The 57671-nt window shown below is 50.5% G+C and carries 56 protein-coding genes and 1 pseudogene (2 of these 57 running past the window's edge); 34 read left to right on the plus strand and 23 right to left on the minus strand.

Features of this window, described 5'->3' with window-relative positions; genetic code table 11:
- Positions 1-795, minus strand: the 5' portion of a protein-coding gene (gene fni, locus KDW_RS13855) for a type 2 isopentenyl-diphosphate Delta-isomerase (RefSeq protein WP_151756502.1). It extends 342 nt beyond the left edge of the window; 795 of the gene's 1137 nt are visible here — the first part of the coding sequence; its start codon is at positions 793-795; the stop codon falls past the left edge of the window.
- 217 nt (positions 796-1012) lie between these two features.
- A complete protein-coding gene (gene purB / locus KDW_RS13860) occupies positions 1013-2326 on the minus strand; it encodes an adenylosuccinate lyase (protein WP_151756503.1) in 1314 nt (437 codons plus the stop codon).
- A 1474-nt stretch (positions 2327-3800) separates the two neighbouring features.
- Between purB and KDW_RS13865 the strand changes: the two genes are divergently transcribed.
- The 6 genes from KDW_RS13865 to KDW_RS13890 all read left to right on the plus strand — a co-directional run bounded on the left by KDW_RS13865 (position 3801) and on the right by KDW_RS13890 (position 7089).
- Positions 3801-4007 (plus strand): hypothetical protein, encoded by a 207-nt coding sequence (locus KDW_RS13865; RefSeq protein ID WP_151756504.1) that lies wholly within the window; start codon positions 3801-3803, stop codon positions 4005-4007.
- 42 nt (positions 4008-4049) lie between these two features.
- Positions 4050-5414 (plus strand): hypothetical protein, encoded by a 1365-nt coding sequence (locus tag KDW_RS13870; RefSeq protein WP_151756505.1) that lies wholly within the window; start codon positions 4050-4052, stop codon positions 5412-5414.
- A gap of 22 nt (positions 5415-5436) precedes the next feature.
- Positions 5437-5703: a hypothetical protein gene (locus tag KDW_RS13875; protein WP_151756506.1), complete on the plus strand. Its 267-nt coding sequence runs from the start codon at positions 5437-5439 to the stop codon at positions 5701-5703.
- Positions 5690-6049 (plus strand): hypothetical protein, encoded by a 360-nt coding sequence (locus tag KDW_RS13880; RefSeq protein ID WP_151756507.1) that lies wholly within the window; start codon positions 5690-5692, stop codon positions 6047-6049. The genes KDW_RS13875 and KDW_RS13880 overlap by 14 nt, the downstream gene beginning before the upstream one ends.
- Complete coding sequence (locus KDW_RS13885; protein ID WP_151756508.1) at positions 6003-6524, plus strand: hypothetical protein; 522 nt, start codon at positions 6003-6005, stop codon at positions 6522-6524. Before KDW_RS13880 ends, KDW_RS13885 begins: the two co-directional genes overlap by 47 nt.
- Before the next feature lie 253 nt (positions 6525-6777).
- Positions 6778-7089 (plus strand): hypothetical protein, encoded by a 312-nt coding sequence (locus KDW_RS13890; RefSeq protein ID WP_151756509.1) that lies wholly within the window; start codon positions 6778-6780, stop codon positions 7087-7089.
- Between the two features lie 59 nt (positions 7090-7148).
- On the opposite strand, the gene KDW_RS13895 is transcribed toward KDW_RS13890, so the two are convergent.
- The 5 genes from KDW_RS13895 to KDW_RS13915 form a co-directional block, all read right to left on the minus strand.
- Positions 7149-7394 carry a hypothetical protein gene (locus tag KDW_RS13895; protein ID WP_151756510.1) on the minus strand — a complete coding sequence of 82 codons (246 nt, stop codon included), beginning with the start codon at positions 7392-7394 and terminating at the stop codon, positions 7149-7151.
- A gap of 263 nt (positions 7395-7657) precedes the next feature.
- Positions 7658-8899 carry a hypothetical protein gene (locus KDW_RS13900; protein WP_151756511.1) on the minus strand — a complete coding sequence of 414 codons (1242 nt, stop codon included), beginning with the start codon at positions 8897-8899 and terminating at the stop codon, positions 7658-7660.
- On the minus strand, positions 8845-9297 hold the full coding sequence (locus KDW_RS13905; RefSeq protein ID WP_151756512.1) for a hypothetical protein: 453 nt from the start codon (positions 9295-9297) through the stop codon (positions 8845-8847). Before KDW_RS13905 ends, KDW_RS13900 begins: the two co-directional genes overlap by 55 nt.
- Before the next feature lie 22 nt (positions 9298-9319).
- Positions 9320-11020: a DUF3987 domain-containing protein gene (locus tag KDW_RS13910; protein ID WP_151756513.1), complete on the minus strand. Its 1701-nt coding sequence runs from the start codon at positions 11018-11020 to the stop codon at positions 9320-9322.
- Positions 11021-11037: 17 nt separating this feature from the next.
- Positions 11038-11505, minus strand: coding sequence for a hypothetical protein (locus KDW_RS13915; RefSeq protein ID WP_162005219.1), 468 nt, complete (start codon positions 11503-11505; stop codon positions 11038-11040).
- A 655-nt stretch (positions 11506-12160) separates the two neighbouring features.
- On the opposite strand from KDW_RS13915, the gene KDW_RS13920 reads away from it, so the two are divergent.
- On the plus strand, positions 12161-14101 hold the full coding sequence (locus KDW_RS13920) for an AAA family ATPase (RefSeq protein ID WP_151756515.1): 1941 nt from the start codon (positions 12161-12163) through the stop codon (positions 14099-14101).
- Between the two features lie 283 nt (positions 14102-14384).
- Entirely contained in the window at positions 14385-14741 is a 357-nt protein-coding gene (locus tag KDW_RS13925; RefSeq protein ID WP_151756516.1) for a hypothetical protein, read from the plus strand.
- A gap of 83 nt (positions 14742-14824) precedes the next feature.
- Here the strand turns inward: KDW_RS13925 and KDW_RS13930 are convergent, their stop codons facing one another.
- Positions 14825-15037: a hypothetical protein gene (locus tag KDW_RS13930; RefSeq protein WP_151756517.1), complete on the minus strand. Its 213-nt coding sequence runs from the start codon at positions 15035-15037 to the stop codon at positions 14825-14827.
- 138 nt (positions 15038-15175) lie between these two features.
- On the opposite strand from KDW_RS13930, the gene KDW_RS13935 reads away from it, so the two are divergent.
- The 11 genes and pseudogenes from KDW_RS13935 (at position 15176) to KDW_RS13985 (ending at position 26957) form a co-directional block, all read left to right on the plus strand.
- Entirely contained in the window at positions 15176-15439 is a 264-nt protein-coding gene (locus tag KDW_RS13935; RefSeq protein ID WP_269822444.1) for a helix-turn-helix domain-containing protein, read from the plus strand.
- A 165-nt stretch (positions 15440-15604) separates the two neighbouring features.
- Positions 15605-15847 carry a helix-turn-helix domain-containing protein gene (locus tag KDW_RS13940; protein WP_151756519.1) on the plus strand — a complete coding sequence of 81 codons (243 nt, stop codon included), beginning with the start codon at positions 15605-15607 and terminating at the stop codon, positions 15845-15847.
- A 66-nt stretch (positions 15848-15913) separates the two neighbouring features.
- Positions 15914-18001, plus strand: coding sequence for a toll/interleukin-1 receptor domain-containing protein (locus tag KDW_RS13945; protein ID WP_151756520.1), 2088 nt, complete (start codon positions 15914-15916; stop codon positions 17999-18001).
- A gap of 25 nt (positions 18002-18026) precedes the next feature.
- Positions 18027-19339: pseudogene (locus tag KDW_RS13950) on the plus strand (NF041680 family putative transposase).
- Between the two features lie 102 nt (positions 19340-19441).
- Positions 19442-21118: a type ISP restriction/modification enzyme gene (locus tag KDW_RS13955; RefSeq protein ID WP_151756521.1), complete on the plus strand. Its 1677-nt coding sequence runs from the start codon at positions 19442-19444 to the stop codon at positions 21116-21118.
- 194 nt (positions 21119-21312) lie between these two features.
- Positions 21313-22752, plus strand: coding sequence for a hypothetical protein (locus tag KDW_RS13960; RefSeq protein ID WP_151756522.1), 1440 nt, complete (start codon positions 21313-21315; stop codon positions 22750-22752).
- A gap of 641 nt (positions 22753-23393) precedes the next feature.
- On the plus strand, positions 23394-23600 hold the full coding sequence (rpmE, locus tag KDW_RS13965; protein ID WP_151756523.1) for a 50S ribosomal protein L31: 207 nt from the start codon (positions 23394-23396) through the stop codon (positions 23598-23600).
- A gap of 99 nt (positions 23601-23699) precedes the next feature.
- Entirely contained in the window at positions 23700-25142 is a 1443-nt protein-coding gene (locus tag KDW_RS13970) for an MGDG synthase family glycosyltransferase (protein ID WP_233097695.1), read from the plus strand.
- Positions 25143-25168: 26 nt separating this feature from the next.
- Positions 25169-26191: a DUF1385 domain-containing protein gene (locus KDW_RS13975; protein ID WP_151756524.1), complete on the plus strand. Its 1023-nt coding sequence runs from the start codon at positions 25169-25171 to the stop codon at positions 26189-26191.
- A gap of 80 nt (positions 26192-26271) precedes the next feature.
- Positions 26272-26580 carry a hypothetical protein gene (locus tag KDW_RS13980; RefSeq protein ID WP_151756525.1) on the plus strand — a complete coding sequence of 103 codons (309 nt, stop codon included), beginning with the start codon at positions 26272-26274 and terminating at the stop codon, positions 26578-26580.
- The gene (locus KDW_RS13985) at positions 26577-26957 is read left to right on the plus strand and encodes a protein-tyrosine phosphatase family protein (RefSeq protein WP_162005220.1); all 381 of its coding nucleotides are present in this window, start codon (positions 26577-26579) and stop codon (positions 26955-26957) included. The genes KDW_RS13980 and KDW_RS13985 overlap by 4 nt, the downstream gene beginning before the upstream one ends.
- Before the next feature lie 64 nt (positions 26958-27021).
- Here the strand turns inward: KDW_RS13985 and KDW_RS13990 are convergent, their stop codons facing one another.
- Complete coding sequence (locus KDW_RS13990) at positions 27022-27780, minus strand: Cof-type HAD-IIB family hydrolase (RefSeq protein WP_151756527.1); 759 nt, start codon at positions 27778-27780, stop codon at positions 27022-27024.
- A gap of 188 nt (positions 27781-27968) precedes the next feature.
- Here KDW_RS13990 and KDW_RS13995 point away from each other — a divergent pair, with 188 nt between their 5' ends.
- Positions 27969-29453 carry an HD domain-containing protein gene (locus tag KDW_RS13995; protein WP_151756528.1) on the plus strand — a complete coding sequence of 495 codons (1485 nt, stop codon included), beginning with the start codon at positions 27969-27971 and terminating at the stop codon, positions 29451-29453.
- Here KDW_RS13995 and KDW_RS14000 read toward each other — a convergent pair whose 3' ends face one another.
- Positions 29454-30521 (minus strand): tetratricopeptide repeat protein, encoded by a 1068-nt coding sequence (locus KDW_RS14000; protein ID WP_151756529.1) that lies wholly within the window; start codon positions 30519-30521, stop codon positions 29454-29456.
- Positions 30522-30915: 394 nt separating this feature from the next.
- Here KDW_RS14000 and KDW_RS14010 point away from each other — a divergent pair, with 394 nt between their 5' ends.
- A complete protein-coding gene (locus KDW_RS14010) occupies positions 30916-32496 on the plus strand; it encodes a S1C family serine protease (protein ID WP_233097696.1) in 1581 nt (526 codons plus the stop codon).
- Between the two features lie 142 nt (positions 32497-32638).
- Here the strand turns inward: KDW_RS14010 and KDW_RS14015 are convergent, their stop codons facing one another.
- The 3 genes from KDW_RS14015 to KDW_RS14025 form a co-directional block, all read right to left on the minus strand.
- Positions 32639-33358 (minus strand): hypothetical protein, encoded by a 720-nt coding sequence (locus KDW_RS14015; protein WP_151756531.1) that lies wholly within the window; start codon positions 33356-33358, stop codon positions 32639-32641.
- Between the two features lie 220 nt (positions 33359-33578).
- Positions 33579-34286 (minus strand): anti-sigma factor family protein, encoded by a 708-nt coding sequence (locus KDW_RS14020; protein WP_151756532.1) that lies wholly within the window; start codon positions 34284-34286, stop codon positions 33579-33581.
- Between the two features lie 76 nt (positions 34287-34362).
- A complete protein-coding gene (locus tag KDW_RS14025) occupies positions 34363-34989 on the minus strand; it encodes an RNA polymerase sigma factor (RefSeq protein ID WP_151756533.1) in 627 nt (208 codons plus the stop codon).
- Between the two features lie 392 nt (positions 34990-35381).
- Here KDW_RS14025 and KDW_RS14030 point away from each other — a divergent pair, with 392 nt between their 5' ends.
- Positions 35382-36506, plus strand: coding sequence for a citrate synthase (locus tag KDW_RS14030; protein WP_151756534.1), 1125 nt, complete (start codon positions 35382-35384; stop codon positions 36504-36506).
- Positions 36507-36539: 33 nt separating this feature from the next.
- Here the strand turns inward: KDW_RS14030 and KDW_RS14035 are convergent, their stop codons facing one another.
- Positions 36540-38456: a protein kinase domain-containing protein gene (locus tag KDW_RS14035; RefSeq protein WP_151756535.1), complete on the minus strand. Its 1917-nt coding sequence runs from the start codon at positions 38454-38456 to the stop codon at positions 36540-36542.
- Positions 38457-38676: 220 nt separating this feature from the next.
- Here KDW_RS14035 and KDW_RS14040 point away from each other — a divergent pair, with 220 nt between their 5' ends.
- Positions 38677-39387, plus strand: a complete 711-nt coding sequence (locus tag KDW_RS14040; protein ID WP_151756536.1) for a hypothetical protein — start codon at positions 38677-38679, stop codon at positions 39385-39387.
- 74 nt (positions 39388-39461) lie between these two features.
- On the opposite strand, the gene KDW_RS14045 is transcribed toward KDW_RS14040, so the two are convergent.
- Positions 39462-39671, minus strand: a complete 210-nt coding sequence (locus KDW_RS14045) for a TOBE domain-containing protein (RefSeq protein ID WP_151756537.1) — start codon at positions 39669-39671, stop codon at positions 39462-39464.
- A 213-nt stretch (positions 39672-39884) separates the two neighbouring features.
- Between KDW_RS14045 and KDW_RS14050 the strand changes: the two genes are divergently transcribed.
- Complete coding sequence (locus KDW_RS14050) at positions 39885-40217, plus strand: hypothetical protein (protein ID WP_162005221.1); 333 nt, start codon at positions 39885-39887, stop codon at positions 40215-40217.
- 38 nt (positions 40218-40255) lie between these two features.
- Here KDW_RS14050 and KDW_RS14055 read toward each other — a convergent pair whose 3' ends face one another.
- Positions 40256-40960, minus strand: a complete 705-nt coding sequence (locus KDW_RS14055; protein ID WP_151756539.1) for a DinB family protein — start codon at positions 40958-40960, stop codon at positions 40256-40258.
- Between the two features lie 432 nt (positions 40961-41392).
- A complete protein-coding gene (locus KDW_RS14060) occupies positions 41393-42346 on the minus strand; it encodes an aldo/keto reductase (protein ID WP_151756540.1) in 954 nt (317 codons plus the stop codon).
- Between the two features lie 228 nt (positions 42347-42574).
- Between KDW_RS14060 and KDW_RS14065 the strand changes: the two genes are divergently transcribed.
- Positions 42575-43795, plus strand: a complete 1221-nt coding sequence (locus tag KDW_RS14065; protein ID WP_151756541.1) for a cysteine desulfurase-like protein — start codon at positions 42575-42577, stop codon at positions 43793-43795.
- Positions 43796-43961: 166 nt separating this feature from the next.
- Here the strand turns inward: KDW_RS14065 and KDW_RS31720 are convergent, their stop codons facing one another.
- The 4 genes from KDW_RS31720 to KDW_RS14085 are packed head-to-tail and all read right to left on the minus strand — an operon-like array spanning position 43962 to position 46804.
- A complete protein-coding gene (locus tag KDW_RS31720; protein WP_162005222.1) occupies positions 43962-45764 on the minus strand; it encodes an SHOCT-like domain-containing protein in 1803 nt (600 codons plus the stop codon).
- 35 nt (positions 45765-45799) lie between these two features.
- Positions 45800-46177, minus strand: a complete 378-nt coding sequence (locus KDW_RS14075) for an SHOCT-like domain-containing protein (protein WP_151756542.1) — start codon at positions 46175-46177, stop codon at positions 45800-45802.
- A 2-nt stretch (positions 46178-46179) separates the two neighbouring features.
- Positions 46180-46539, minus strand: coding sequence for a DUF2089 domain-containing protein (locus tag KDW_RS14080; RefSeq protein ID WP_151756543.1), 360 nt, complete (start codon positions 46537-46539; stop codon positions 46180-46182).
- A 22-nt stretch (positions 46540-46561) separates the two neighbouring features.
- Positions 46562-46804, minus strand: coding sequence for a hypothetical protein (locus tag KDW_RS14085; protein WP_151756544.1), 243 nt, complete (start codon positions 46802-46804; stop codon positions 46562-46564).
- Positions 46805-47022: 218 nt separating this feature from the next.
- Between KDW_RS14085 and KDW_RS31725 the strand changes: the two genes are divergently transcribed.
- From KDW_RS31725 to KDW_RS14120, 8 genes are all read left to right on the plus strand, one after another.
- Positions 47023-47163 (plus strand): hypothetical protein, encoded by a 141-nt coding sequence (locus KDW_RS31725; RefSeq protein WP_162005223.1) that lies wholly within the window; start codon positions 47023-47025, stop codon positions 47161-47163.
- A 208-nt stretch (positions 47164-47371) separates the two neighbouring features.
- The gene (locus tag KDW_RS14090) at positions 47372-47956 is read left to right on the plus strand and encodes an RNA polymerase sigma factor (RefSeq protein ID WP_151756545.1); all 585 of its coding nucleotides are present in this window, start codon (positions 47372-47374) and stop codon (positions 47954-47956) included.
- Positions 47940-50069: an ABC transporter substrate-binding protein gene (locus KDW_RS14095; RefSeq protein ID WP_151756546.1), complete on the plus strand. Its 2130-nt coding sequence runs from the start codon at positions 47940-47942 to the stop codon at positions 50067-50069. Before KDW_RS14090 ends, KDW_RS14095 begins: the two co-directional genes overlap by 17 nt.
- A 337-nt stretch (positions 50070-50406) precedes the next feature.
- Positions 50407-51387 (plus strand): ABC transporter ATP-binding protein, encoded by a 981-nt coding sequence (locus KDW_RS14100; RefSeq protein ID WP_198925263.1) that lies wholly within the window; start codon positions 50407-50409, stop codon positions 51385-51387.
- Positions 51387-52091, plus strand: coding sequence for an ABC transporter ATP-binding protein (locus tag KDW_RS14105; RefSeq protein WP_151756547.1), 705 nt, complete (start codon positions 51387-51389; stop codon positions 52089-52091). Before KDW_RS14100 ends, KDW_RS14105 begins: the two co-directional genes overlap by 1 nt.
- Positions 52092-52183: 92 nt before the next feature.
- Positions 52184-52681, plus strand: coding sequence for a GNAT family N-acetyltransferase (locus KDW_RS14110; RefSeq protein WP_151756548.1), 498 nt, complete (start codon positions 52184-52186; stop codon positions 52679-52681).
- Positions 52682-52718: 37 nt separating this feature from the next.
- Positions 52719-53246, plus strand: coding sequence for a GNAT family N-acetyltransferase (locus KDW_RS14115; RefSeq protein WP_162005224.1), 528 nt, complete (start codon positions 52719-52721; stop codon positions 53244-53246).
- A gap of 37 nt (positions 53247-53283) precedes the next feature.
- Positions 53284-54054, plus strand: a complete 771-nt coding sequence (locus KDW_RS14120; protein ID WP_151756550.1) for a hypothetical protein — start codon at positions 53284-53286, stop codon at positions 54052-54054.
- A 169-nt stretch (positions 54055-54223) separates the two neighbouring features.
- On the opposite strand, the gene KDW_RS14125 is transcribed toward KDW_RS14120, so the two are convergent.
- Positions 54224-55318, minus strand: coding sequence for a Gfo/Idh/MocA family oxidoreductase (locus KDW_RS14125; protein WP_151756551.1), 1095 nt, complete (start codon positions 55316-55318; stop codon positions 54224-54226).
- 334 nt (positions 55319-55652) lie between these two features.
- On the opposite strand from KDW_RS14125, the gene KDW_RS14130 reads away from it, so the two are divergent.
- On the plus strand, positions 55653-56969 hold the full coding sequence (locus KDW_RS14130) for a PAS domain-containing sensor histidine kinase (protein ID WP_151756552.1): 1317 nt from the start codon (positions 55653-55655) through the stop codon (positions 56967-56969).
- A 90-nt stretch (positions 56970-57059) separates the two neighbouring features.
- Here the strand turns inward: KDW_RS14130 and KDW_RS14135 are convergent, their stop codons facing one another.
- Positions 57060-57671: the 3' portion of an SRPBCC family protein gene (locus KDW_RS14135; protein WP_151756553.1), read on the minus strand. It continues 12 nt past the right edge of the window; only the last 612 of its 624 coding nucleotides appear in the window; the start codon falls outside the window, past its right edge; its stop codon occupies positions 57060-57062.

A 57671-nucleotide genomic window follows, 5' to 3' on the forward strand; every position in this document is an offset into this window, starting at 1 on the left:
CTCAACCAGCGAGATCGGTGTCGGGATACCCCAGTCCCGGTAGAGTAGTCCGATGTTCATGGTGCGCTCATCACCACGCGACTCGGAGCGCGCGGCCTCCATGGCTGACATACTACTGCCACCGGCACCACCAACATCGATGGCTGAGACGCCACAGGAACGTAAAAGCAGCGCCTGTTCGCGACTGACTCCGGCACCGGTCTCCTTGGCGATCACGGGCCGTTCTACCTGCTGTACCAGCTGTTTGAGTGCTGCGGCTTCGCCAAAGGCATTACGATCACCCTCTGGTTGCGCGGCCTCCTGTAAGCTGTTCATATGGACCGCCAGGGCGTTGGCACCGATCATCTGAATGGCGCGCTGGACCTGTTCGAGGGTGAATGGAGTATGCCCGGCCTGCTGGATCAACTGTGGCGCACCAATGTTGGCGATCAGAAACGCGTTGGGGGCCGACTCGCGGGTCACCGTATAGCTGGCGGCCAGGGCGGGATTAAGAATGGCGGCGCGCTGACTTCCTACACCCAGGGCCAATCCATAGTGCTCGGCGGCTCGGGCCAGATTGCGATTAATATTCAGTACATCAGGATGGCCGCCCGTGAGTGAGGACATAAAAATGGGATAGCGCAGGGTGTGTCCCAGGAAGGTGGTGCTGAGATCAATCGTATCTAGATCTACCTCTGGGAGAGCCTGGTGTACAAACTGGATATCGCTCCAGTTGGCGCGCTGAGGAGCTGAAACGTCACGCTCCAGCGCGATATTTACATGTTCGATTTTACGTTGTGTGACTTCGTCCGCCATATTATGCTTAACGGTCCTTTCTTCTTCTGCTCTCTGTACAATGACGACCGTGAACTCAACTTGAGGTATATCCACAGAGTATGACGAACGAATTCCTATCTCTGATCGAGATGTCGGTGAGTAACGGTAGGTCTTGAGCCTGCGGCCTCTCGGCGTACGCGTTGGCACTTTGAGGCACATGGCTTACGTCCACGGGTCGCAGGCTCAAGACCTGCCGTTACGCCAGGCCGATACGTTTGAACGAAGTATCGATATATTTGGTGTAGTAGTCGGTATTGGTCAGTTCGGCGAGCTCCTCCGGATTGAGATAACCGGCGACCTCGCTATCCTGACTGAGGGCCTCGACCAGTGCGGCTCCGGTGATGGCGCCCTGGCTGGTCATGGTCCAGACTTTTTTGGCGTTACGCTGCACCATCTTATAGGCTTCCTGACGACCCACACCTTTATCGATCAGGGCCAACAAGATCCGCTGCGAGAAGACCAGGCCACCGGTCATGTTCAGGTTGGCTAACATGCGCTCGGCATCCACCTGGAGATCGCTGATAACGTTGGTGAAGATGTGGAGCATATAATCCAGTAGGGTACAGGCATCTGGAATAATGATGCGCTCGGTGGAGGAATGGCTGATGTCGCGCTCATGCCAGAGGGCTACATTCTCCATGGCCGTCACGGCATAACCGCGGAGCAGGCGCGCCAGGCCACAGATGCGCTCACACAGCTCTGGATTGCGCTTGTGCGGCATGGCCGATGAACCCTGCTGTCCGGAGCCAAAGGGCTCGAAAGCCTCGCTCAGCTCGGTACGCTGTAAGTGGCGAATCTCCTGAGCCATCTTTTCCAGCGAGCTACCGATCAGTGCCAGCGCGGTCATGAAGTGGGCGTGGCGATCACGCTGTACCACCTGGTTCGAGATTGGCGCTACACCGAGTCCCATCTGTGCGCAGACATATTCCTCGATCTGAGGTGGGACCGACGCATGGGTTCCCACCGGACCCGAGATCTTACCCACGGTAACTTGCTCGATGGCGGCGGCCAGACGCGTCTGGTGGCGGCGCAACTCATCAACCCAGAGAGCCAGCTTCAGGCCAAACGTCATCGGCTCGGCATGGATCCCATGGGAGCGGCCAGTAATCAACGTATATTTATGCTCAACAGCGGCCTTCGCCACCGCATCCGTCAACTTTGCCAGGCCAGTCGTCAGGATCGCGCCCGCCTCCTTCAACTGGGCAGCCAGGCCGGTGTCCAGTACATCCGAAGAAGTCATACCCAGATGGATAAAGCGGCCCTCGGGTCCCAGTTGCTCCTGGATCGAGCGCAGGAACGAGATCACATCGTGATGTGTCTCCTGTTCGATCTCTTGCATACGCTGGGCATTATACTCAGCCTTACGGATCTTCTCAATCGCATCCTGAGGGATAACACCCTCGCGTGCCCAACCTTCGCAAGCCAGTAGCTCTACCTGCAGCCACTTATCTGTTTTGTGTTTGGAGGACCAGATCGCAGCCATCTCTGGTCTTGAATAGCGTTCAATCATAAAATAAATATTTCCCTTGTGCATTAACATCGAAGAGGCCTGATCTCCGCACACGACATGGCATAAGCTCACGCATAGGAGCTCGCATTTTTTTGCTCGGTGGGATAATCAGTAATTGTAGTTTATCACAGAATACACCGACCTACACCGTTTGGATCGGCGCTGTTATTACTGATCATGCTCACAATAGGGCGCGATTAACCTATCCTGAGCTCCCCTACGTCTATCAGGCTCCAGCTGCCACTCTCCCTGGCAACGTGCGCTCTGACGTTACGCTTTTTAGCATTATAGCATATGTTTCAAATAATAACAATACCAGAGTATAAAACAATGAAAAATGAACAAAACATCCACCACAACTTAAGAATAAGAACTTAAGATGCGTAAGACACTTGATATTTCGCATATGGTTGACACAACTTAAGAATAAGAACTTAAGACGCGTAAGACACTTGATATTTCGCATATGGTTGACACAACTTAAGAATAAGAACTTAAGACGCGTAAGACACTTGATATTTCGCATATGGTTGACACAACTTAAGAATAAGAACTTAAGACGCGTAAGACACTTGATATTTCGCATATGGTTGACACAACTTAAGAATAAGAACTTAAGACGCGTAAGATAATTAATTTTTTATATTATTTTTTATTAGCAATGGTTTTACTTTGTAGAATAGATACTTAGTAAGTAAAAATTATAAGTTATTTTAAATTTAAATATATATTATATTTAATAATTATATATAATATATATATTATATATAATTATTAAATTTTATTATTATTATTATTATTAAGTTATTATATATTACTTTAACATAATTGAAAGTTTTTACATGCAGGGAATTAAGGTTACAGTAAAGAAACATTACAGTGATTACTGAAACATACACTTTCTGCAATGTATATTTTCTGCAATGTATTTTATACGTTACTTATACTTCTTAAGTTCTTAATCTTAAGTTGTAATAATTTCTGCAAGTAATAATTTCTGCAAACAATATTTTCTGCCTGGAAATCATAGATGTCTTATGCGTCTTAAGTTCTTATTCTTAAGTTGCCATACTTTCTGCCAGGTATTTGCATATGTCTTATGCGTCTTAAGTTCTTATTCTTAAGTTGATGCAGTAAATATTATATAAACATGCTGCTAGAACCAATTTTTTGTAAAATCTAAAAATTCGTTGAAAATCTACTTGACAACAGATGTTTTATATAATATTATACGCATCGAGGTATTTTGCCTGTAATACTGGTGATGGTTTTGTCGTTTCAATCCATTTGCTACAAGTCCTTCCACAGTTTCCTCGGGCAAGCAGAACAGGCAGCTTGCTTTTTGCTTCAAGGAGATTGATACGTTTGTTTCCTGGATGGGCCTCTGACCCGGGATGTATCAATCTCATCCCCTGATTGTTCGCGGTGAGCCGTCTGGTGGAGGATGTTATTCGAGGGAAAGGAAAACCAGTCTATGTCTGAATGCACTTACTGTGATCACGCAAGTCCGCCCGTCTATGCGGTTGATCAAAAGGATGAAAAGGGCCAGGCTACCGGTCAAAAGATTAGTGTCTGCCATACGTGCCATAGCCATGGTCATGGCCTTGGGGGTCCGGCTCAATATGTCCAGCCGACACCGGCGACCCGGTCGCGGACGAAAAAACCGGTGAGTGAAAAGTAGTTTTGTAGTGTTGTTGTGATGAGTACAAAGGACAACCCGCATATGCGCCACCGTCAGCATTCTCGCCATCGTCGCTCGCGAATTACTGAGCAGATCAATCCGGCCTTCCTCTCCTCGGATGATCCGTTTGGTAACCGTGCAGGTACTGAGGAAGATTACTATTGGCGCGCATTGTCGGGTGATGTAACGCGGAAAGATCTCCTCCCCGCGACGTATCTGGAGCTGCATGAGCAGTGCTATGAAGCCTGGAGCGTCAATCCACTGGCCTCGGCAATCCTGGAGATTACAACCAGCTTTGTCCTTGGGAAAGGCGTTCTGGTGGAGGCGAGCGAGCCTGCGGTGCAACGCATCCTGATGAATTTCTGGCATGATGCCGCTAATCAGATGGATGAGCGCATCTATACGCTCTGTCATGAGCTGGCCCTCTATGGTGAGATTTTTCTACGGTTCTTTGTGAATAAGTTTGATGGGTCAGTCCGAGTGCGCCTGATTGATCCTTCGTTGATCGATGTGATTGAGACGGATCCAGAGGATATTGAGACACCACGACGTTTCCACCGTCGCGCCATCAATCTCGCTGGCTCTGGTATAGCGGTATCACCTTCTCAGTCAGCACTCCCGGTAGCAGACAATACAGATGGGGTATGGTTTGTGGCCGGGGAAGAGGTGATGCAGTTTGCAATCAATAAGGTCTCGAATGCCAAACGGGGGCGCTCGGATCTGGCGACATTACTACCCTGGCTACGCCGCTACAAGGACTGGTTGACTGATCGGGTTCGCATCAACAAGTATAAGGGGGCTTTCCTCTGGGATGTGGAGTTGACGGGCGCCGATCGGAAAACGCTGGATCGTAAGCGGATGGAGTACCAGTATCCGCCTGAGTCTGGAAGTGTGGTCTTCCATGCTGAGACGGAGAAATGGACGGCGGTACAGCCGTCGATCCAGGCCAATGATGTCAAGGAAGATGGGCGGGCCATCAAGTTGATGATTGCGGTCGGGGCGGGCTTGCCTGAACATTATCTCTCGGATAGTTCACAGGGCAATCGGGCCACGGCGGCTGAGATGGGGTTACCTACGTTACTCAGGTTTCAACGCCGTCAGAAGATCCTTAAACTGATTTTCCGCACTATCCTGGATCGTGTGCTATTGGAGGCACAAAACGCAGGGAAGCTGGCCAGGGAAATAGACACGACCTATGATATTGTCTTTCCCGAAATTGATGTCACCGATCATCTAACTATCGCGGGCGCGCTCCAATCGCTGGCCAAAGGGCTATCTATTGCTAGCTCGCATGGCTGGGTCAGCGATGCTACCGCGATGCGCATACTCTTTCAAATGGTTGGCGAGGACGTGGATGTCCATGAGGAACTGGCAAGGATTGCCAACCAACCACTTACGACAGACTGACATGTGAAAGGAGATTGTATCTATGCTTACGGCCCTTCAGTATGGTTTTAGCTGCTATACCTGTAACCGTATCGCTCCCATTGGTAGCTATCTCAATCTACGCACACGGGTCATTCGGCAATTAACGGCACCCGCGACGTTGCCTCCAGATGGCTACTGGGCACGCATAGATCCATCTCCGACGCAGTCAATCGCCAATATAGCCAGAACCATCAACAAAGCCCTTGGAACCGCTTACAGCGCAGAAAACTTTCAACGCCATAAGGATGTCCCCGATGAAAAGCCATAATCCCGTAGCGGCGCAGCCCGCCATCGATATTCCGGTCTGGATAGGCCGCCTTGAGCAGCAGACCGCTGACCTGCTCGCAGGTGCCAATGTTGACGACCTCACCAGTAAAGAACGTATCGACTTTAGCCTCAAGACGCTCAGCCATATCCAGCGCCTACTTGTTATCAATCAACAACTGACAACCGCTAACGATACCAGCAACACCGACAACTTCCTGACCGATCTGGCCCGCCAGATGCGCGGCGAGGCTGGCCCATCTGAAATCGACACGTACAATCATGGTGATAAGAGGATTTCTCATGTTTACGACGATCAAGAATTTTGTGAGTTCGCTGATCCCAGGTAAGTATATTCTGAGCTTTGGTCAATCCGATGGCACACGCAATTATTTTACTGTTGAGGAGATCATTGACCTGCATCCACACACCGATGATATCTGGCAGCATGAGATCCAGGTCCTCTGGCAGCATGGACGCAAGACGGCGCTCCTCGTGAAAGCGCAACCAGATATCGATCGCGCGACGATCGTGCTCCATCATAAATCAGCCTTGATTGAGTATCCTATTCTTCGACCCTCCGCTATCATCAAACATGCCGCAGAGGTGGCACGCTACCATGAATCGATCTTACAGGATGGCTGTACGGATCGCACCGAGCTTACCAAAAGCGCCATTGAATATGTCCAGGATGAGGAGATCGATGTCCTGCGTCCTAGCCCCTATCACCTTCTGACCGATGACCGTCGCCTCTATATGCAGCTCTTTGTGGCTACCTACGTGTTCATGTATATCGCCTGCGTCAAAAAGCATAAATCCACATGATATTTCGCTATGTGTCGCTATGTGTTGATAAGCGTTGATATATCTCCATTTTTGATGATCCAAGCTCACATTTTTCTGTTTAAACCTATCAAGCGACTATAGCATATATAACTCGATGAATATTACATATTATACAAAGTTATTACAACGTTAAATTTCATGTATTGCAATGTATTTCTTTTTCTATTAAAATAGATGGAGATATACACTGTGATTCGTTATAAGATAGAAGAAATTAGAAAGATAACGATGTATGAATGACTCCAACAATGAGGCCAGACGTCATATCACGCCGGATAAGCATCCATTGATCATTATCAAGCGCAATAACAACACGGAATACACATATACGATAAAGCGGCCGGGTGGCGAGATCCTTGAACTGGCTGTTATCCATGGGACCAATACGAAACCTACCCATCTAACCATTGCGTCCTATTCGCGGGATGGTCAGATGAGTGGGAGGGCACAGCGAGAAATCTCTTTACTCCTTGAGGAAATGAGCTATCTTCATTTCTTCTTAAATGATCCTGAAGTTATCAAGTTTATGTGGCCAGGTTGTTAACTGATGCAATAAAAAAGGAAGCTCTTATGATGCTTTGAGAGCTTCCTTTTTACGTGTTCCTACCATTCATCAACTGGATGGAGTTCGATTAATTTATCCAGGTCTACGCGCTTAATCATGCGTTCACGGGAACCTGGAAACGACCACTTCTGGATGCGGGTGACCTGGTGCGTTTTATTATAATTATCGAGCTTGTTACGAAAGCCGGTGATGCTTAATCCGACATACTGAGCGGCCGCGCCAACGTTATAATATTCGATCCCTTTGATAATGCGGGTCGGTGGGATAACACCCTGTTCTTCCATCTTTAACCCATCCCTTCCAATCTAACATCGTCAGTCAAAACATGGCAACACTAGTGGCAACTATGCAACATGTTTCAACACTTTGGGTAAAATATACGCTAGTTACTCTATGTTTGCAACATAAATATGTCCTAGCGCATATTTGTCTTACTCTGGCAAGGTCATGCCATTCAATCGTGTGAGCAAAGCTAGCCGCGAGTGAGCGGCGTTCACGATTGCTTTTTAAGAGTATAAGCTGTAAAGATGGAAGATGCCGCTCATGTCTATTGTGAGGGATGGGCTATTTTATGGTTATTCAAGGCACTGGCGAAACGGGCACGAATGCGCTTGATGTCTTGAAGGGTATGCTCGGGAGATGTCTGACAGGCATACACTTCCGCGTTGGCGACGCCAGCCTCTATTCCACGCGCCCCTAATTCCAGGCGTGGATAACCGAGCGTGGCCAGCAAGCATAGCAGGTCATAGGATGCGCGATGCTCCTCACACCAGCCATATTCCAGGGGCATACCAGAACATGCTCGCACAACTGGTCGGGCAACTTTATCCGAGATATGCTGCCATTCTAACGACTGATGTGGACATTTGGAGCGGGGTAGGGCTGGTAGCGTGACTGGCTGATAGGGAGGATGCTCCATAGGCACTATGGGATTGTGCTTGATGCGCTTGAGCAGTTCGACATCTCCCAGCACGTCTACAATTCGTACCATGCTCTCTAGCTTGTTTCTCACTTCCACTTTCTCCACCTGGTGCTCTGGTTGAATGTCCGGCGTTTGCTTCTCAGGTCCTGGAGTGAGATTGTGCTCGATAGCGACAACAGGCTGGCCCGCATGGGTCTGCAGGCCATAGCCAACCCATTGACGCAGGGTACACAGCGCTCCAGGCTCGCGCTCATGCTGGAGGAGTTCGTTGGGATCTTTGGCCACCATGGGACTCCAGCGCATACTGTTCTTGAGGGCTCGACACCAGTATGCTGAACCATTATCCCCGGCTTCGTCTTCATCAAAGGACTGCAGGACGACTGAGGCGAGTGCCAGGTCTGAGATCCAGCGACCGATGCGGGCACGGCAGGTAGAGCCTGTGGCCACGCAGGCAATCAGGTCACCGGCCTCCTGTTCGACACTACAGGCGCAGATCTCGGACTCAACTATCATCGCGGGCTGACCACAGTGGACCTGGTCAATGTTAAACATGCCCTCACCACTCCCCACGACCTGGCCATAATCTTTTCCCTTTGGCTGTCCCGGACGCTTCAGCCCCAGTCGCCAGAGGATGTCACCTTCAGACCAGGGTATCAAGATGCCGGGCGGTATACAGACACCTCCTCGCTCACGCCGTCCTGGCAATAGCAAGTCAGGATCCAGGCCCCAGTGCTCAAAGGTGCCCAGGTACCAGCGGCCGTCTTTCCCCAATGGCACATAGCCAAAGCGCTTTTTCTTGATGATGTCGTCTTTCAAGCCGCGAGCGCGCAAATAGTCGAGCAGCGCCTGGCCTTTGGGGTATTCCATAGCGCTTTCTCGGCATACTCTACGAGCAGCCAGCCTGACTCCTGCCACTTCGGGGAAGGTGGAGCATTTTTGTCATACTGGTGCGACGGTGGAGGAGGCACAAACGTGCGCGTGCCGTCCTCAATGCCCAGTTCTTTTAGCGCCTCTTGTCGTGACAACAAAGCATACTCAATCAGAAAATCAAACCCATCCCCATAACGTCCACAGCCGGTAGAGCGTACTGCGCACGAATAGCGACCCGTCTCGGGGCGGGTGATAAAACGATCCGTCCCACCACACCAGGGACAATTTGAATGATACTCCTTCACACCGTGTACCATGGCAACGTTGACCACTTTAATCCCGGCATAGCGCTCAATCAGGCTCCTGATATCGTAGCGACTCGACTCAACTGACATCCACTCACCACCCTTCTTTCACCTATATCTGTGCAGTTGCAATACTATATTTTCCACCGGTCGCATGTGGAGTTACCTCTTTATACAGCACACCAGCCATCACCATACTCTCCATCGCCTCACGCAGATCCTTCAAGCTATAGGCTTTCAAGTAGCTATTTTTGAGCTGTGAAACCGAGATGCATCCGACCCCTCTGGAGTTCAGATGGGTAAGTGTACGATGGATTTCATCCTCTAATCTGGCGAGATCGGAGGAGCTTTGTGGGGCATTAATCTGTCGATAGAGCTCATGCAGATTGAGGCGCAGTTTTTCCGCCAGATCCTGCGCTTTAGCCCAGTGTCTCAACTCGATATGATTCTCATTCTCCAGGCTCGCCATCAGGATGGCCATACGCATAGCCGTCTCTGGTAGCCGCGTATAGCTACCATGGAAGTCTTCACCGGGAAAGCTTATCAGCATCCCTTTGAGGGCCGAGCGATAGCGTTTCCAGGCGTTATAGGCTTCGTGGGTGATCGAACAGACGTTTTCTGAGAGCTCTCCACGCTCGATGGTATAGCGCACCTGGCCCTTACCTTTGGATGACTCTTCCTCAAGTTGGATAATCTGGCAGTCGGGAACGCCCAGGCGGTGATGCCACTGGACCAGCGTGTGAATCAACTCTTCTGGAATCGCGAGTTCGGTGGGATGGAGTGGTTGATCTTTATATTGATCAATAGGAGCCGTGACAAAGCTCACCCGCGCCCCAAACCCCTCGGTCCAGAAGTCTGAACCGGTGCGCGCGCTCTCCCTGAGATTAGATGGCGTCATCGAACCTAATAAGGATAGATATGGCTTCTGGATTGGCTCGCCACCACGGGCAATCGTGCTATTCTCATATTCAGGCGGACAGGCATCCAATGTCAAGAACAGCTCGGCAAAATCGGAGGTCATACTCCCGCGCTTAAGCATGCCCTGCATAAACTTACCAAACTCATCAAAGAAGAGGCCGCGCTGACCCGCCTGTGCCAGACGACTGCGCAACTGCTCCTGTTTTTCGATCGGCAAATCCCCATAATTTGGCGGTAGCAATTTCCCGGTCATGTCACTCAGTAATTTGGCAGGCGTCGCCCGATCTGGTCCGAGCAGATGTCCCAGGCCCGCCGCATACAGGATCTCTTTGGCGACGCGGGCAGTCGTGGATTTGGCAAACAGCGAAGTGCGTCCGCATAAGGCAATCATGACATTCGTATGAATGCGTTTGGTGTTGAATGGCAAATAGACACGCCTGGCGGCCACCACGGACAGGAGCCAGATGCCACAGAATGCGTGGAAGCCATCATAGCCTTCGGGCGATGCCTCACGACTGAATTGCTCATATATATCAAGGAAATAACAGGCATCCCGGCCAAGCTCGACTGGCAGACACGCCTCCGGTGGTAGCATAGGGAAATCCGTCTGTGCCTGTTCCTCTCTAGCAATCTCCTCTACCGTAGGTATAAGTGGTGCCAGTAACTCCGCCAACGATGGATGCTGATGGGCCAGCGCCTCAAGCACCACCTCCAACTTCTGTACATCCCCCTGGCACTTCTCATATGCGCGCTCAATATTTTGTACCGTCGCCTCCCAAATCCCTAATGGCGGCCGCACCGATGGCCGCTGACCCTTACGCAACTGCTGGATATAGGCCCGCACCTGAGATCGTTGGCTATGCACATGCCCATTCTTTGACTCATTGATCATCATACTCAAACCCTTTCCGACTACTTACCCACCAGACAACATACCGCAATCTCGCAGCGTGGATCCTCAGCATCGACAAATTTCGCAGAGGTCACACTCTTTACCAGACTGTTATTCAGTTCCAGCCAGGTAAAGACCACGTCCAGCACCGTATCAATCCCACCGGACATATTGCGTTTCCCTTGTGAGGGGAAGAAAAACTTGATTTCAACATACAAAGAAACCCGGCACCTGGTATCCCGAATCGTATTGATCAACGCCCAATCCTGATCAGCCTTCCTGATATCCAGAAGCGTAAAAAACGCATCCTGCTGGAAGCGCTGCAATGCCCGTGAAGGCCCGATCTGATGCCTGATCCCCTTCACCGTGGAGACCTTTGCCACCTGATAACTTTGCGTGATTCCCGGTGGCAACGGCAAGCGCGCATGAAAAAACGGCGAGCTGGGTAAGGACCACTCACCCTTAGATGCCAAAAACGTCCGCAACATCTCTATAACCCTTTCTATCATCAACAACATTGGCTGCCGCTATTGTAGCCCATCACTACTGGTTTAAGAAGAGGAGATATATTAACCCAACAACAAGAGGTATCCATAGAAGACCCGAAATAGCACTACAGGCTCATTCATGTCCGCTCGATAGGCAAAAAAAAAGCGAGCAATCGTAAAGATTACTCAACCTGACACAGCATACCCGCCCCTCCACATCCATAACACAAAAATTCGTAAAAACACCAAAGATAGCCCCTACTATATCATCAACTATTTGGCACGTCAATCATGTAGAGTGTATTCGACAGTAGTGCGCAGATACCGACACATGTAGACACCAACTTAAGAATAAGAACTTAAGAAGCATACGACACCCTGGATACATGCATATCCTGTAGACTCCACGAACCAGAACATTCCCTGCCAGGACATTTTTGGAAGAGAGCAAGGTGAGCGTATTGAGTTCATTTATACATGTACAATACCCTCCTCATTTTCTTATAAGCTAGATTCTTTATTACTGAGGTGTTACAATGTAAATATAGATGTACATAATTAAAAAAGCTTTTATAGCACAAGTGTACCCTTGTATATTCCAGTTATTCCCCCAAACTTTTAATCAACCTTGAGGAAACAAGAGAGGTTCAATGACGTGTATTTTAGTACGGAACAAATTGAACAATCCCTACAAAACTTAGAGGAACTTAATCCATTCTTTGGCACAGTTTTTTTGGCATTAAAAGAGATAAAGTTGCCTGAAAATGCAACCATGGCAATCAGTTTTTTGCCGCTTTTAGAAGCATTTTTGCAAAAATATTATCGACCTACCCCCCAGTATGATGGGTTTTACACACCATTCAAAACATCGAATAAGAAAAAACGCTGGAATACCCATCAATATGCAAATACCTTACATAGAATCGCTGTTGATACTTTTTCAGATGTCATACTCCATCCAAAAGGCAGTCGCGAGTGGGGATGGAGACAAGGTTATGTTGACATAATGATCGAGAATCACCTGGATAAGCCAATACCAACCTTTGATCTGGCGGTCTGGCTTTTCCGAACCAGAGACTGGCCTGCAAATACATCACCAATTCAAGTGATACAGACGTTTTTTACAGAGTTTCAAATTCAATCAGAAGAAGAAAATTTATTTGGTATAACAGCACAAATTCATGCCGTCCGGTGGACTCAAGCAAAATCAATAGATGTTGATGAGCTTTTGAACATGATCGGCTATCCACCAAATATGCGTTCAAAGCCAAAACGCACCCAGAGTCAACCCCGACTCTTTAGCAATTCGATGCTTGCTGAATATGGAGCAACGCTACAAAATCTCAGATTGTCAGAAATTGGACCTGCTAAGGAATTTGAACTTGATTTTGCACCAAGGATAAATATCATAACTGGTGATAATGCATTAGGTAAAACCTTTTTACTTGAGTGTGCCTGGTGGGCACTTACTAATACCTGGGCCTCGCGCTATCCAGCATACCCAAATGTAGAGGCTAACGATCCAACTATAGCATTCAAAATAGGCAAAGAGGGGCAAAATGGAAAAATACAAGTAGCTCATTATGACCGTAAAGTGCATAACTGGTCAACTTTCAGGCAAAGAAATAGTTTGTCTGGTTTGTCTATTTTTTCGCAAGCTGATGGTTCTTTTGCAATATGGGATCCAGCCAAAATTGATAGTTTTTCTTCTCAGGGAGATGATTCTGAAGCGTTCTTGTATGCTGATCGCCAGGCAGTGTGGGACGGAGTAACGGGAAATATAGAGAACAGAAATATTGTGAGATGCAGAGGTTTAATAGAAGATTGGAGAACCTGGAGCTCAACTGAACCTGAAGTCTTGGAGGTTTTTCGTGAGGTCTTAAAGCATTTATCACCTCATCCTAAGCATTCACTTAAACCTGGAGAATTCATACGTGTTCCTGAATTGGGAGTGACACCTGTTCCCACTCTAGAATTTTCCTATGGATCAGTACCAGTAATCCTTTGCTCTGCTGGTATTAAAAGAATCGTTGCACTTGCGTATATGCTTGTGTGGGCATGGTATGAACATGTCGAGCAATCCAGTCTCATAGGAGAAACTCCCCAGCGCAGCATTGTCCTTATCATTGACGAGATGGAAGCCCACCTGCACCCCTTCTGGCAACGCGCCATTGTACCAGCAATTATTGCGGTGGTCAAAAAGCTTTCACCAGAGGCCAGCACACAAATCATCATTGCAACCCATTCCCCGCTTGTCCTGGCTTCTATGGAACCTATTTTTAACGAAGATACGGACAAGCTTTTCCATTTGAAGATGGATGATGATGATGGCTCAATTGAACTAAACGAGGAACCATTTGTCAAACAGGGACGCATAGATCGCTGGTTGACATCTGATATCTTCGGCCTTGAGCAGCCACGTTCCAGGGAAGCCGAAACAGCCATAAAGGATGCTAATACTATCCAATTAGAAAAAAAACCTGATCCAAAAGCTATTCAAGAAATCTCAGATCGCTTAAAAAAAGTCCTGGCCCAGGATGATGAGTTCTGGCCACTATGGGCGTATTTTGCTAAAGAAAGTGGTGTAAAGCTTTGATGCCAATCACATTACAGCCTGAACCCCCGATTTTTATAAAAAAGTACAAAGTAAAGGCGAAGCATTCTTAAAAGAAAACCCCGATGCCAAAGGTAAAAAACTAGCAACATATTGGCGTAAGATCATCCCTGAATTGCGCACAGCTTATTCTGAAATATGCGCATATACATGTCATTGGATTTCCCCTGACACAGGATTTACTTCCGTTGATCACTTTAAATCGAAAGATGACTATCCACAAGACGCTTACAAATGGGAGAATTATCGGCTGGTATGCGGGACTATGAATGGTCGCAAAGGCAAACATGAAGACGTCCTGGATCCATTTACGATCCAAGAGGGATGGTTTGAATTACATTTTCCATCACTACAGGTACATCCCAATGAAAACCTTGATGAGGATGCCAAAAGCCAGATTTGGGCGACTATCCATAGACTCGATCTTAATGGCGCTACCTGTGTATCTGGTAGAAGAAGTTGGATACAGCCATATTTAAATGGAGTATATCCGCTAAGTTTTGTCAGGGAGAAAGCACCATTTATGGCCCATGAATTGACAAGGCAGAATCTACAAGATATAAACATGTCAATTTGGGATGCGTTCAAGCAGCAAGATGACACAATAAGTTATAGATGGTAAAAAAGAGCGAAGTTAGTAAGCGAAGCCGAAGAAAGCTCAAAGTTGTTTTGGATTCTTCGGCTTTATGTTATATTTCCTATTACTTAACCGATGATCTGTATATAGGCCTCGACCGCAATCATAGCCGCCTCCCGTTCTCCGACAAGATCCGCTAACCGCTCCTGTAAGCCTCCGATGGCGCTGTACTGGTGATTGATGATGTCATGCGAGGCCGTGGCCCGGAAGCCCTGCATTGCCTGTCTCATCGCTTCACATTCCATCTCTATCCGCTGCCTCAACAATGCCACTTCGCTCATGTAAAGATTTCCCTTTCTCAATCCGATTATTGGTTTTAAAGACCACCCCTTAAGTAATACCATTACAAACCAGCTTACGTCAACAACCAGGCTGTAGTAGTATGAAATGCATCTATTGATTTATGGGGTAAGGAATTGTTGCGTTTACGTGTTAAAGAGGTCGCTCAAGAAAAAGCTATGGGATTAGCCAAGCTGTCGAGGCTGTCGGATATCTCATATAAGACCATACAGAAAATATGGCGCAATCCCTATCATGACGCCTCACTATCTACCATCAATCGCATCGCCAGAGTACTCGAAGTGCCAGCCACCGCACTCCTGGAGGACATCCCGAAGACCAGGTACCCGAAGAATATCGTAACTACTAGCTCACGCTCCATCAACTTAAGAATAAGAACTTAAGAAGCATACGACACCCCTGGCTAGTTTCCCCAACGTATCAACCGCGCTCAAGATATATCCTTGCCTGGTCGATTGACCTTTAAAGGGTAACCTCTATGGTCATGATAAAAGGTTAACTCGCTAAGACCAATTTTGTCAAGAAGGGAACGCTGATATATTAGTGGGATGGAGATACAATTAAAGGTAAAAGAGATTGCGACGCAAAAAGGTTTTAATCAATCATCTTTGTCGCGTGCAGCCAATGTAGACTTTAAGACCGTTAAAAGAATATTCCAGGATCCAACACGGGATGTCTCGTTGAGCACGGTTGTGAAGATTGCCTGGGCGTTGAATGTTCCTCTGAATGAGCTGATGGATGTGCATGGAGAACCCCATTCTCGTCCCGATGCAAGTCATCCTGAAGCTTGAACCTGCTCTACTACTTCTCTCATTGCTGTTTTCATAGGCGTTTGATCTTTTTAAGGAGTGCTATGAGTGTCAACTGATACATTCGAGTTGTTCTATGCATATGCGGATGAAGATGAGCGACTACTGAAGAAATTAAATAAGCATCTTTCGCTCCTTGTGCGTCAGGAATTGATCTCTCCCTGGTCTTCGCAAAACATTGCCGCTGGAACATTGTGGGATCAGGAGCTGCGCGCTCGCCTCAATGCTGCCCATATTATCCTTCTTCTTGTTAGTGCGGATTTTATTGCCTCTGACTATTGCTATAGCGTTGAAGTCCAGCAAGCCTTGAGACGCCACGCGGCAGGAGAGGCCCACGTTATCCCGATCCTCCTTCATCCCTGTGACTGGGAATATGCTCCGTTCGCAAAGCTCGCACCTTTGCCTAACAATAGAAAGCCTGTTAAAATGTGGTCAAACGAAGATGCTGCACTCACCAATGTCGCTAAAGGTATCCGTAAAGTTGTCAATGAGCTAAACGGAACCGCTGATCCTGACGCCGAAGAAGAGACGAAGAACACCAAGAAAAATGCCAGGGGTGGGGAAGCTGGGAGAAGGAATATGGCGCGTACACCACAAAACATTGATCGCAATTACCTCAAGAAGATTGTCCGGCAATATTACATAGAGCTCAAAGATTACCAGGAAGTTGCTAATTACGAACTGGGTCTCCGTGCGGCCTTCCAGAATATGCTTTCGGCCGTGGCCAAGCATTGCGGCTGGTCACTCGCTCCTGAGATGACCATTGATCGGATTCGACCCGATGGCGTTGTCCTGGACGAGTTCCGTATCCGTCGTGGCTATTGGGAAGCCAAAGGACCAAAGGTTAATCTGGACGAAGAGATCCGCAAAAAGATCGCCACTGGCTATCCGCTGACCAACACGCTGTTCGAGGATAGTAAACGGGCGGTACTGTACCAGGGAAAGAGCCGGACACCGAATGAATATGATCTGTCAGATGCCAATCGTGTCATTGACCTGCTACGCGATTTCTTCACCTATGTAGAGCCTGATATTGAGAACTTTGAGGAAGCGGTTGAGGAGTTCAAGGAGCGTATCCCGGAAAACGCCCAGGCGCTACTGAATATTATCAAAGATGAGCATAAGCTCAATAAAAAATTCCAGGACTCATTTGCGACGTTTGCTGAAGTTTGTCGTACCTCGCTTGATCCGAAGATGAATGATGCCGCCATCGATGAGATGTTAGTACAGCACCTTCTAACAGAGCGCTTATTCCGTACCGTCTTCAACAATCCTGATTTCGTCAACAACAATATCATCGCCTCCGAGATCGAAAAGGTCGTACGCGCCCTGGCCAGCCGATCCTTCAATCGCAATGAATTCCTGAAGACCCTGGATCGCTTCTATGTCGCCATCGAGCGCGCCGCCAGGGAGCGAGAAAGTTGGAGTGCGCGCCAGGATTTCCTTAATACCGTTTACGAACGTTTTTTTCAGAGCTTCTCTACTAAACAGGCCGACACCCACGGCATCGTCTACACGCCACAAGAGATCGTAGACTTTATGGTTGAGAGCGTCGACGAAGTCCTCAAACGCGAATTCGGCAAATCCATCGAAACGCCAGGCGTCAAGATCCTCGATCCCGCCACTGGTACCGGCAACTTCATCGTCAACATCATCCGCCGCATCGACGAGTTCAACCTGGAAAAGAAATACAAAGAAGATCTCTTCTGTAACGAAATCATGCTGCTCCCCTACTATATCTCCTCCCTCAACATCGAACACGAATACTATGCCAAGATGGGCCAGTATGAGCCGTTTGATGGAATCAGTTTTGCCGACACTTTAGAATTAGCTGAAGGCCAACAAATGGCGCTCGAAATGTTTGTAGAAGAGAATACGGAACGAGTCAAGCGACAAAAAGATGCAAATATCATGGTGGTGATTGGGAATCCTCCGTATAACGTTGGCCAGAAAAATGAAAATGACAATAATAAGAATCGTAAATATCCAGTGGTTGATGGAGGTGTTTATGAGAAATATGCAAAAGGATCAAAAGCAACAAATACTAGAGCTTTAAGTTTGACGTTTAGACTAAATCAGACAAAAAGGCCCCCACCTTGCGGCGGGCGGCCTGATCAAGTAAAGTTCTTCTTATAATTACAACACAAGGAATTTTACTTGCATGACTAACAGTAACACATTGCGACAATTTCGTCACGACATCTATGACTGTTTTCCACGAGCGAAGGATGCATTGTTTAATACAATTGATGGACTGATGACAGAAATACAGGCGACATCGTTTCCAGAGATCTCGCAATCGCCCTTGTTTGAACGCACCTGGGCTAGTTTGTATGAGGCGTTTGAAGATGGGCGTATCGATGAGAAGCGCCTGCGAGAGATTCTGGCACGCTATCTGCCCAAACCCGATGCGGGCAAGTGGCTCTGGATTGGCATTGATGCCAGCAAGATTGCACGCCCGGCTGCTGTAACGTCGGCCGATCGTACGGCACAACATATGCATAATCTGCCAGAATGCAAGAAGCCAGTCACGTTTGGGTGGCAATTCTCGACGGTCGTGGCTTTGGCAGAGCCAGTGAGCAGTTGGACCTATATTCTGGACCAACAACGGGTGGCGTCGCAGACCACCGCCATCGAAGTCGCAGAAGAACAGCTCAGGCAAGTGGTACCCTATTTGCCCAAGCAGGTCATTGTTGTATTGGACCGGGGGTATGATTCCAACTGGTTGTGGTGTCGTTGTAGCGCATTGGAGGTTGAGGTGTTGGGTCGTCTCAAAAGCAATCGCTGCTTCTACCGAGCTGCGCCACCTCCAACAGGAAAAAAAGGATGTCCACGCAAAGATGGTGACAAACTGCAACCGAAAGATCCAGCAACGCATCAGGATCCAGATGGAGTATGGAAAGGTACCGATGAGAAAGAGCGTCCGGTGGAAGTCACCTGGTGGAAACACATGCATGTCAAGCAGGCACGCTACCTGGACGTCACCGTTTTGCGGGTGGTGCGACCTCATGCGACCAACAAAGAGCGTGATCCACGCGTGAGCTGGTTTGTGTGGATTGGGGATCAAGAAGCTGATGTCACCCAGATTGCACTGGGCTATGTGCTGCGCTTTGGGCAAGAGCATGGCTATCGTTTTGACAAGCAATGCTTGTTGTGGGAACAACCACGTTTGCGGACCCCAGAACAGTTTGAGCGATGGAGCCATATTGTGGCGATCGCGCACAATCATCTGGTCTTGGCTCGTGACGTGGTTGAAGCAGAACGGCGACCATGGGAAAGCAAACAGCGCAAGCCAACCCCCAACAGGTGCGGCGCGGGATGCACAAATTGTTGGCACGTTTGGGCACTCCTGCCCGGCCACCACAACCACGCGGAAAATCGAAAGGCCGGATGAAAGGAGCAAAAGTTGGCAAAGCACCACGTTTTCCCATCATTCGCAAAAAGCCAAAGTTGCCTCAAATTGTACCATCCTGATGGCAGAGATGACGCATTGATTCATCGTCTTTCTTTGAACGGAACTTCTCATGGAGTTCTGGTAGAACTTTTTAGTCTAAACGTCAATTAAGTGATGCTTACGTGAAATTCTTTCGTTGGGCCACGGATCGTTTGCAGGGACGTGATGGTATTGTATGTTTCGTCAGTAATAATAGTTTCCTTGATAGTTATGCATTTGATAGTTTTCGTAAGCGTTTAGCTGATGAGTTTACTCATATTTATCATATAGATCTTAGTGGCAATGCGCGTAGGGGAAGAGGTGGTAATGTCTTTGGTATTATGGTAGGTGTTGGTATTACGATACTTGTTCGCAATCGCGCTCAGGTAACTCAACATAGATCTGCTACTATCAACTACTACAAAGTAGACGATAACCTAAAAGGCCCGGCCAAACTTAAATTGTTGGCAGAGGCAGGGAACATTAAGAGAGTTACTTGGCACATACTACAGCCTGATGAAAATTACACCTGGATCACTGAGGGCCTTCACGCAGAGTTCTCTACGTTTCTAGCAATGGGCAATAAAGATGCCAAAGAGGCTCGAGGTATAGAGACAGTAGGAGCCACTTTTAAAACTCTCTTTAAGATCTATTCTAGAGGCGCGGAAACGACACGAGACCGCTGGATGTATGATTTTAGTGCTTCAAATCTAGTAATAAAAACGAAAAGCATGATAGATACATATAATTCTGAAATATCTCGTTGGATACGTGCAGGTGAACCCAAAGACATAGATAATTTTGTGCTCTCTGACGAAACAAAAATCAAGTGGAGCAGTCGTTTAAAAGAGTGTTTAGTAAGAAAGACAGAAACTGAATTCACATACTTATCTATACGTAATGCCTTATATCGACCTTTCACTCGGCAGTTTCTGTACTTTGACAGTATAATGACCCATCGTCAAGGTATGTTCCCGATAATTTTTCCAAATGCTGCTTCTGAATTAGAGAATGTTGTGATTTGTATTCCTGGTCTCGGCAACAGAAAAGGATTTGGATGCCTTGCTGTTAACGTTATTTCAGATTTAGAGATTGCATTTGAAAAAGCTCAATGTTTTCCTTTTTACACTTACTCCACAGATGGCACCAATCGCCGCGAAAACATTACCGACTGGGCGCTCAAGCTGTTCCAGAAGAAACATGGCTCCGAAGTTACCAAGTGGGATATCTTCCACTATGTCTACGGTCTGCTGCACCATCCACAGTATCGCGAGCTATACAAAGAGAACCTGAAGCGTGACTTGCCACACATCCCGTTGTTGCTGAACCAGGAAGCGTTTGAGGCGTGTGTGAGTGTGGGCAGGCAGTTGATGGATATGCATGTGAATTATGAGCAGGTCGACGAGTATCCTCTGGAGCTTGTATCCGATAAAAACATCCCATATGTGCAGCGCCTACGTGTCGAGAAGATGAAGCTCGCAGCAGATAAACAATCGCTTGTATATAGCAAGGGCCTGACCATAGCAGGCATACCGCAAGAGTGCTTTGAATATCGCTTAGGCAATCGTTCAGCGCTCGAATGGGTCATCGATCAATATCAGGTATCGACCGACAAACGCAGCGGCATCGAGAGTGATCCCAATCGCCTGGATGACCCTCAGTACATCCTGCGCTTGATCAGGCAAGTCGTCACCGTCAGCGTCAAGACCGTCGAGCTCGTCAAAGAGCTCGCCGAAGCCGTCACAGCCGAAGACTGGCTCGGCGAATCCGTAGATGTGAGTGAGAGCCCGCTAAGCGCAGAAATACCGCCACAAGACTAACCATTTTGAGGCATAGCCAGCAAACCATCCCTCGCTATGCCTCACCAACCATCCACAACTTAAGAATAAGAACTTAAGAAGCATACGACACCCTGAAACGTAGTGGTTGCCGGTCCGGGACGGCGTCTAACGCGACAAGGATTCAATTTCCACCAACCCACGCCGATTAAATATTTGCAGGGAAGCGAGAAAGCATGGTACAAAAATATCTTTCATATATCTCTCATGCCAGACTCCACAGTTCGGATGATGAGCTTGAGGCTCTCCCTACAAAGCAAGTTCTCTTGTGGGGAGGATTGTTATTATTGTTGACGCTGCTCGCAACAGTTAGCTATTATCTTTATCGTCCCTATGCGGAACTGACGGCTGATACGCCGGGATACCTGCGCTTTGCTCAACAGCTACGCACAACAGGCAATCCCATTAATGTCTTTCGCTTACCAACCTATCCGCTCTTTTTACTTGTGATCAGCTTTTTCACAGGTCCAGATAATTTGTTCGCGGTCAGTATCGTTCAAGGATTGCTTTTTATACTGGCTGTGCTGGAATTCTATCTCCTGGCCATATTGCTGTTCAGGCATAGCTGGATCGCTTTCTGTATCAGCGTGCTGGTGGGCACCAATGTGATCCTGATCTCTTACAGCAAAGTGCTGATGACCGAGGGACTGGCGTTGTGGCTCCTGATTACCAGCCTCTTACTGGCTGTGAGTAGTATGCGTACTGGTAATGTTAGACGCCTGAAATGGCTGGCGGTCTGTCTGGCTCTGCTCTTTTTTACGCGACCAGAATGGGCCAGTTTTCCCGTGCTGTTGTTCGCTTATCTGTTATGGGCGCGCTATCGGCGCGGAAATGTACGGCCATGGCTCAGCGGAATTGTGCGTGCGGTCGCTGTTCTCTATGTGTTGTTAGGAATATACATCTGTTGCAATTTTTTCATCAATCACTATTTCGGCCTGACATATGTTGAGAACATGAATCTGATTGGCAAGGTGATGCAATATCAGATGCAGAACGAAGTTCCTTCTGGCTATGAGCATATACGGAGGATAATTGATAGTAATGTTACGTATAGTCATCTGACGCCTTATCAACTTGTGGCGAAATATCCAGAGCTCGGACAGAATAACGCCCGGCCGTTAGGCGATTTTGCACGCGCGATCATCTGGCGACATCCGTTTGAATTTGTCGGGAAAACCATCCCGCTACTCTTTGAATCCCTGACAAGCTACTATCCTGTTAGCACCCTACCTGCGCCATCAGTTGCTCCGCAACCGGCATGGATCGAACAAATCGTTGCCTCGCTATTCTCATTTCATCGAGCGCTGTATGCGGGCAATGTGCTATTCCCTTATTGTTCAATTATCTGGCTCGGCCTCCTCTGTTGGCCGCGTACGCGGAAGCGCTTGAGTGTCCAGGGCATGGGACTGATCGTGATGACGGCCTGGTTTGCGCTGGTGCTTACCACGTTGGGAGGATACTTCTTGAGCGATTATATGCGCGTTCATATTGTCTTTGATGCCTTGATAATCCTCACAGTCTGGGGCGCGATACTATATGTTCCGTCTATCTTCTTTGAACTTCTTATAGCACAAATCCCGGATAGAATGAATATTCAAGGGGCACCACAGCGGTAGGTTCGGCCCTCGAGGCCGATTGGTTTCCCGCATGATCATGTATGAAGGAACACGACACGTAGGTTCGACCCTCGAGGTCGATTTGGCCCATTATGATATCCACGATTGACCATGGGTATGCCGTTATCATGGTTCTTGATGCGTTATCGTGGGGAGTCCCTAAATCGACCTCGAGGGTCGAACCTACATGTCATGGTTCTTGATGCGTTATCGTGGGGAGTCCCTAAATCGACCTCGAGGGTCGAACCTACATGTCATATCTATTCATGCATGATCATAGGTATTCCTCACCATCCCCAACTTAAGAATAAGAACTTAAGAAGCCGGGGCGGGCATAAATTGGGGATGGATTGTGTTATCTATAATATAAAGAAGAAGATAGTACACGCCGGTAATATTGCTGAAGTTGATCCTCACTGGCGTGGAAGATAGGCGAGAGCATGATTGAGGGGGCATTTGAGGAGGCGAAAAGTCTGCCTTACGGCATGTGGCATCTTGACGAAGATGTGCCTTGCATGTACAATCATGCTTGCATTGCTATGAGCATTTTGCAGGTTGTAGAGGTGAGGGAGGCAGAGGTGCAGCAAACAACAGGGCCTTCCAAGCAGCGAAGCCATAAGTGTTGATATCCAGGAGATATAATGAAAGCAGGAATCCATCCAAACTATGTTGAATCCACAGTGCAGTGCGCTTGTGGCAACAGTTTTAAAACCATGAGCACGAAACCTGTGTTGAAGGTTGATGTTTGCTCGAAGTGCCATCCTTTCTTTACTGGTCAGCAGCGTATTCTTGACGCCGCCGGTCGTGTTGAGCGCTTCCGCAAACGCTTCAACCTTAAGGATGAGTAGTTCATTACCAGGGAGTAGTCGTATAGGGATAAAGGTGATTGGAAACATGCCTTTATCCCTATTTCACTATACGTTACTTTTTCTGTAACTTGCAGGGGGGTGAGTCAACTGAGCGATTCAACGCAAAGAACTATTCTGTTCCTGATTGCTGATACTGGCGCGGGGCATCGCAGTGCTGCCAATGCGATCAGTAATGCCATTCGTCTTATTTCGCAACGCGAACAGGAAGCATGGCTGGCACAGCGACCAGCGACAGAGGCAGAAGGCGAGCTTCCACCTCCTACGTATCGTATTGAGATCGTTGATGTGTTTGAGGAGTATAGCCGTTTCCCGTTGCGCGAGGCGGTCAAGCTCTATGGCCCGACGATACGTTATAATCCAAAGTTGTTTGGCGAGGTCTTTCATCGCAGCAACCGTGAGGGCACGGTGATGGCGATGACGAGCCTGGCCACCCCGCTTATTTTCAATGGATTATTAAAGCTCTTTACGACCATTCAGCCGGATGTGGTTGTCTCTATCCATCCAATGCTTAACTTTGTCACGATTCGAGCCCTGCGACAACTAGGCTTGAAGATTCCGTTTATTACGGTCGTGACCGATCTGATTAGTGTACACTTTTCCTGGTTTGCGCCGGGCGCCGACGCCTATATTGTTCCGACCGAGCAGGCTAAGCAATTATATCTGTCGCGCAAGCTAGATCCCAAACGCGTGCATATGTTGGGCATGCCAATCGATCCCAAATATACGCGCGAGGTGGCCCCAAAGGAAGAACTCCGACGAAAATTTGGCCTTGCGAATGACTTACCTGTGGTGTTGTTAGTTGGCGGTGGTGATGGTGCAGGTGGTCTCCATGCCGCGGTACGCGCTATTTCTCAGGCCCATCTACCGGTCCAGTTAATGGTGGTGACGGGTCGCAACAAAAAGCTCTATGCCCAATTACAGCGTACGCGCTCACGTCTGCACGTACCAGCCGAGATCTTTGGCTTTGTCAATAATATGCCCGAGCTGATGCATGCAGCCGATGTGATCATCACCAAGGCTGGTCCCGGTACGATCTGTGAAGCGTTATCCTGTAATCTTCCGATTATCCTAAGTGGGTATGTCCCTGGTCAGGAAGAAGGCAACATTGATTATGTCGTGCATAACGATGTTGGCATCCTGGCGCTGGACGCTCGTACCCTGACTGATGCCCTGCGCCGTCTCATCAAGCCAGGCTCGCCTGAACTGCGTCGTCGCCTGGACAACGCCAGAAAGATCAGTCGGCCAGCCTCCTCTTTTGATATTGGCGACAAAATTCTCAGCTTTTTACCTGGTCCCGGCCAGGATAGTGTCTGGCAGTCGCAAGGAAAGCATCCGGTGCAATATCGCATGTCGGGTCGCATCCAATCGGCGATTCGCATTCGCCGTTTACATAACCGTTTGCCCAAGACCATCACCAGAAGCGCAATGGTACGTCGTCTTTCCAGGACGCAGGATATTTCAAATGAAGCGGCGAAACCTGCGCGTAGGTTACCGCGCCGAAATATCAAAAATAGGATCTAAGGATAAGGAAGCGAAAGGATTTCTCGATGGCAAAGTTTTATTATGGTGGTCAGGCGGTAATGGAAGGCGTGATGATGCGTGGTCGCAATGCAGTTGCGATGGCGGTCAGGCGGGAAGAGGGCGATATTTATGTGCACGAAGAAGCCCTGGAACCCAGAATTTATCAGAATAAATATTTGCGCCTCCCGTTTCTGCGTGGCATGGTACTACTCTGGGAAATGCTGGTCCTGGGCACACGGCTAATGACGCTGTCGGCCAATATCGCTTCAGGAGCCATGGACCCGAGTGCCGCGGTGGCCGCCAGTCCGGCATCGGCCGGTGCTCCGACCCCGGTTGTCGGAGGGCAGGAGGCCAAAGAGTCGCCCGAGGCGATTGGCGGAGCCAGATTGATCCTGCCACTGATCGTTTCGTTAACCTTTGCCGTCGCGATCTTCTTTGTGGGTCCGCTCTTACTGGCCAGTTTGTTACGTCAACAGATTGGGGATGGCTGGCTCAATATTGCCCTGGAAGGTGTGATCCGACTGGTGTTGCTGGTAGGCTATCTGTATTTGATTGGTCGCCTGCCCGATATCCAACGTGTCTTTGGCTATCATGGAGCCGAACATAAAGCGATCAATGCCATGGAAAAGGGTGATCCCCTGGATGTGGCACATGTACGCCAGGCTTCGCGCGTGCATACTCGCTGCGGTACTGGCTTTATGTTACTGGTCATGGTCGTCTCGATCTTCGTCTTCGCCATTGTCGGTTCACCGCCTTTATTGATCAAGATCATTGCGCGCATCGTCCTGGTGCCAGTTGTCGCGGGTATCGCATATGAGTTGATGCGCCTGGGTGCCGCTAATTATCGTTATCGCATTGTGCGCTGGTTGTTGGCCCCGGGCCTGGCTTTACAGGGCCTGACCACACGAGAGCCCGACGATAGCATGATTGAGTGCGCCATCGCCTCCCTGGAGCGAGTCATGACCCGTGATACCGAAGCCGAAGTCATCGCCGGCGAGAAACCAGCCGTCCCGCCGGTATGGTCACCAACGTGTAGGTTCGACCCTTGAGGTCGATTTCCTTACCCCCACGATAACGCATCGTGCAACATGTGTTACGGGTAATTTTAAGAGAAGAGGAATGTTCAGGTATGTCGTCAGATTCGGTAATGCCACCTCCAATTGATGAGAGTAAGCAGGGAGGGACACCACCTCCCAGTGCGGCGTCTGAGGCTCCGCGCGTAAAATTTTCGTTCCTGCACTGGGCGGGCACTGGTGTGCTGCGGCTCTTCTATCGCCGCTGGACACGTATCGCGGTCCGTCTGTTTCCGGAGAATTCTAAATCAGAGCAGATTGCGCGGTCTTTACATATTCCGTTGCCCGATACGCTGAATATGAGTTGGGTAACCCCCACCTGGCCGTGGGTGGACGCGTGCGCTCAGAGGATATGGTGGCCTTGAATAAGGCCGGTGTCACGCATGTGGTGGATACGCGTTCTGAGTATTGCGATGATAAAGATGTTCTGGCTCAGAATAGCATGGATCTGCTCTATCTTCCGACGCCCGATACCTATCCACTTACCGTAGAGCAATTGATGGAAGGGGCCGCCTGGGCTAATGAGCAGATAGGCCACGGTGGTCGCGTCCTGATCCACTGTGAGCATGGTGTGGGCCGTAGCGTATTGCTGACCTGTGCCACGCTCATCTATGGTGGTATGCATGCCAGTGATGCCCTGGACCTGGTGAAGGCTAAACGCTGGCAGGCCGCTCCAAATCAGAGGCAGGTGGCCCGTTTAAGGGAATTTGAATCCGCCTTCCGTGCGCGTAACAATGCATAGCGCTCAATGGCTACTGCCACTCCGTCTTCCAGATTGGTGGCAGTAACCGCGTTGGCCTTCGCTTTTACGTGTTCCGGTGCCTGCCCATGGCTACGCCCCAACCGGCCGCTTCGATCATCTCCAGATCATTGTTGTTATCGCCAATGGCCATTACATGGGTCATAGATATGCCTAAATGCGTCGCTAAAAGTGCTACCGCCGTTGCCTTTGAGCAGTTTTGTTGCATCACGGTAATCTCGGCGGTACCATAGTTGCCGCGCTTAATGCTATTCCAGGCGCAGGGCAGTTGTGAAATGGCGGGTGCGACACGCTCGATCGCCTCTTCGGTGGCAAAGGCCACCACGCGTACCGGATCGGGCTGCTCCAGGCAGAGTTGATGATGATGCATACGCTGGACACGTGGAAATTCCTTAAAATAGCCTTCCAGTCCCAGATTATCAAACTCAATATGCCCGCTCCATGTCTCTTCCACACCGCCATTGATATGGTGGATCACAGGTTGGATCTGATGCGCGACCAGGATTTCTACGGCCTGATGGGCCAGATCGGCTGGCAGTAAGCGCCTGTGGAGGACAGTACCATCCGGATGATCCAGGATGAGCGCGCCATCGCAGGTAATCAGGGGAATTTGAATGCCCAGCCTATCAGCAAACTGCCGGCTATTTTCATAGCGCCGGGCCGTAGCCAGTGTAACCACCATCCCGGCCGCCTGAGCGGCCTGAATTGCGTCCAATGTGCGGGGGGCAATCCGCTTCTGAGGAGTGAGGAGGGTGCCATCGATATCTATGGCAATCATTTTAATGGCCTCTGGCTGTGTTATCATACAGGTCTCCACTCAAATAGGAATGCGAAAAGCGACGAGCGTAGACAAGCCCGTCGCACATACACCAAAATCATTTGAATTTATTATACATCATGTTCACCAGATTGATCAGGAAATGTCTTGTCCGCACCTACGTGTTCAGCACATAGACATCGTTCCTTTTCTTTTGATACAATGAGGGTATGAGTATGCGAGAAGAGCCTGCTAAGGGCATATTGAATGAGGAGCAGCCAGACGAACAAGCATCATATGCACCACTGGCTGATATTCCCCCGGCAGTCAATACTGCGGGGGTTGTACAATCGATAAAGCATTCGTATTGGACTGATGGCGCCGGTTATCCCCTCCTACCCGATGAGCAACCTGTCGGGACGGTACGCGATAGCCTGTATGATCTGATTCCATTGGGCCCCCGTGAGCTTAAATTGATTAATACCGCGCCGTTTCTACGGCTCCAGCAGGTCAAGCAGCTGGGTTTTGTTTATCGTGTCTGGCCGGGAGCGACGCATGCCCGCTATGAGCATAGTCTGGGTTGCTATCATCTGGCGGTGCGCGCCCTGCGTTCCCTCTTATTACGTGGTTCAGCGGGTGGACTGGATGGAATGTCGATCAGTAGTATTCAAACCCTGGTCGTGTCCGCCCTGTTACACGACATCGGACATTATCCTTTTTCGCATACCATCGAAGACCTGGGCTATCCAATCATCAATCATGAGAAGGTTGGCCGTTCAATTATCGAGAAGAGCGAGATTGCCACCATCTTAGAGCGAGATTACCAGCTGTCGCCTGGACGCGTGGCTGACTTTATTGATCCTCCCAAATCCGGCGCTTTGCACCCGGATGATGAGCTGCTCAGCCATCTGTTAAGCGGGGCATTAGATATTGATAAGCTGGACTATCTACCACGCGATGCGCGGGCCTGTAATGTGCCTTATGGCGGTGTGGATGTTTCGCGCTTGCTGAGCTCTTTACGCGTGAACCGCGATCTACACGGTGAGCGTTGTCTGGTCGTGACGGATAAAGGTATTAGCCCGCTACACTCGTTGCTGCACGCTCGTCAGGAAATGTTTGATAATATCTACTGGCACCACACCAGCCGTGCTTTTCAGGTTATGCTGGTCCGGGCGGTCTTTGATGCACTGAATGCTCAGACGCTCACAGGTGAACAACTGACGGGACTGACCGATGCCGGCCTGTTGACCCTGTTATCCTCAGACACAATGCCGGAAAGCTCACGGGCGCTGGCCGCTGATCTTGAGTTGCGCCGCCCCTATAAAGTGTCTCTGGAGGTGAGTCCGGCCGCTGGTAGCCTGTTCCGTCGTCTGGAAGCCCTCTTCTGGGATGCTCATCGCCGTAGCTATGTCGAACAAAAACTAGCAGGTGAGCTTGCAGAGATCCTACAGATTCCCGTCGCCAACCACGAAGTCCTATTGGACATTCCGCGTCCTGAAAAATGGGAGATGGATGTCTGGATCTCTTTTGAGCATCCACCGATCGGCATGAAGCCACTGATGAAATGGGTTGAGGCCACCGGACTCCAACCGGACGATCTGGCGCGCTATGAGCACCACCAACGCCGTATTCGTGTCGTAACCACCGAAGCCGTGCGCAGTGCCATCCGTCAGCAGCCAGTCGATGACCTCTTACTCTCCATCATCGAGCGACTCATCTAACTATTTTTTGCGTTGGTACATGAGGCGCAAGGATTTTTCGTAGATGCGTCGGGCGGGCGCGTAGTCCGGGGAGAGGCGTTTGGCCCGGTCGGCGGATACGATGGCTTCACGGTAGCGGCCAAGGCGGAAGAGGGAGTCGGCCTTCATGGTCAGAATGCGTACATTGGAGGCATCCATGGCCACCAGATGGTCAATGGCCTCGTTGGCTTCCGCAAATTGGCCTAAGCCGCGCAGGCTGCGCGTAAAGTTTTCCCAGGCGAAGGGATCATTTGGTTGTACCTGGACCAGTTGGTGCGAGAGTGCCTTGAGTTCTTCATACATTTCCAGAGCCCGAAACGCCTGGATACCTAGTGTCAGGATCTTGACATCCTGTGGACTTAAGGTCAGGGCCTGACGTACTATCGGGATCACTTCGCGCATGCGACCTATACGGCCGAGGATTTCGGCTTTCATTTGTAGGGCGAAGAGTTGCTGTGGATCACGTTCCAGGCTGCGGTCAAAGGCTTCGAGCGCTTCGGCCTGCCGATTGAAATTGAATAAGGACACGCCATAATTCGCCCAGGCACGAGCATCCTCGTCAGATAGTTCTACGGCTCGCCGGGCACTACGCAACGCTTCAGGAAATTTCCCCTGTAATAACTGTAGCCCACTGCGGTTCATCCAGGCCAGACCAAGATTGGTATTGAGGAGTAGCGCCTGGTCATTGGCGATCGTCGCCGCCGAGAGGCGATCCAGCTTTTGGAGTGCGCGCGCCTTATAAGCCAGTCCGATGGCCGAGTTCGGCTCAATATCCAGAATATCCAGAGCTATTTCGTACAGCGTTTCGAAGCGATTCATGCTATCTGATATGATAGCCAACCCCAGGAGTGCGGAAACGTCCTGGTGATCTTCAGCGAGAAGATCCCCAAACATCTGGGTTGCCTGGGCCCAGTTTTTTTCTTTTAGATATTCCTGCGCCTTCTGTCGCATTTGCTCAACCACAGCAGAATCCAACGGTTCATCCTCTTCTACTTCATACTCAATATTATTCGCAGCAATGCGGGCGTTTTGTGCAGTAAGGGATGCCATTCCCTGCTCCCTATCCTGTATTGTATGCTCATCCAATGTTTGGCCGCTCCATCTTCTGCTCAATTAGTGGTCCCATTATCTCATTATCGACCAGGATGAGCAACCCCTTTGATTAGAATGGACTGAATAGATATAATGGAGGACAGGGGTTGTCCATATGCCTGTAGGAAAGAGATAGTAAGATATTTTGTTTGATCTTTAGGGATTGGATGGAAGATAAAAATTTTTCCATACAAATTTTTTACAAATCTCTCAAAGATTTTTCATGGTCTTGTTATACAGTATAGGCAAGAAGGTTTTATTACTCTTCCTATAATTCTTGAGGGAGTGTAAGTAAGTTGAGACGATGATGTTGGTAGTGGGAGGTTGTATTGGGCTATGAGGAGGTATCAGAATGAGCAATTCAGATACAAATGATTCAAACAATTTACATGATGATAGAACAACACCATACCAGCCTGCTCCATCATCGCAGCCTGGGCCGCCGAATCATGAACGGCTGTCATATGTTCCACCGATGAGGAACGTTGGTTATGGTACTGAAGAGCAGAGTTACCATGAGTATATGCAGCCGGGCGCTTATCGACCTGGAACTGCGCAGCCGGTGAATCAGCCATCAGACAGATTTCGGTCTGTGCCAGCATCTGCATATCCCCCACAGGCGGCGGATAATCGTTATGCGGATTCGACGGTAGCAGGTATGCCTGAGAATGAACAGCCTCTGGGACCGTATCCTCCTAATGCCGGCCCGGTTTATCAGAATAGTTATCATCAGGGTGGCTATGTTCCTAATGGTCCTGGCATGCCCCCAACCACGCCTCCGGGTGGACCAGGCCCTGGCCGTAAGAGATCTGGAGCCCGAACGGGTGCGATTGCTGGCCTGACCCTGGTGATGGCTCTGGTGCTTGGGATTGGTTTGTTTGCAGGCTGGCAATTTGGTCGGACCGCTACGACTGATGCTGTTCCAGGCCTTAATAATTCAACGTTGCAGCCAGGTAGTAATCCGCAGGCACCAATTCCTTCTCTGAGCGGCAATAATATTCAGAGTGTTCGTGAAGCTGTCGTGGGCAGGACGCGTCCGGCGGTCGTACAGATCACTGTCCATACCCAGAAAGGCGATGCACTGGGCTCTGGTGTGATAATTGATAAGCGTGGCTATATTGTGACGAACAATCACGTTGTTAGTGGCGTGAACGTCGTTGATGAAGTCGTGCTATCAGACGGAACACGCATCCGTAATGCGCAGGTAGTGGGCACGGATCCCGCCGATGACCTGGCGATCATCAAAATTACGCCACCGACCAATATGGCGGTAATCGCACTGGGTGATTCCTCTCAGTTGCGTGTGGGACAGGACGTGCTGGCAATTGGAAATCCGCTGGGTAATACGCAAACGGTGACCAATGGTATTGTGAGTGCGCTGGGACGTAATGTGAGCGAAGGCAATGGCGCAACCATTCCTAACGCCATCCAGACCGATGCACCAATCAATCCTGGTAACAGTGGTGGTGCGCTGGTGGACCTGCAAGGTCAACTGGTTGGTATTCCTACCCTGACCGCGGTCGATCCCGAGTTTAACTCACCGGCTAATGGCGTCGGATTTGCCATCCCCTCGAACCGTGTGCAGTTTATTGCGACACAGTTAATTGCAACCGGTCAGGTACAGCATACGGGTCGTGCCGCCATTGGCATTTTGCCGACAGCGGTAGATGCCACCTTACAAATGCAGGATAACCTGGCTGTGGATCATGGCGTCTATGTCACGCAACTGGTATCTGGTGGAGCGGCTGAGAAAGCCGGAATGAAGACTGGCGATGTAATCGTCCAGATCGATAATAAAGCCATCGATGCAATACCGACTCTCGAAGATGCCCTGATTGCCAAGAATCCCGGTGATACCGCAAAAGTCACCGTCTATCGCGGCACACAGAAGATTGATTTCACCGTAACCTTAGGTGAGCTCAAAGCTAAATAATCGTTTCAATTTTTCCCATCGTAGCCGTAGCGGCAGCTCTTGTGGCTGCGACCAGTACATGTATAAGCAAGCATCGCCAGTATGGGTATCATGCACGCTTGAGGTTTCATATGTGTACGGGTCGCAGGCTCAAGAGCTGCCGCTACGTGCGGGGGCGGCGACTGGCCAGGATGACGCCGAGGAAGAGTATGATCCAACCCAGGGCCATGATCAGCCAGAAGATGTTATCGAGTCCGAGTACGCGGGCCAGGGTGCCGGCGGCTGCATTCAGGATGGCGCCAATAAAGATAAATACGTTGGCCCAGAGGATCGTACTGGTACGGTTTCCACCCATGCTGGCCTGTTTGCGCAGAAGTTTCCAACCGGATAGCAAGGCCACACCCGCAACTGCCACCACTCCCAGCGTATTGAGTACGATGGTCATCACCAGCCAGGGACCCGGAAGTAGTGTGCCGGTGCCGGGTGTACCAGCAATATGAGCAAGCCGGTGCATATCAACCGTGGCATCCAGGACAAAGATCGCCGAGATCACACTCAGCAGCATCAGAAAGCCCACACAGACCCGTGTGAAGCGTGGCTTACTTACCAGCGCAATACTGCCCAATCCCAGCCAGGAAGGCATAATCGTGCCTCCTAGAGCATAATAGAGGCGAAAGAAATAGACACCAGGTCCTGAGGTGGGTCCGGTTAGTAACATAACCATATATGCAAGCGTGGCGATAAATGCCATACAGAGCGCAATCGACCAGTAAAGCTGATAGTTACGCCGCCGACCAATATATTGCCGGAGAATCATCCATGCAAATATTCCGGTGACCAGAACATTGATCAATGGTGGTAGAAGTAATAATATTGTATTCAAGATCTGCTCCCGTGTGTTCAATAGACAGAATATAGCATAAATTATTGTCTTCGACAGCAGCAAAATCGGGCTGGTAGAGACTACTCAGGGCAACAAAAATGGCATCCCAACCGGGACGCCATTCGTTCAGGCTACATACAGACACATTATTCGCGCTGGTACCTTTGTTTTAACAGGAAAATGCCCAGCGCACCCAGGATAAGCAGGATAATCCCCAGATCTAGCCGAACAGTACTATTACGTAGATCAAAAAAGGAAAATGCCGCAGGTGCATTAACCGATTTTGTTGGCGAAGCTGGCTGCATAGTTGCAGGGGGGTAGGCGCAGGTTTGGCATTGGGCGCTACCCCAGAAACTCTTGTGGGGACTGGCCTGGTGCCACTCGCATGGATGGGTCCAGGTTGTGGCGTCTTTGCGGCGCCATTTTGATTATTGCCTGGTTGAGCCTGGCTAGAACTACTGGTACCCGAAGCGGCGCTATTAGTAAAGGCCAGATGTGGCAGGGAGAGAGTACTGAGCACGGATGAAAGCATAAAACAGATGCCGACAACCGCCACCAGACCGCTCACCATGCGTAAAGCTCCCTGCAATGGACGTGATTGCCTGGATGCGCGCCTGGCTTGCAGACGTGCTCGTCCGGCCGCCAGTGGAATTGGGAGCGGAGCTTCCTGCTCTCTTTCTGGCGTAGTGGCTGGCTCGATATCCTCGGCAGAGATGTTTGCAGGCAAGGCGAACGAGCGCGGCAAAGTAGGTGGAGGCAAGGTTTGTAATAGCCGTACCATTTGTCGCAACTCGGCAAACTCTGACTGACACTGTTCGCAGGTCTGCAGGTGTGCACGATAGGTGTCAGCCTGTTCTCCCTCGGAGACCTGGTCATCGAGCAATGCCGAGAGCTGTTCAGTTGTCAAATGCCGATCAAGTTGTGACACGCGTACACTCCATCATCTTATTGAAGGGCAATCGTGCCCGCGAAGTAATAACGTTCACGATTGTTTGATAGTATTCTTAGGTCAGACGATAATTACGTGGTAAAAGTTCCTGATGTTGCTGCAAATACGTACGCATTCGGGCGCGTCCCCGCGAAAGGCGTGAGCGGACCGTACCGAGGTTGGTCTCCATAGCCTGTGCGACCTCTTCATAGGAAAGGCCCTGGATATCGTAGAGAACAACCGCCGTGCGTTGTTCCAGGGGAAGTTCTCTCAGGCCACGTTGAATGATTTCCTGGAGTTCCATGGTCAGCATCGCTTCCTCGGGATTCCCTTCGGGACCGGTCAGGATCAGTGTCTCAAGCGCACTAAAATTACGAGGTTCCTCCTCGTTGGTCAGCATGTCAAGCGAGGACGTGGGATGGCGTTGAACGCGACGCCAATGATCGCAGGCCTGATTAGAGCCGATACGCAGGAGCCAGGCGCGAAAGGAAGAGCCACCTCGATAGGAGCGAATGGCCTTGAAGGCAGCGATAAATGCATCCTGTGTCACATCCGCTGCGGTATCGCTGTCGCCAAGCATACGGAAGACAGTACCATACATTATCTGTTGATACTGTTGGATAAGCTGATTAAATGCTTCGACATCTCCATGCTGGCTACGGGCGATGAGCTTTTCCTCTTCGTCGCGCGCGAGCTTGTCCATATATGGCCTCACTTATTGCTATTTGCGCTAGTGTACCATATTTTACGTGTTACGGCTATAATCCTGATAAATATGCCTCTATTTTACAGGAGTAGCAAACTATGAAAAAGCAATCGTGAACGCCGCTTACTCGCGGCTAGCTGCGCTCACACGATTGAACAGCAGGCCATACGCTCGAAACGAATTTTGGAGCAAAGCTCAGGGTCGTTAGCTAGCTGACATGACATGCTTCAAGGGGGTACGGTATAATAGCAACGAACGACCAGCAATGAATAACACATGTGTGCTTCACTGTGGAAGTGCAATATGGAGCCTCTTTTTTTATCTGTACGAACTGAGGCTGTGTTCATTCTAACAGTATTGAAGCTGCTATCTCCCATGGAGGATCTTCTATGCCGACCACTACAGATGGCCTTGAGGACATCGTAGCAACCCATTCTCGGATCTGCGATCTGGATGGCAAACTGGGTAAGTTGACGTATTATGGCGTCGATATCCACGACCTGGCCCAAAATTCTTCCTTTGAAGAAACTGCCTATCTTTTGTGGAATGGTGTTTTGCCAACCCGAGCTCAATTGGATGAGCTAAAGTTGCGTTTGCAGGCCCACCGTGTTCTCCCCGAACAAATTCTTGAGCTAATGCATCTGCTCCCAAAAACCACGACGCCCATGGATGTGCTGCGGACTTCAGTCTCGGCACTCTCTGCCTTTGATGGCAACCTGACTGATACGTCGCCCGAGGCCAATCATCGCCGCGCTGAGCGCCTGACGGCCGTGATGCCCACAATTGTGGCGGGCTGGGAACAGATCCGCCATGGGCGTGCGCCGATCACACCTCTGACGGATCATGATCACGCAACAAACTTTCTGTATATGCTGACCGGTAAGATGCCGGATAGTTATACCGCTCATGTATTGGATGTAGCGCTGATCCTGCATGCCGACCATGAACTGAACGCCTCGACCTTCGCGGCCCGCGTTACCGCGGCCACCCTGGCTGATATGTACGCAGCGATCGTCTCGGCGGTCGGCACATTATCAGGACCTCTCCATGGCGGTGCGAACGAGCAGGTAATTCGGATGTTACTGCGCATTGGCGAACTCGACAAGGCTGAGACCTATATCAAAGAGGCCCTGGCCCGCAAAGACCGTATCATGGGCTTTGGTCATCGCGTCTATCGGACCGAGGATCCACGCGCCAATTATCTGCGTGAGATTTCGCGGGAACTGGGGAAGCGTACCGGGGATAGTACCTGGTTTGATATTTCAGAGGTGGTAGCGCGGGTCGTCAAAGAGCAGAAGGGCCTGTACTCCAACGTCGATTTCTATTCGGCGTCCGTCTACTACATGATCGGTATGCCCATCGACCTGGACACACCTATTTTCGCTTGTAGCCGTGTCTCCGGCTGGACCGCCCATGTGCTGGAGCAATATGCCCACAATCGGCTTATCCGCCCACGTGCCGAGTATGAAGGTCCAAAAAATACGCCATATGTAGCTGTGGATCAACGCGGCTAATACATCCGCAAGAAAAGATGAGAGGTGCACTGCCTATGGAAGTAGGCGCTGCACCTCTTGTTTCATTTCCTGGTAGTTGCGGTAGCGCAGGTTGGCGTCTTCGCTGAGTGCACGACTAAGGATGCGTTCCAGGGCCGGCGAGACGTTGGGATTGAGGAGCCGGACGGGTGGATAGGCTGGATAATGTGGGGGCGCGACATTACTGAGCGCGTGATGCATGCTGGCGGCCAGCGCATAGATACACGTGCGCTGATCATAAACTCTGTCCTGAATAGGCAGGTATGGTGAAATCGCGAGCTTGCGGGTGGTACGGCGGCCGCGCTGGTGGCGTTGAGGATCTTTGGGTGGTGGTGGCGGTGGGATCTGGAATCCTGTCAGAAAGACACGGTTGCGCTGGACCTCGATCAGGATATTGGCAGGCGAGATATCATAGTGGCGGATGATTGGTTTTTGTTGTTCCAGGGTAATCAAGATATTCAGCAGGCTATTCAGATAACTGATAGCTTCCTGTTCTGGTAAAGGGCGCAGGAGCTTTTCGATACGTTCAGCCAGACTCTCGCTGTCGATATAATTCAAGACCGCATAATAATGTCTGCCCTCCGCAAAGCGATCCAGTATTCTGGGCAGCAAGGGATGGCGCAGGCGAGCCAGCGGAGCGGTGGCTTGATCATAGTAGGCAACATCGTGGGCACGCTGTGTGAGCGGACTATCAGTGCATTCCCAGCGCTTCAAAATCACGCGCTGGCCATTGTTTCGGCTATCCACGGCGACAGCGGTCATAATCCCGGTCTCCTCGGTCTGTCTGAGGAGGCGAGTGAGGGTATAGCGTCCCTGGCGAATAGTGGTGCCGATCAAGGGACTGCTAGAGAGTTTGAGTGAAGGAAGCGTGAGTCGACCGCATTTAGAGCAACAACGTTGTCCAAAGCGTACCGGTGCATCACAGTATTGACAGTAGCGATCATCATAGTCCGCACCACAATGGGTACAGCGGCGTGCCCCGGTACGGTTCTGCTGACCACAGCGCTGACAGACATAGCGCTGCTGGGCAACCGTCACGGCCTGTGTATAATGATCCGCGAATTCAATGATGCTGGGATAGCGCTGACGATAATCCTTGGCCAGGGCGCGCTGCAAAACGGCCCAGACCTCGACCGGAATGCGTGGATTCCATTGCTGTGGCGACGGCGGTGGCTCCTTTATATGAGCCTTCCACGTATCCTCTAACTGACGATACACAAAAGGTGGACGACCACTCAAAAGCTCATAGCAGCAAACCGCCAGTGCATATTGATCCGAATCGCGTCGTGGTGCCCCCTGCCACTGTTCAGGCGGCATATAGGCCGCGGTCCCTGTGATCTCTCCCAGTGAGGCATGTGTCTGCATCCCAAGATAATAGGCCGTACCGAAGTCCGCCAGCAAGATCTGACCATTGCGCCCGATCAAGAGGTTACCCGGCTTGATATCCTGATGGACCAGGCCATTTTCATGGACATAGCGCAAGGCATCCGCTATTTGTTGCACATATGGCACCAACTCCTCCGCAAACGTCTGACGCCGGCTCCCATCGGGACGGCGAAAAAGATTATTGATAGTCTGCGGAGCATATTCCATCACAAAATATGGCTGACCACTCCCAGCAATCTGCCCAAAGTTATAGATTGGCAAAATATTAGGATGCTGCATCGTCGCGATCCGCCGGGCCTCCTGAAAAAAGCTGGCTTGCGCTTTCGAGGTAAATTGATCTCTGCGCAGGACCTTTAAAGCCAGGATACGGCTGAGTGGATTAGGCTCACGAACTTTATATACGTAGCCATAGCTACCGGCACCAATAAAGTCCATAACCTCATACATACCGATCTGTGCACCCTGCACCAGGAAATCACAAAAATGACACCCTACCGTGCCATTGGGATTGTCATGTGTGCTATGTGGATTAAGACAGCGGGCCAAGTCGTTTATCCTACCCCTTCTGCATAGAATGAGTTGCGCCGAGAAAAAGAGTCAACCTCTCACAGTCATATACGTCCAGCGCGGGCCCGGGTTACGCTTTCCTCGCAACGCAGTATATTTTCACTAGTGTATAGAGTGCCACGGTGAGCGGCTTTTCAGCGTATCACAAGTGTGAATATGTCCATCCTATCTTAATGGTAACAGGAAAAGAGGTAGTGTGATGATTGACCATAACGATGAGAATTACGTCAGTAATGCCACCGATGCCGATAATCAGGGACAACTGGTGCGTATCGGTGCAGAGGCCGTCTATCTGAACGGCATTTTACAGATTCCCCGGGATGCCCGTGGCTTAATTATCCTGGCCCACGGAATAGAAGATCCTGAACAGCATCCCCATCAGAATGTGCTTGTTCTGGCCTCAGCGTTTCGAGAACACGGTCTGGCCACATTACAAGTAGATCTCTTCTCCAGCGACGAAATAGCCCTGGATGAGCGCACCGACTTTTTCCGCCAGAACATCGAGATCATGCAGCAGCGGCTGGTTGGGACCGCCGAATGGTTCCTGGAGAATCCTTCGACCGAGAATCTTTCAATCGGGTACTTTGGCATCAACGAAGTCGGGGCTGCCGCCATCGCTGCTGCGGCCGCACGACCAGATATTGCCGCTGCCGTGGTCGCGGTCGGCAACGTTGGCGACCTGGCCAACCAGTACGTGGCTCGTGATCTGGCTCCCACACTCTTGCTGGCAGCGGAAGGTGATAGCGTCACCGTCAGCAACCATACGCAACTACTGGACCAGTTGACAGGCGAGAAGAAAAGCGAAGTGGTCGCCGGCACAGCCAATCTATTCGAAAACGAGCATACCTTCAGCGAAGTCACCCGCCTCGTTGGTGGCTGGTTTTCCCACTGGCTGGTCCCAATCGTCTAAGCGCAGACAAATAGAGGCACCCAACGGTTTCATCAGTTGGATGCCTCTAAAACGCAGATCATGTCTAGGAAACATTATCCCTTGCCCAGCATGACCTCAGTAGATTTGATAATGGCAACGATCGGATCGCCGCTTTTCAACTGTAACGACTCCGCTGAAGTGCGCGTGATTGCTGAGACAATCTCCTGACCGTCTGCCAGTGCCACCACCACCTCCGCCATCACACTTCCCAACTTCACTGATTGCACAGTCCCCTTAAGCTGATTTCGGGCACTAATTTGCATACAATACTCCTCATCTAACCGCAATTTCCAGGCATCTATGGCATCAAAATAACCATTCTCTTCTGATTGTACGAAATCCTTCTAAAAGAACGTGGGACGGTCGTAGCCTTCATGGTTAATAATTTTCACTTAAGCACTTTTGTGGTTGCAAAAGCTGTTGTGAAAAAAAGCAGCGGATCGTCCGTCGAGTGGGCGCCACACGCGGAGGCCGGCATGCGGCGTGATGGTGGAGCGAGGGGCTCAAAGAGCAGCGCATGCCTGTGGCGCCTACACCGAGACGGATTATGGTTCGCGATCCTCTCCGAGAAGGTACGGGTAGGATCCACGCGCTCTCCCACCACGTTGCTGCGCGAGCAGGCAACGGCACACACGATCCCTGTAGGCGCCACAGCACCCACGATCCCTGTAGGCGCCACAGCACTGCGCGTCGTGCTTGCACGCTGGCCTGCGCAAACGCAGCAGTGCGGCCTCCGCGTGTGGCGCCCGCTCCACGTACACCTTGCTTGCTGGTCACGTCCAACCATCTCTCAACGTCTCGCTACGTGAAAAGTATTAGCCTTCATGGTTGCCGCTACACCCTCCTCTTAATTGGAATAAAGCAAGGTCAGATCTGGATCGGTTTGTGCGAACTCTCCCATCTCAGGATAGAGCGCGAGTGCCTGTTGCAATACTGGTTTGGCTTGTTCCAGTTGGTCATGGGTAGCATAAAAGCAGGCCAGATTATACAGCATATAGCCCTTCAATGTATCGGGGACATTGGCCTCGATCACTCGATTAGCCCAGACTTCATAGGTGGTCAGTGCACCTGTAAGATCGTGGCGATCGAGCAGATAATAGCCCAGGTGAATCTGGGTATGCTCATAACAATTTCCCATGAATGCGGTGTACAGCGGCATGCCATCATGCAGCCAATCGAAGCGCCCGAAGGTGGTCAGATCTTCATCGGTAAGTTGTTCTGCGAGCGTTATCAGCCTGGTATAGACACGATCAGACTCAGCAAGGATATCAGGCCAGAGTCGATAGCGATTCTCCTCGAAAACAATAGGATTGATCTGCTCAAAGTCTTCAGATGCTGGCTGTGTTTCCTGGCGCAGAAGTGCCTCCAACTTGAGAACGAGGCGCTGACGCCAGTAGGTCAGATGGGACACATGATCTTTCGCGGACCAGTAGTCAGGCTTACCAATGATCGTCAGTTCAGCAGGTGGCAATTGCTGAAAAAAAGCATTTTGTTCTTTTTGTGCTTGATGGAGTAGATTGATTAGTATGGGTTTGAAGGCATGTTGAGTCATGGATATTCTTCCTTGCTTCTTGTGATCAAACAACAGGACATAGTCGTCCCTTCAAAGACAAATGGGAAATTTTGAGTTGAGGAATGCACATGGAGGTGAGGAAGGCTACGTGTGTGTGGCTCGTATCCTCTAAAAGAAGCGCGGAAGTTGTGATGTGTTGCTAAAAGCCTGATATCACTAGTTGTATCAGCAAATCAGCAGAAGGCGCTTCTAACCTGTGAGTGCAATACCTCGTTGAAAAAATTTGCATCATCGTCATGTTATACACCTCCTTTCATTAATGAAGATCTATGTAACACCGCAAGCATAGCAGAATACGTATTTATTTACAATAGTTTTCCTTCGTATAGAGTTGGCCATTTATCTGATGATTAGAGATAAAAAAGGTCCCTACACGTTTATGTGTAGAGACCTTGTGGTGTATAAGTTATTTTAGGGGTGCTCAGCAAGGAAGTTGTTGATCTGCTCGAGTTCGACGTCGCTGAGGCGGAACTCGGCGGCCATGATCATCTCTTCTATCTGTTCCGAACTGCGTGAACCGACAATGGCAGCAGTGACGCCAGGATTTTTAAGGGTCCAGGCGACTGCGACGACACCAGCGGTGATGTTGTGTGGGAACGCGATTTCAGAAAGCAGGTTTGCCAGTTCGAGGTTACGCGAGAGGCGTGGCTCCTGATATTCGGTATCCCGTTTGCGCCAGTCATCCTGAGGCATTTTCTCGATGCGCTCTTTGCTCATGCGACCGGTCAGCAGTCCGGATGCCATCGGCGAATAGACAATGACGCCGATATCTTTTTTCTCACAATAAGGGAGAATTTCCTTGTCTGCATCCGGATGGATCAAGGAATATGGCGGCTGCAGTGTCTCAACCGGAGCGATCTTCTCAGCGCGTTTCAATTGCTCGACATTGAAGTTCGAGACACCGATATGACGGACTTTGCCCTCTTTTTTCAGTTTGGCCATGGCTTCCCAGCCCTCTTCGATATCTGGATCGGGGTTAGGCCAGTGCATCTGATACAGATCAATAGCTTCAACGCCCAGACGTTTTAAGCTGGCTTCACATTCGCGGCGAATCGAGTCTGCCTTCAGTACACTGTTGACTTTACGCTTATCATCCCAGACCAGCGAACATTTGGTGAAGACATAGGGTTTCTCACGGCCCTTGATGGCCTTCCCAACAATCTCCTCAGAGTGACCAAGACCATAGACAGCCGCTGTATCGATCCAGTTGATACCCAATTCGAGACCACGTTTGATGGTCGCGATAGATTTCGTATCATCCTGGCTGCCCCACCCAAATTCCCAGTTACCGCCACCGATAGCCCAGGCTCCGATACCGACCGGGGTGATTTCCATATCTGTTTTGCCGAATTGGCGCGTATGCATGCTAGATCCTTTCGTCTATCTCAATGGTAAGTGTTTGTATGTTTCTTGTTACACGTATCACTCAGCATTCAAGTGACACTATTCAGCATTTTTGTGGTCCCTATCTGTAGTATAACGCTGGAAGCGATTTATTGGGCGCACCGGAGGAGGGCGGGTTGGTTGGGTGGTACAATGGGTGAGTTGTGGTGTTTTTTCAGGGTATTGGATGATCCATGGAGGGATTTTTTTATGTTGAAGATAGATGCAGTTCGGGCTCATTTTCCAGGATTGGCCAGTGGCGCGGCGTTTTTTGATAATCCGGGGGGGACGCAGGTGGCGCAGGAGGTGATCACGCGGATGCAAGATTATTTTGTGCACTCGAATGCGAACCATGGTGGGACTTTTCGGACGAGTCAAAAGTCGGATGCGGTAGTGTTAGATGCGCGTCAGGCTGTGGCTGCTTTCTTGCATACGGCCCGACCAGAGGAGATTATTTTTGGACAGAATATGACGAGCCTGACATTCCATATCAGTCGCAGTATCGCTCGTCTGCTAGAGCCTGGCGATGAGATTGTGGTGACGCGCCTGGATCATGATGCGAATATTGCGCCATGGGTGTGGATCGCGGAAGATCGAGGCTGTCAGGTGCGTTGGGTGGATTTTCGGTCCGAGGATTGCACACTGGATATGCAGGCCTTCGAAGAGGCGATTACCGCTCGCACCAAACTGGTCGCGATTGGCTATGCTTCAAATGCGGTTGGGACGATCAATGATGTGCGCCAGGTGGTGCAACTGGCTCATCGGGTTGGCGCGCTCTGCTTTGTGGATGCGGTCCAGTATGCGCCGCACAAGCTGATCGATGTACAGGAATTAGATTGTGATCTGTTGGCCTGCTCCGCCTATAAGTTCTTTGGACCACATACAGGTATTCTCTATGGCAAATATGAACTGCTGGAGCGTCTGACGGCGTATAAAGTGCGTCCATCGGGTCAGCATACACCAGATAAGTTTGAGACTGGCACACAGAGCTATGAGTCGATTGCGGGTGTGCTGGGGGCTATGGAATATCTGGCTGGACTGGGTACTGCCGAGGGCGAGAAATTGGAGCGCCGGGAGGCGTTAAAGCGTGGTATGCAGGCGCTTGAAGCATATGAAGAAGAGCTGAGCCTGGCTTTGCTGGCAGGATTGCAATCGGTACCAGGACTAAAGGTGCTGGGGATTACAGATGTTGAGCGCATCGGTTGGCGGGTCCCAACGTTCTCATTTACGCTGGAAGGTTGGAAACCCCTGGTGGTAGCGCAACGCCTGGCTGCTGAAGATATCTATGTCTGGAGCGGTGATTTCTATGCCGTGGAAGCGATTGCACGCCTGGGACTTGAGGATCAAGGCGGAATCGTGCGCGTTGGTCTGGCCCACTATAATACGCTGCAAGAAATCGAAAAGTTGATCGCAGTGCTCAAGCAGCTATAGGCTACTATCACAATACACAAAACAGGGATGGGTTGATATGCAGTCCATCCCTGTTTGCTGTTTAGCAAGCTGCAGAGCGTTTAACTACCTAAGGCTTTCTCACCAGACCTTTATGGGATTGTATATATACTATAAGTAGGGTGAGAGGGCCACTACGAGCATGTTTTCACGATCCGCTTTGAGGATACTGTAATAATGCTTCAAGGAGCATATCGCCCTCTTCTGGAGAGATGCGTCCTTCGGCGATCATGCGCAGGATAGCTTCGCGTTCCTGTTCGATATCGACTGGTGTTGTTGCGCTGGCGGGTTCGGTTGGCGCTACGGGCACCTCTGGCTGAGCACGCTCAGTTTGCGCCTGGGTTGGCTTTTCATGGGCTGGATATGCTGCATAAGGATCAGCAGGTGTTGGTGGCATGGGAGGCTTCGGTGGCACTGGTCCGCCTGCCGGCTTTGGTGGCACCGGTGGTGTGGGTGGTTGAGGTGCATTCATGTTGCGCAGTGCCTGCTCCACCGCTTCCATAGCTCCCATAATACCCTCCGAGGCTGCCCGTTCGGCCTGCTCCACAATGCGATTGATGCGCTCAGGATCCATACTCCATTCGCGATCACGCACGCGGAAATTGAAGCGTGCCGCTCTATCCTGCTGACGGCGGGCGCGTTCCTCTGCCTTCTGACGTTGTTTCTCAGCGCGCTCGGTGTTTCTTTGCTGTACTTTTGAGGTGAATTCGCTGGTAATCGCGGCACTGATCTCGGCTCCCAGGTCTCGTCCCAGTGTACCCATATCCCGACCCAGGGTCGCCATCTCATTCGCGAAATCGCCCCAACGGGCGGGATCGTTGCTACTACTGCTCTCCGGGGCTGCATCACCTTTTAAGTGCAGATCGCCGCCGATTGCCAGATCCAGACGGGCGGCACCCTCACCATAGACGAGCGTGGCGCGATTGCCCATTTTACTGGAGACCAATGAGCGGCCCGTGATATCCCCACCGACCGAGGCCTGGATCGTCAGGTTGGGGTGTTCTGGTAGCACTATGAGGGCGTCGCTCCCCGTGCGAATAAATGAGAGACCATTGCCCGGCGCGAAATCGGCCTGCAGATGGAGATCAGAACCGATCGTGCCCAGATTGATCGAGCCATGAACTCCCTGTAAAGAGGCATCGGAACCGATCGTGCCCCCATGGACTGATCCTTTGATATCCTGCAAGATAGCATCGGAACCGATCGTGCCCAGTTGGACATCGCCACCAATCGTGATGAGCCTGGCATCACTGCCAACACTACCCAGTGTGACATTGCCACTGACCCCACGAATCTCTACATCTGAGCCGATATTGCCTGCTACAACCTGCGCCACATCTTTAATTTCCAGATCGTGACCGATATTGCCCAGTGTGATCTCAGCCTGTGGACTATCGGCGATCTGGCACCCATTACCAACATTGTTCACAGACAGGCTGGCAACTTCCCGGGCGGCCAGATCATTACCCACACTCCCAATGACGGCCTTCTCAATATTCTTGAGGTTAAGATCGCTCTCCACGGATTCCAGTTCCGCCAGACCAATGGCTGACAGAGATACATCTCCCTCGATGCGGCGTCGCGTCTTGAGTGTGCCAATATTTTTGCCTACCAGATCGCCATGGAGTTCCTCAAGGGTTACCTGGCCCTGAATATCCTGTAGATGGAGATCATCATGAATACGTTGGGCCTGCACCTCTTGTACCTGCTCAATACTGACATGATCGTTGATTTCCGAGAGATAGACGCTGGTTTCATAAGGAACCTTGATTGTCAGGCGATCCTGGGAGTTCTGGATGGTGATGTTCTGATTCTCAGGATCACTCAGGGAAAACTCGCTATCGGTCTCAATCTCGATGCTCGGCTGATCCCAGCCACTTATATTGAGCTCATCATTGATATTTCTCAGGGTAAGGGATTGAATATTTTCGGCAGAGATTGTTTTTTTCATAGCTTTTTTATTTCTCCTCGTGGAAGATAGCATGGTTATTCAACAAAGACTTCCAGACGCTCGCCTTGCTCCAGGTCCTGTATATCCAGGAGTCGTCCGGTGGCGCCTTTTTCGATCGAGTGTAAAACATCCTCGATCAAGCGCGGATTAAGCTGGGGAAGGAGATAGCCGCCCAGACGAGCACTTGTGCGTAACAATTGCACTGGCATACTGGCAATGATGTTTTTGCGCTGCTGCTGAGGGCGCAGACTGGTCGCCCGTATGCGCAGGGTACGCTCACGCACTGGTTCTGGTAGTCTGGTCAGTTCGGTTTCCAGGGCGTCTAACAATTGCGCGGCCTCTGTGGCACTGACCTGGCCGGCCTCCACCAGAAAAAGGATGCGGTCGCGTTCATCTTTTGAGAGCGCCATCATGGTTAGCCTTTCAACAATTTCATGGCTTCTTCAACGCTAATCTCTTTAGCGGCCAATTTATCCAGGACCACACGCCGATCGACCCGACCATCAAATTCCGGTGTGCCACCCAGTGCTGTCACAATATCATCCAGGCGGCTACGGGCCGTGTTATAGGCCACATTCATCTCGGCCGCCAGCTTCTGAATATTGCCACGATACTTGACCAGCAACTCCACGAAATCCAATTGCTCACGGGTCAGGCGACCGACCCAGCCCAGACTGAAGCGTCCTTCAATCGTAATGCCGCTGGCGGGACACTCCAGACGGGTGACAATTAATTCCTCTCCGCTTACAGGATCTCTGGTAATCAATGGATGCATAGAGCACTTCCTCCTTGTGTGTTTACGCGTGTAAATGGCCGGACTTCTGACACTGAAAAGCCGGGATGTTGGATTTATGTTGATCCAATTGCTCCAACTGTTTTCCCAGGCTGACCAGGGAACGCCCAACATTACTCAACAGGTGTTGAACCACTGTGGGGCCAGCAAGATTGGCGGCGAGCTGATGATGTTCTATCTCCTGGCGGATCAATTTATCTCGCTGCTCATGTTGGACATTGAGCAATTGCAACTGAGTATTAGACATAGTTTTGACCTCCTCATCTTTACTGGCCTGGCACTGCAGACTTGAATGGTGATATTTACTATTTTCCTGGCGCTTTTTGTATCATGTGAGTAAGGATAGCATATAAAAAAGAAAAAATCAATGGTTTTATGGAGAATATTTTTATCTGATTGGAGATATTTACCTTTTGGTGAGCGATTTTTTCACATGGGTTTGTTGAGAATCGCCAGGAGAGGGATATGTTCATACGCGAAATAGGTCGCAGCGACAAGCGCCAATATGTTTCGTTGAAGCGCTTTTGTGGCGCCCTCTCCACGTACACCGTGCTTGCTGGTCACGTCGAACCATCTCTCAACGTCTCGCTAACCGAAAAGTATTAGCGACAAGCGCTGCCGGTACGAGAGAGTTTGGATTTGGATGTTTAAATATGGAGGTGGAGAGCGTCATTATACATTAGTGCCCTTTTCAATGATGCTTGCGAATAAAGGGAGTGCGCACTGTGATGGGACTTTGTTTGGAGACCGAGAGGGCAGATGAAGTCCGGACAGGCCAACTCACTATTATGCATAGAGTGAAGGGAGTCCGGCTATGTATCGGCAGATTCCTGAGGATATTTCTCTAGATTGGTTGGTGAGGGAGGCACGTGATGGGAATCAGCAAGCGGCAGATCGATTATTCGATATGTTTTATCGGAAGATGTGCCATTTTTTTCTGCGTGAGTTGCATATAGGTATTGAGACAGCAGAGGAACTTGTCCAGGATACATTTGAGAAGGCCTGGCGCAAGTTGTCAACGTTACAGGATTGTCTGCGTTTTGAGGCATGGCTGTACAGGATTGCACGCAATGTGGCCTGTGATCATGGTCGCAAATTGAAGCGCAGGCAACCGCCGACTTCCATTGATCAGGATTTTGATCTGGCCGACAGTTCACCGCAGGTAGAGAGTCAGGTGCTGGCAGAGATGCATATTCTCGAGATGTGGTATGCAATGCCTGTCAAGCAGCGTGAATGTCTCTATCTGTTCTACATGGATAATATGACCATGGAAGAGGTAGCGGTCCGGTTACACCTGGGAGCTGATACTGTGAAAGCGTATATTAGTAAGGCCCGCGTTAAGTTACGCGAAGGGCTCTATTCGTCAGAGGAGGAGCTAAGCAATGTCAAGTCAAAATGATGCAGGGCATGATCCGATTGAGGATGTGTTCATGCACGTCACGTGTGATCGGTGGGCTGAAAAGCTTGCGGTGACACGTGTTGAGCACCTCTCTGAAGATGAGCGTCATGCGTTTGATAGCCATGTTCAGTCCTGTTCGCGTTGTCAGGAACTGGCTGAGCAATATGAGGTAGTCGATACGTATTTTTATCGCCTCTTACTTAATGAACGTCCGTCTACGACCCGTAAGGCGCCACCATTGCTAGTGAGTAGAAGAAGTAAAGGGCAGGCTCATCATATCTGGGACCTGTTCCAGCGTACTGTGGGACAGCGCATGGTGGCATTTCAGCATTCACTGTCCCTGTTGCTCCAGGGCTCTGGCCTGATATTGCTGCTTATTATGCTGGGGGCTGTATTTTTTCAGGTTGAGGTAGACAGAAACCGTATCACGCCAGTTGCGCTGGTGACCCTCTTGCTGGCGTTCACGTTGATCCTGCTGGGTTTCTTGAATGATTCATTGTTGCGGAAGGCGTTTTTGCAGCGTTCATCACGGCAGCAGAATACACTGGCCTGGCGTGAATTTTCTCTACCATTGCCTGCTGTGACTGGTGAGATGCAAGAAGGTGCGAGCCTCGCTGGTACGCGGCGGCGTGGACGCCAGCGTTTGTTGTGGGACAAATGGACCTGGGGTGTGGCCCTCTGCCTGCTGTTGATTATTGGTGCGGTCTCACTGGGTTGGCTCTGGCCGTTGACCATGCCAACGCATAAGATGAGCGACGATGCCAGTGGAGCCCCTGTGGGTATCAGCGTCGATGGGAGACTGGTTTTTGATACCAATCGCCAGGATGGAGACCTGAAGCGGCAGGCCGCGAGTAAGATCCAGGAGGGCGACATCGATGGGGCCAGAGAGTTGTGGAAACAGGCACTGACACTGGATAGTAATGATGCCGAGTTGTTGATCTATCGTGAGAATCAGCTTGCCAGGGATTCTTTGCAGCCGTATTTTACGCTGGTAGTGGGCACGGTCTTTGCCCAGCAGCATATCGGTGGTGCCAGAGATCTTTTGCAGGGGGCATATGTAGCGCAGGAAGAATACAATGCCCAGGCCCGTCAAAATCATGGTATGCTTTTGCGCCTGATGATTGCCGCCGCTGATTATGACTCGACCAGTCCAACGACCATCGCCACCGAAGTCGTGCAGGCCGCACAAAAAGACCACACCATCATTGGCGTCATGGGCTGGTCCACTAGCAGGAGTGCCGTCTCATCGCTGCAAGAACTGACCAATGCTCACTTGCCGATGGTGTCGCCAACGGCCTCCAGTGATGTCCTGACAGGAAGCTCGCCCTACTTTTTCCGGGTTGCGCCGCCTGACACCCAGCAGGCTACGCTGGCGGCTCGCTATGCTCAAGATGTGCTGCACGCCAAACGCGTCGTCCTCATGAGTGATCCGGATGATGCTTATAGTGATAGTCTGGCCCAGGCCTTTATGCAGCACTATCAAGATAGCACGCATAAACTGGCCCATGAACCCTTTTCTTATACGAAAGGTGACCTGAGCACTGTTGAACGCCAGATGAATGATATTCTGGCTCAGAAACCCGACCTGATCTATTTTGCAGGCTATGTCAATGAGGCCAGCGTTTTGCTCAAGCGTTTGCCCGCGTGTAAGGTAAACTGCCTGACCGTTCTGGGTGGAGACGCACTCTACGTACAGGGGGATTATTCACTGGAAGCCTTTAAGAACTATGGGCGCTTGCGCTTTACCGCTTTTGCGTTCCAGGCCCGTTCGCAGGCGGCCCATCCACAATTCTTTACCAGCTATGGCAGAGCATTTGATCCCCAGGGTCAATATCGGGCCGGCACCTATGGTTATAACGCTACCGACGCCGACATCATCCTGGGCTACGATGCCACGCTGGTCCTGATTCGAGCCAGCCAGCAATTACAGGCGCAGGGTCAGCAGCATCTCACTGGCCAGGAATTGCAGCAAGTCCTGCGAACCATATCGGTCCAGGGTGTGAGTGGAAATATTCATTTTGATGCTGGCGGCAATCCGATCGCCAAAGATATCGTTATCCTCCAAGGGAGAGAAGATGGCACGACCGTGATTGATCATTCGCTAGATCACTAATTTTTCTGCTTAAATGACACGATAGGTATGCAGTCGCTTTAAGATTGATTGCATACCTATCGTGTTCTTTTTATAATTCTGGGATAAAGAGAGCGAACATTAGTATGGAGAGAAAATCAGCTATAAGGACGTAAATTATACTATAGACAGTAGCGCGTAAAATAAAGAAAATGCCTTGTGAAAAACATTGTGGTATTTCTATGCATTATTGCCATACTCTTAAAAAGCAATCGTGAACGCCGCTCACACGCGGCTAGCTGCGCTCACACGATTGAAAGGCATGAGACGCTAATTTTTTTTATTCAAAAATAGTTTTGGTGATACAAAGGAGGCTGGTGTGCCCGAACCTATTGTTCTATGTGATAACCTCGTGAAAATATATAAGGTTGCGGATCTGGAGGTGGTGGCTTTACAGGGGCTTGATTTAGAGGTGACTGCTGGCGAAGTCCTGGCGATTGTGGGGGCTTCAGGTTCAGGAAAAAGCACCCTGTTAAATATTTTGAGTGGACTGGATGTACCGAGCGCTGGCAGTTGTCTGGTTGACGGCAATGATTTGACGCGCCTGACCCAGGCGCAACGCATCAATTATCGCCGACACGTGGTAGGCCAGATCTGGCAGCAGAGTGGACGCAATCTTTTGCCAGAGTTGAGTGCCCAGGCGAATGTGGAACTACCACAGATGCTGAGTGGAATTGGCTCTTCCCGGCGCTCCAAACGGGCGCGTGAACTGCTGGAACTGGTCGGATTGGCTGGTAAAGAAGCGAAGAAGCCAGGCCAACTTTCCGGTGGTGAGCAGCAGCGTACCGCGATCGCTGTGGCCCTCTCCAATGATCCTAAAGTTCTGCTGGCCGATGAGCCGACGGGTGAACTGGATTCAGTGACGGCAGGCGAGATCTTTGATCTGTTCCGCCGTCTAAATAGTGAACTGGGCCTGACCATTATTACGGTGACGCACGATGCGACGATTGCGGCCGCCGTGGACCGTACCATCGCCATTCGCGATGGTCGCACCAGTACGGAGACAATCAGGCGTGAGACGATGTTGGAGACTGTCGAGGCACATATGCCGGCCGCCAGCGCGGTCATTGGTCTCTCCTCAAAGACGCATCGAGAATCAATTCTTATCGATAGAGCTGGGCGACTCCAGTTGCCCAAAGAAGCCATCGAGACGCTACCGTTTAATGGTCGTGCCGAAGTACGCATTATCGGCGATCACGTTGAGCTCTGGCCGATTCTGGATCAGGTTAATGGTAATGGCAATGGTGTCTCGCCCGCAGAGGCTGGCGCGAATAGACAGAATGGGAAGGAACAGCGATAATGGATTCCACAATTGCGACCGAGACGATTGTGCAGGCGAGCGGGCTGACGCGGGATTATCCTGCGGGCGGCGGCGTAGTACATGCATTACGTGGTATCGATTTGGTGATCAAGCCGGGCGAGTTTGTGGCCTTACGTGGCCGCTCAGGTTCTGGTAAGACCACACTGCTCAATATTTTGATTGGACTGGACAGCCCGACCAGCGGCAGTGTGCATATTCTGGACAAAGATCTTTTGAAGATGGGTGAGACCGAGCGGGCACGCCTGCGCCGTGAAAGTATCGGTATGATGTTCCAGAACGCCCACCTTTTTCCTTCCCTGACCGCCCTGGAGAACGTCGAGATACCGCTGCGGCTCTCTAAATTGCCCTCGGCTCAGCGCAATAAGCAGGCTATCGAGGCCCTTGAGAAGGTCGGACTGGGGAAGCGCGCTAAACACAGGGGGATGGAGCTTTCCGGGGGTGAGCAGCAACGCGTCGCCCTGGCTCGGGCGCTGGTCCATAAGCCGCGTTTCATGGTCGCCGACGAACCCACCGGCAACCTGGACTCATTGACCGGGCGCGACATCACGCAACTGCTGCGCGACCTCTCACACGAAGAAAACATCGGACTGCTGATCGCCACCCATGATCCTGTCGTCTTTAATACCGCCGACCGACTCGTACAGATCCAGGATGGTCTATTATCCGAAGGAACAATCGAATAGACATAGCCGCAAGGATTGAAGCTATCTATACAATGATGGGGCGGGAATATATACTGGTGAAGACGTGTAAATGTTCAGAAGGACACTGCCTTATGACTTCCAGTGAATGTTCAACTGTGATTGTACGGCCAGTAAGGGCTGATGAGAAAGAGCGTGTAGTCCAATTTATCATTGAGCACTGGGGATCGCCAGTGGTAGTTGGTCATGGCGTAGTTTATGAGCCTGCTCAGTTGCCAGCATTGGTGGCGATAGAGGATGGAGAGTGGATTGGCTTTCTTTCTTATCATATACAGGATAGTGCATGTGAAATTGTGAGTATTGATAGTGTTCATGGCGGGCGCGGTGTTGGAAGTGCCTTGATTGAAGCGGCCAAATTGGTGGCTCGACAGGCTGGATGTCGACGGTTATGGTTAATCACCACTAATGATAATCTGCATGCTTTGCGTTTTTATCAGAAGCGAAACTTCTCATTAGTAGCTGTCCATTGTAATGCGGTGATGGAGGCGCGCAAAATAAAACCGCAGATTCCTTTGTTAGGAAATGATGATATACCGTTACGTGATGAAATCGAACTGGAGATGCCACTGTAGCCTGTGCTCGGGCATGGTAGTGAGAGGATTGATGATTTTGTTTTTAACTGATCCAACGGTCCGCTATAAGGAGAGTTTCCTGGAGGGGTTGCGAGAATTTCAGACTGAGGGGAGCTTTCTACAAGAGGATGTGCGTCAACTCTCTACGCAATTTGATGAATATGTACGACGGCTCACGGCTCACTACCAGCGCTCTTCATTTCCGCCTGATTATGTGCCGGCAACACGCTACTGGCTGATTGATGTGGATGGACAGGGACAGGAAGTGTATGTGGGGAATCTGACGGTGCGACATGAGTTGAATGCCTTGCTGTTGAAGGTAGGTGGGCATATCGGCTATCAGATTCGTCCCACGTGGCGGTGTAAGGGTTATGGCAAGCAGATTCTTCATCTGGGATTACAAAAAGCTTTGGAATTAGGTATTAGCAGGGCACTGGTGACATGTGCTGAAACCAATATTGCTTCTAAAAAAGTGATTGAATATAATGGCGGACAGTTTGAAAATGCTATCTTTATTGAAGGCTCTAGCATTAAGACGTTGCGCTATTGGATCGATATTGCTTAATAACGATAGTGGTTTCGCTATGGAAAGGTGTGGACACGTGTTTGATGTATCTCCCCTGATCCCGGAGGCGCAGTCGGTAGCTCGGGCAGCGGCCGAAGTCTATTGGAAGCATCTACAGTCCGCCTGTATCGGCATCCTGGTGCATGGTTCGGCCTTGAAGGGTGGGATGATCCCTGGCTGTAGCGATCTGGATTTTCAATTGTATGTGCGACCAGAGGCACTAACGGAGCATGGACAGTTGCCATTTGAGCTGAGTATGGCGATCCAGCGCGATCTGGCGCAACTGGATCCAGCGCCGTTCCAATATATCCAGGCATATGTAAAGGCTTCACGTGAAACGCTGGTCGAGGGATTGGTGGGGCCAATTCCTGGCGCCTATCATTTACTCTATGGACGCCTGGCAGTACCGGAGGCGACGGCTGAACAGCTTATTGAGGGCTCAAAGCATACGCTTGAGCGTATCCCACAGGTAATTGCCAGACTCTCAGGTGACCTACTACAGCACGGTGGGGGTAGACTGGAGCGTAACGTGCGTTTTATCTGTACCGATGTCTGGCCGATCCTCTTTAGCGTCCTTACCCTGCAATCCGGACAGGCTATCGAGATCTGGCGACTCTCCAAAACATCGGCCCTCAATCTCTTGCCCCTGCATACCCCTATGGGGAGCGAGATCCAACGCTTTTACCAGTGTGTGAATAGCTACTATGGCGGTGAGGCTACGCTAGAGGCTGCGCTGGCTGTCTTTGAGCATGGCGTAGCTTTTTTGCGGGCGGTGGAACAATGGTATGAGGGGTATCGTTCAATGTAGATTCGACCCCTGGATGGCGTTGGCGAAAGCTACAATAGATGTAAGAACGGTAGGTTCGGCCCTTGCGGCCGATTGGTTCCCTTCACGCCAACTCCTCCGAGGGGAGATGGACGTGGGCCGAGAAATCGGGGGCAAGCCCCGAACCTACAGGGTTGTGTTTATTTGGGCGTTAGAGGGTGATGGTACGGTTTTCGCGGGCGCTGGTCTGGGCGGCTTCGATGACGCGGATGACTTCGATGACGGATCTGGGATCGACGGGAACTTTGGTGCCGCGGGTGATGGCGTCGCGGACCTGGGCGTAGAAATTCTCATAGGCTCCTGGCTCGGTTTCGATGGGTCCGTCGAGGTGGATGCCGCCTTCTGTGATGTCGGTGGAGATGTGGCCCCAGAGTTCGCGGAGCTCGGTACCCCAGCCTGGTTGTCCTGGCTGTTTTCCGGCTCGGAGCGCGTCTTCCTGAGGATCGAGGCCCCATTTTTCATAAGTACCACGGAGACCACTGATGCGCATGCGCTGACCTGAGATCCTGGCTACCTGGCTCATCCAGAGATGGGCGCTAATGCCGCTAGGGAAGTGTAGGGCGACAAAACTATCATCATCGACCTGCGCACCCGGTCGCCGCTGTGCCATCTCGGCATAGACACGCTCGGGCTTGCCAAAGAGATAGAGCGCCTGATCGATCAGGTGACTGCCCAGATCATAGAGTTGACCGCCAGCCAGTTTAGGGTCGGCCGATTCGCGCCAGGCACCCTGTTTTGGCGCAGGCCGGTAGCGCTCAAAGCGTGACTCAAAGCGGGTCAGGGGTCCCAGTAGTCGGGCTCCCAGGATCTTCTGGACGGTCAGGAAATCATTATCCCAGCGGCGATTTTGAAATATAGTGAGCAGTTTGCCTGTTTCCTGACTGGCCGCCAGTAGTTGTTCTGCGTCGGCCACGGTGGCTGCCATCGGCTTATCTACTACCACCGGGAGACCAGCCTGCATGGCGGCAATACCCAGCGAGACATGGGTGTCATTTGAGGTGGCTACAATCGCCAGATCATAGTTCTGGGCATCCTGCCAGAGTTCTTCGACTGTGCCCAGGATGCGGGCTTCGGGATAACGCTTGCGCGCGCTCTGCTGGCGTTCTGTATTACTGGTCACGATCGCCGCGACCTCCATACCCGGTGTCGCATCTACCAGAGGGGCATGAAAGACTGATCCTGCCAGGCCATAGCCAATAATTGCGGCTCGCACTTGTGCCTTTTTATGGGATTCCTGCGTGGACATAGTATACTCCTTCATTATTGACTCACTGTACTGTATTGTTTTGCTCTCATAGTAACACGAAAAGCAGACGTCCTGTTTAGTAAGGCGCAGGCTGGCGTGAATGGGTAATATCAGCGTGTCATTGTGTAGTAATGGTCGAGGATGATGTATAATAGTAAATACATAATGACTATTTTTCTGTAGATCGACAGCCAGACAGCTCTTCTCGGTTCGCATTAGTAATTATAAACGGGAAGGCCATGCCGTGTGTATTTTTTATGAATAGGCTATTGAAAAAGCTATCGTGAGCGGCATGTGGATATTGATTTCTACTCGCCTGACAAGGAGATGAGGGTTGAATGGTTCAGTGCATATGGATCAAGAACTTCTAAAGGAAGTGAAAAAATTACGGGCCAGGGTGGCCAGATTAGAGCAAGAACGTGAACAGGCGCTTGTTCATGGCCAGCAGGAACTGGAGAGCTTACGGGATACAGAGCCACTGGAGAATGCATCCAGGGTTGATGAGCGGCATGTGGCCCTGGAGGCGGTATTTGATACCCTTGAAGATGCGCTGGTAGTCTACGCTCCTTCGGGTGATATTATCCGTGCCAACCGGGCATTTTATCGGCTGTTGAAGATAGAGCAGCCGTTGGAGTATATTCAGCAGCCGATGGAGGCTCGTAGTCAGCTGGTACACATGTGTGATGAGCGTGGGGAACCGATGCCAGAGGAGTCGTGGCCGGTGATGCGTGTATTGCGTGGCGAAGTGCTTGGTAGTGGGGATGCCACAGATATTACGTTTGTGACAATGGATGGGTGTCAGGTCCAGGCTGATATCAGTGGTGCGCCGATACGTGATCGTGCAGGCAATATTACCGGGGCTGTGCTGGCCTTCCATGATGTGACGTTACGCAAGCAGCAAGAGCAGCGCCATGTCGAGGAAACCCGGCGCATGGATGAGTTTTTGAGTATTGCCAGCCATGAGTTGCGCACGCCGATGACAACGATCAATGGCAATATCCAACTGGCCAAACGTCGCGTTAAAAGCTTGAGCCTGCCCGATGGTGGTCCGGCGGGCTATGAAGATAAACTCACCTTGATCCAGGAGTTGTTGAGCCGTGCGGAGCGCCAGGTGCGTATTCAGAATCGACTGGTGGGAGATCTGCTGGATGTGTCGCGGATTCAAGCTAGTCGCCTGGAATTGAATGTGATTGATTGTGATCTGGCGGAGATTACACGCGAAGCCGTCGAAGATCAACGCTTTGCGGTCCCCAATCGCACCATCCTGTTACATGATGTACCCGCTGATGTCGCGCTGCCTATTCAGGCGGATGCGGATCGTATCAGTCAGGTAGTCACCAACTTTCTGACCAATGCCCTCAAATATTCGGCCGCAGATCGCGTGGTTGAGGTCCAGATTGAGTTGCAAGGCAAGTTTGCCCGTGTCTCTGTACGTGATGGGGGCCCTGGTCTGTCGGCCGAGAATCAAGTGCATCTCTGGGAACGCTTCTACCGCGTACCGGGAATTGAGATTCAAAGCGGCTCAGGTATGGGGCTTGGTCTGGGCTTGTATATCTGCCATACCATCATCGCACTCCACCATGGACAGGTTGGTGTGGATAGTAAAGTTGGCGAAGGCTCAACCTTCTGGTTCAGCTTGCCGCTGGCGTAAGCTCGCAGCGACAAGCGTTGCCGCTACATGTAAAGAAAGGGTACCTGCTGTGATCAATTCATAACAGGTACCCTTTCTTGAGGTTTGTGGTTACTCGTTTTCGTTGCGTCGGACTTTTTCTTCGGCCGTTTCCTCGTTGGGGATGGTGCTCTCGCGTGTCTTGAGTGCATCCTGGCTCATCATTGGATCAGTCTCCATTGACTGCGCCTGGCGACTGGTGGCACTATGGCGGGCAACCACACTCTCATTATGAAAGAGGTAATGTGATTGCATCGGATCCAGGGCTCCGGGTGGTGCCTCTTCGACCATGCGCTCAAATTGTTCGAGATCGTGCTGTAGGATCTCCGCAAAGCGTTCCTCGACGCCAATAGTATCGGCGGCCTTGCCCAGGATGCCAGCGGGTGGCGTGTAGGAGATAAAGACATCGACCCGTGTACGATCATCGCCCATAGGAGCAAAGCGTACCAGGCCTGTGTTGCTTAAGCCACTTGTTGAGCGCCAGCCAATTTGCTGATTGGGAATCCACTTCTCATTGAGAGCATCCCACTCATTGTCGCCCACGATATGCGCAACCCAGTGGCTGCGCTGCTCATCATAATAGGTGACCTCTTTGACGAAGCTCATAAATTTTGGAAAATCATTAAAATGCGTAAAGAACGCATAGACCTGTTGTACTGGAGCATGTACCGTGACTGATGCATG

This window comes from Dictyobacter vulcani (assembly GCF_008974265.1).
Classification (GTDB): domain Bacteria; phylum Chloroflexota; class Ktedonobacteria; order Ktedonobacterales; family Ktedonobacteraceae; genus Dictyobacter; species Dictyobacter vulcani.

Excerpts from the sequence above, each read along its gene's own strand:
- purB (WP_151756503.1), bottom strand. The coding sequence starts at position 2,326 with ATGATTGAACGCTATTCAAGACCAGAGATGGCTGCGATCTGGTCCTCC.
- KDW_RS13865 (WP_151756504.1), top strand. The coding sequence starts at position 3,801 with ATGTCTGAATGCACTTACTGTGATCACGCAAGTCCGCCCGTCTATGCG.
- KDW_RS13870 (WP_151756505.1), top strand. The coding sequence starts at position 4,050 with ATGCGCCACCGTCAGCATTCTCGCCATCGTCGCTCGCGAATTACTGAG.
- KDW_RS13875 (WP_151756506.1), top strand. The coding sequence starts at position 5,437 with ATGCTTACGGCCCTTCAGTATGGTTTTAGCTGCTATACCTGTAACCGT.
- KDW_RS13880 (WP_151756507.1), top strand. The coding sequence starts at position 5,690 with ATGAAAAGCCATAATCCCGTAGCGGCGCAGCCCGCCATCGATATTCCG.
- KDW_RS13885 (WP_151756508.1), top strand. The coding sequence starts at position 6,003 with ATGTTTACGACGATCAAGAATTTTGTGAGTTCGCTGATCCCAGGTAAG.
- KDW_RS13890 (WP_151756509.1), top strand. The coding sequence starts at position 6,778 with ATGAATGACTCCAACAATGAGGCCAGACGTCATATCACGCCGGATAAG.
- KDW_RS13895 (WP_151756510.1), bottom strand. The coding sequence starts at position 7,394 with ATGGAAGAACAGGGTGTTATCCCACCGACCCGCATTATCAAAGGGATC.
- KDW_RS13900 (WP_151756511.1), bottom strand. The coding sequence starts at position 8,899 with ATGGAATACCCCAAAGGCCAGGCGCTGCTCGACTATTTGCGCGCTCGC.
- KDW_RS13905 (WP_151756512.1), bottom strand. The coding sequence starts at position 9,297 with ATGTCAGTTGAGTCGAGTCGCTACGATATCAGGAGCCTGATTGAGCGC.
- KDW_RS13910 (WP_151756513.1), bottom strand. The coding sequence starts at position 11,020 with ATGATGATCAATGAGTCAAAGAATGGGCATGTGCATAGCCAACGATCT.
- KDW_RS13915 (WP_162005219.1), bottom strand. The coding sequence starts at position 11,505 with ATGTTGCGGACGTTTTTGGCATCTAAGGGTGAGTGGTCCTTACCCAGC.
- KDW_RS13925 (WP_151756516.1), top strand. The coding sequence starts at position 14,385 with ATGAATGGTCGCAAAGGCAAACATGAAGACGTCCTGGATCCATTTACG.
- KDW_RS13930 (WP_151756517.1), bottom strand. The coding sequence starts at position 15,037 with ATGAGCGAAGTGGCATTGTTGAGGCAGCGGATAGAGATGGAATGTGAA.
- KDW_RS13940 (WP_151756519.1), top strand. The coding sequence starts at position 15,605 with ATGGAGATACAATTAAAGGTAAAAGAGATTGCGACGCAAAAAGGTTTT.
- KDW_RS13960 (WP_151756522.1), top strand. The coding sequence starts at position 21,313 with ATGGTACAAAAATATCTTTCATATATCTCTCATGCCAGACTCCACAGT.
- rpmE (WP_151756523.1), top strand. The coding sequence starts at position 23,394 with ATGAAAGCAGGAATCCATCCAAACTATGTTGAATCCACAGTGCAGTGC.
- KDW_RS13975 (WP_151756524.1), top strand. The coding sequence starts at position 25,169 with ATGGCAAAGTTTTATTATGGTGGTCAGGCGGTAATGGAAGGCGTGATG.
- KDW_RS13980 (WP_151756525.1), top strand. The coding sequence starts at position 26,272 with ATGTCGTCAGATTCGGTAATGCCACCTCCAATTGATGAGAGTAAGCAG.
- KDW_RS13990 (WP_151756527.1), bottom strand. The coding sequence starts at position 27,780 with ATGATAACACAGCCAGAGGCCATTAAAATGATTGCCATAGATATCGAT.
- KDW_RS13995 (WP_151756528.1), top strand. The coding sequence starts at position 27,969 with ATGCGAGAAGAGCCTGCTAAGGGCATATTGAATGAGGAGCAGCCAGAC.
- KDW_RS14000 (WP_151756529.1), bottom strand. The coding sequence starts at position 30,521 with ATGGCATCCCTTACTGCACAAAACGCCCGCATTGCTGCGAATAATATT.
- KDW_RS14010 (WP_233097696.1), top strand. The coding sequence starts at position 30,916 with ATGAGCAATTCAGATACAAATGATTCAAACAATTTACATGATGATAGA.
- KDW_RS14025 (WP_151756533.1), bottom strand. The coding sequence starts at position 34,989 with ATGGACAAGCTCGCGCGCGACGAAGAGGAAAAGCTCATCGCCCGTAGC.
- KDW_RS14030 (WP_151756534.1), top strand. The coding sequence starts at position 35,382 with ATGCCGACCACTACAGATGGCCTTGAGGACATCGTAGCAACCCATTCT.
- KDW_RS14040 (WP_151756536.1), top strand. The coding sequence starts at position 38,677 with ATGATTGACCATAACGATGAGAATTACGTCAGTAATGCCACCGATGCC.
- KDW_RS14045 (WP_151756537.1), bottom strand. The coding sequence starts at position 39,671 with ATGCAAATTAGTGCCCGAAATCAGCTTAAGGGGACTGTGCAATCAGTG.
- KDW_RS14050 (WP_162005221.1), top strand. The coding sequence starts at position 39,885 with ATGCGGCGTGATGGTGGAGCGAGGGGCTCAAAGAGCAGCGCATGCCTG.
- KDW_RS14055 (WP_151756539.1), bottom strand. The coding sequence starts at position 40,960 with ATGACTCAACATGCCTTCAAACCCATACTAATCAATCTACTCCATCAA.
- KDW_RS14060 (WP_151756540.1), bottom strand. The coding sequence starts at position 42,346 with ATGCATACGCGCCAATTCGGCAAAACAGATATGGAAATCACCCCGGTC.
- KDW_RS14065 (WP_151756541.1), top strand. The coding sequence starts at position 42,575 with ATGTTGAAGATAGATGCAGTTCGGGCTCATTTTCCAGGATTGGCCAGT.
- KDW_RS31720 (WP_162005222.1), bottom strand. The coding sequence starts at position 45,764 with ATGAAAAAAACAATCTCTGCCGAAAATATTCAATCCCTTACCCTGAGA.
- KDW_RS14075 (WP_151756542.1), bottom strand. The coding sequence starts at position 46,177 with ATGATGGCGCTCTCAAAAGATGAACGCGACCGCATCCTTTTTCTGGTG.
- KDW_RS14080 (WP_151756543.1), bottom strand. The coding sequence starts at position 46,539 with ATGCATCCATTGATTACCAGAGATCCTGTAAGCGGAGAGGAATTAATT.
- KDW_RS14085 (WP_151756544.1), bottom strand. The coding sequence starts at position 46,804 with ATGTCTAATACTCAGTTGCAATTGCTCAATGTCCAACATGAGCAGCGA.
- KDW_RS31725 (WP_162005223.1), top strand. The coding sequence starts at position 47,023 with ATGTTCATACGCGAAATAGGTCGCAGCGACAAGCGCCAATATGTTTCG.
- KDW_RS14090 (WP_151756545.1), top strand. The coding sequence starts at position 47,372 with ATGTATCGGCAGATTCCTGAGGATATTTCTCTAGATTGGTTGGTGAGG.
- KDW_RS14095 (WP_151756546.1), top strand. The coding sequence starts at position 47,940 with ATGTCAAGTCAAAATGATGCAGGGCATGATCCGATTGAGGATGTGTTC.
- KDW_RS14105 (WP_151756547.1), top strand. The coding sequence starts at position 51,387 with ATGGATTCCACAATTGCGACCGAGACGATTGTGCAGGCGAGCGGGCTG.
- KDW_RS14110 (WP_151756548.1), top strand. The coding sequence starts at position 52,184 with ATGACTTCCAGTGAATGTTCAACTGTGATTGTACGGCCAGTAAGGGCT.
- KDW_RS14125 (WP_151756551.1), bottom strand. The coding sequence starts at position 55,318 with ATGTCCACGCAGGAATCCCATAAAAAGGCACAAGTGCGAGCCGCAATT.